52 protein-coding genes and 1 pseudogene (1 of these 53 only partly in view) are annotated in these 54,970 nt (G+C 68.8%); 37 read left to right on the top strand and 16 right to left on the bottom strand.

Annotated features, from left to right (window positions below):
* Positions 1-209: 209 nt before the first annotated feature.
* The 6 genes from CAL24_RS00515 (at position 210) to CAL24_RS00490 (ending at position 4,698) form a co-directional block, all read left to right on the top strand.
* Positions 210-839 carry a LysE family transporter gene (locus CAL24_RS00515; protein ID WP_094805461.1) on the top strand — a complete coding sequence of 210 codons (630 nt, stop codon included), beginning with the start codon at positions 210-212 and terminating at the stop codon, positions 837-839.
* 51 nt (positions 840-890) lie between these two features.
* Positions 891-2,498, top strand: coding sequence for a peptide chain release factor 3 (locus CAL24_RS00510; RefSeq protein WP_028353779.1), 1,608 nt, complete (start codon positions 891-893; stop codon positions 2,496-2,498).
* 21 nt (positions 2,499-2,519) lie between these two features.
* A complete protein-coding gene (locus CAL24_RS00505; protein WP_028353780.1) occupies positions 2,520-3,197 on the top strand; it encodes a hypothetical protein in 678 nt (225 codons plus the stop codon).
* Positions 3,198-3,300: 103 nt separating this feature from the next.
* The gene (locus tag CAL24_RS00500) at positions 3,301-3,477 is read left to right on the top strand and encodes a ribbon-helix-helix protein, CopG family (RefSeq protein WP_038853290.1); all 177 of its coding nucleotides are present in this window, start codon (positions 3,301-3,303) and stop codon (positions 3,475-3,477) included.
* Position 3,478: 1 nt separating this feature from the next.
* A complete protein-coding gene (locus CAL24_RS00495; protein WP_094805460.1) occupies positions 3,479-3,826 on the top strand; it encodes a VOC family protein in 348 nt (115 codons plus the stop codon).
* A gap of 5 nt (positions 3,827-3,831) precedes the next feature.
* Positions 3,832-4,698 carry a class I SAM-dependent methyltransferase gene (locus CAL24_RS00490; protein ID WP_094805459.1) on the top strand — a complete coding sequence of 289 codons (867 nt, stop codon included), beginning with the start codon at positions 3,832-3,834 and terminating at the stop codon, positions 4,696-4,698.
* 66 nt (positions 4,699-4,764) lie between these two features.
* On the opposite strand, the gene CAL24_RS00485 is transcribed toward CAL24_RS00490, so the two are convergent.
* The 3 genes from CAL24_RS00485 to CAL24_RS00475 all read right to left on the bottom strand — a co-directional run bounded on the left by CAL24_RS00485 (position 4,765) and on the right by CAL24_RS00475 (position 8,783).
* Positions 4,765-6,852: a PhoX family protein gene (locus CAL24_RS00485; RefSeq protein ID WP_094805458.1), complete on the bottom strand. Its 2,088-nt coding sequence runs from the start codon at positions 6,850-6,852 to the stop codon at positions 4,765-4,767.
* 184 nt (positions 6,853-7,036) lie between these two features.
* The gene (bfr, locus tag CAL24_RS00480; RefSeq protein WP_028353784.1) at positions 7,037-7,513 is read right to left on the bottom strand and encodes a bacterioferritin; all 477 of its coding nucleotides are present in this window, start codon (positions 7,511-7,513) and stop codon (positions 7,037-7,039) included.
* A 343-nt stretch (positions 7,514-7,856) separates the two neighbouring features.
* The gene (locus tag CAL24_RS00475) at positions 7,857-8,783 is read right to left on the bottom strand and encodes a DMT family transporter (protein ID WP_028353785.1); all 927 of its coding nucleotides are present in this window, start codon (positions 8,781-8,783) and stop codon (positions 7,857-7,859) included.
* Positions 8,784-8,917: 134 nt separating this feature from the next.
* Here CAL24_RS00475 and CAL24_RS00470 point away from each other — a divergent pair, with 134 nt between their 5' ends.
* The gene (locus CAL24_RS00470) at positions 8,918-9,769 is read left to right on the top strand and encodes a LysR substrate-binding domain-containing protein (RefSeq protein ID WP_028353786.1); all 852 of its coding nucleotides are present in this window, start codon (positions 8,918-8,920) and stop codon (positions 9,767-9,769) included.
* A gap of 24 nt (positions 9,770-9,793) precedes the next feature.
* Here CAL24_RS00470 and CAL24_RS00465 read toward each other — a convergent pair whose 3' ends face one another.
* Together CAL24_RS00465 and rpoN are read right to left on the bottom strand one after the other, a co-directional pair.
* Entirely contained in the window at positions 9,794-10,072 is a 279-nt protein-coding gene (locus tag CAL24_RS00465; protein WP_028353787.1) for a (2Fe-2S)-binding protein, read from the bottom strand.
* 101 nt (positions 10,073-10,173) lie between these two features.
* Entirely contained in the window at positions 10,174-11,607 is a 1,434-nt protein-coding gene (gene rpoN / locus CAL24_RS00460; protein ID WP_094805457.1) for an RNA polymerase factor sigma-54, read from the bottom strand.
* Between rpoN and CAL24_RS00455 the strand changes: the two genes are divergently transcribed.
* Complete coding sequence (locus CAL24_RS00455) at positions 11,606-12,259, top strand: hypothetical protein (RefSeq protein ID WP_028353789.1); 654 nt, start codon at positions 11,606-11,608, stop codon at positions 12,257-12,259. The genes rpoN and CAL24_RS00455 overlap by 2 nt on opposite strands.
* Positions 12,260-12,636: 377 nt before the next feature.
* Entirely contained in the window at positions 12,637-14,349 is a 1,713-nt protein-coding gene (leuA, locus tag CAL24_RS00450; RefSeq protein ID WP_028353790.1) for a 2-isopropylmalate synthase, read from the top strand.
* Between the two features lie 94 nt (positions 14,350-14,443).
* Here the strand turns inward: leuA and CAL24_RS00445 are convergent, their stop codons facing one another.
* The gene (locus CAL24_RS00445) at positions 14,444-15,739 is read right to left on the bottom strand and encodes an amidase (RefSeq protein WP_094805456.1); all 1,296 of its coding nucleotides are present in this window, start codon (positions 15,737-15,739) and stop codon (positions 14,444-14,446) included.
* A 193-nt stretch (positions 15,740-15,932) separates the two neighbouring features.
* Here CAL24_RS00445 and CAL24_RS00440 point away from each other — a divergent pair, with 193 nt between their 5' ends.
* From CAL24_RS00440 to CAL24_RS00395, 10 genes are all read left to right on the top strand, one after another.
* Positions 15,933-16,976: a LacI family DNA-binding transcriptional regulator gene (locus CAL24_RS00440; protein WP_094805455.1), complete on the top strand. Its 1,044-nt coding sequence runs from the start codon at positions 15,933-15,935 to the stop codon at positions 16,974-16,976.
* On the top strand, positions 16,973-17,983 hold the full coding sequence (locus CAL24_RS00435; RefSeq protein ID WP_028353793.1) for an ABC transporter substrate-binding protein: 1,011 nt from the start codon (positions 16,973-16,975) through the stop codon (positions 17,981-17,983). Before CAL24_RS00440 ends, CAL24_RS00435 begins: the two co-directional genes overlap by 4 nt.
* Positions 17,984-18,022: 39 nt before the next feature.
* Positions 18,023-18,838: an ABC transporter permease gene (locus CAL24_RS00430; protein WP_028353794.1), complete on the top strand. Its 816-nt coding sequence runs from the start codon at positions 18,023-18,025 to the stop codon at positions 18,836-18,838.
* A gap of 13 nt (positions 18,839-18,851) precedes the next feature.
* A complete protein-coding gene (locus CAL24_RS00425) occupies positions 18,852-19,652 on the top strand; it encodes an ABC transporter permease (protein ID WP_028353795.1) in 801 nt (266 codons plus the stop codon).
* Between the two features lie 12 nt (positions 19,653-19,664).
* Positions 19,665-20,663, top strand: coding sequence for an ABC transporter ATP-binding protein (locus CAL24_RS00420; RefSeq protein WP_094805454.1), 999 nt, complete (start codon positions 19,665-19,667; stop codon positions 20,661-20,663).
* 39 nt (positions 20,664-20,702) lie between these two features.
* Positions 20,703-21,524: a phosphodiesterase gene (locus CAL24_RS00415; protein ID WP_028353797.1), complete on the top strand. Its 822-nt coding sequence runs from the start codon at positions 20,703-20,705 to the stop codon at positions 21,522-21,524.
* 137 nt (positions 21,525-21,661) lie between these two features.
* Entirely contained in the window at positions 21,662-22,735 is a 1,074-nt protein-coding gene (locus tag CAL24_RS00410) for an ABC transporter ATP-binding protein (protein WP_028353798.1), read from the top strand.
* A 10-nt stretch (positions 22,736-22,745) separates the two neighbouring features.
* On the top strand, positions 22,746-24,041 hold the full coding sequence (locus CAL24_RS00405) for an ABC transporter substrate-binding protein (RefSeq protein WP_094805453.1): 1,296 nt from the start codon (positions 22,746-22,748) through the stop codon (positions 24,039-24,041).
* A 12-nt stretch (positions 24,042-24,053) separates the two neighbouring features.
* Positions 24,054-24,929 (top strand): carbohydrate ABC transporter permease, encoded by an 876-nt coding sequence (locus CAL24_RS00400; protein WP_028353800.1) that lies wholly within the window; start codon positions 24,054-24,056, stop codon positions 24,927-24,929.
* Complete coding sequence (locus tag CAL24_RS00395) at positions 24,926-25,726, top strand: carbohydrate ABC transporter permease (protein ID WP_028353801.1); 801 nt, start codon at positions 24,926-24,928, stop codon at positions 25,724-25,726. Before CAL24_RS00400 ends, CAL24_RS00395 begins: the two co-directional genes overlap by 4 nt.
* 47 nt (positions 25,727-25,773) lie before the next feature.
* On the opposite strand, the gene CAL24_RS00390 is transcribed toward CAL24_RS00395, so the two are convergent.
* The gene (locus tag CAL24_RS00390) at positions 25,774-26,091 is read right to left on the bottom strand and encodes a hypothetical protein (RefSeq protein WP_028353802.1); all 318 of its coding nucleotides are present in this window, start codon (positions 26,089-26,091) and stop codon (positions 25,774-25,776) included.
* A gap of 100 nt (positions 26,092-26,191) precedes the next feature.
* Complete coding sequence (locus CAL24_RS00385; RefSeq protein ID WP_028353803.1) at positions 26,192-26,545, bottom strand: DUF1840 domain-containing protein; 354 nt, start codon at positions 26,543-26,545, stop codon at positions 26,192-26,194.
* A gap of 241 nt (positions 26,546-26,786) precedes the next feature.
* Between CAL24_RS00385 and argS the strand changes: the two genes are divergently transcribed.
* The 3 genes from argS (at position 26,787) to CAL24_RS00370 (ending at position 29,851) form a co-directional block, all read left to right on the top strand.
* Complete coding sequence (gene argS / locus CAL24_RS00380; RefSeq protein WP_094805452.1) at positions 26,787-28,472, top strand: arginine--tRNA ligase; 1,686 nt, start codon at positions 26,787-26,789, stop codon at positions 28,470-28,472.
* Between the two features lie 8 nt (positions 28,473-28,480).
* The gene (locus CAL24_RS00375; RefSeq protein ID WP_028353805.1) at positions 28,481-29,143 is read left to right on the top strand and encodes an SPOR domain-containing protein; all 663 of its coding nucleotides are present in this window, start codon (positions 28,481-28,483) and stop codon (positions 29,141-29,143) included.
* 75 nt (positions 29,144-29,218) lie between these two features.
* Entirely contained in the window at positions 29,219-29,851 is a 633-nt protein-coding gene (locus CAL24_RS00370; RefSeq protein WP_094805451.1) for a thiol:disulfide interchange protein DsbA/DsbL, read from the top strand.
* A 22-nt stretch (positions 29,852-29,873) separates the two neighbouring features.
* On the opposite strand, the gene metC is transcribed toward CAL24_RS00370, so the two are convergent.
* Complete coding sequence (metC, locus tag CAL24_RS00365; RefSeq protein WP_094805450.1) at positions 29,874-31,070, bottom strand: cystathionine beta-lyase; 1,197 nt, start codon at positions 31,068-31,070, stop codon at positions 29,874-29,876.
* 154 nt (positions 31,071-31,224) lie between these two features.
* On the opposite strand from metC, the gene CAL24_RS00360 reads away from it, so the two are divergent.
* Positions 31,225-31,851, top strand: coding sequence for a LysE family translocator (locus tag CAL24_RS00360; RefSeq protein WP_028353808.1), 627 nt, complete (start codon positions 31,225-31,227; stop codon positions 31,849-31,851).
* A gap of 42 nt (positions 31,852-31,893) precedes the next feature.
* Here CAL24_RS00360 and CAL24_RS00355 read toward each other — a convergent pair whose 3' ends face one another.
* A complete protein-coding gene (locus CAL24_RS00355; RefSeq protein ID WP_094805449.1) occupies positions 31,894-32,952 on the bottom strand; it encodes an MBL fold metallo-hydrolase in 1,059 nt (352 codons plus the stop codon).
* A 74-nt stretch (positions 32,953-33,026) separates the two neighbouring features.
* On the opposite strand from CAL24_RS00355, the gene CAL24_RS00350 reads away from it, so the two are divergent.
* The gene (locus tag CAL24_RS00350; RefSeq protein WP_028353810.1) at positions 33,027-33,404 is read left to right on the top strand and encodes a MerR family transcriptional regulator; all 378 of its coding nucleotides are present in this window, start codon (positions 33,027-33,029) and stop codon (positions 33,402-33,404) included.
* Between the two features lie 37 nt (positions 33,405-33,441).
* The gene (locus CAL24_RS00345; protein ID WP_028353811.1) at positions 33,442-33,777 is read left to right on the top strand and encodes a YnfA family protein; all 336 of its coding nucleotides are present in this window, start codon (positions 33,442-33,444) and stop codon (positions 33,775-33,777) included.
* An 11-nt stretch (positions 33,778-33,788) separates the two neighbouring features.
* Here the strand turns inward: CAL24_RS00345 and CAL24_RS00340 are convergent, their stop codons facing one another.
* Positions 33,789-34,772 carry a tripartite tricarboxylate transporter substrate binding protein gene (locus tag CAL24_RS00340; RefSeq protein WP_094805448.1) on the bottom strand — a complete coding sequence of 328 codons (984 nt, stop codon included), beginning with the start codon at positions 34,770-34,772 and terminating at the stop codon, positions 33,789-33,791.
* Positions 34,773-34,840: 68 nt separating this feature from the next.
* Positions 34,841-36,019 (bottom strand): M20 aminoacylase family protein, encoded by a 1,179-nt coding sequence (locus tag CAL24_RS00335; protein WP_094805447.1) that lies wholly within the window; start codon positions 36,017-36,019, stop codon positions 34,841-34,843.
* Between the two features lie 256 nt (positions 36,020-36,275).
* Here CAL24_RS00335 and CAL24_RS00330 point away from each other — a divergent pair, with 256 nt between their 5' ends.
* The 5 genes from CAL24_RS00330 to CAL24_RS00310 all read left to right on the top strand — a co-directional run bounded on the left by CAL24_RS00330 (position 36,276) and on the right by CAL24_RS00310 (position 44,411).
* Complete coding sequence (locus CAL24_RS00330) at positions 36,276-37,454, top strand: isovaleryl-CoA dehydrogenase (RefSeq protein WP_094805446.1); 1,179 nt, start codon at positions 36,276-36,278, stop codon at positions 37,452-37,454.
* A 10-nt stretch (positions 37,455-37,464) separates the two neighbouring features.
* Complete coding sequence (aceK, locus tag CAL24_RS00325) at positions 37,465-39,303, top strand: bifunctional isocitrate dehydrogenase kinase/phosphatase (RefSeq protein ID WP_028353815.1); 1,839 nt, start codon at positions 37,465-37,467, stop codon at positions 39,301-39,303.
* A gap of 30 nt (positions 39,304-39,333) precedes the next feature.
* Positions 39,334-40,515: an acetyl-CoA C-acetyltransferase gene (locus CAL24_RS00320; protein WP_094805445.1), complete on the top strand. Its 1,182-nt coding sequence runs from the start codon at positions 39,334-39,336 to the stop codon at positions 40,513-40,515.
* Positions 40,516-40,663: 148 nt separating this feature from the next.
* On the top strand, positions 40,664-42,271 hold the full coding sequence (locus CAL24_RS00315) for a carboxyl transferase domain-containing protein (protein WP_094805444.1): 1,608 nt from the start codon (positions 40,664-40,666) through the stop codon (positions 42,269-42,271).
* Positions 42,272-42,389: 118 nt separating this feature from the next.
* Entirely contained in the window at positions 42,390-44,411 is a 2,022-nt protein-coding gene (locus CAL24_RS00310; protein ID WP_094805443.1) for an acetyl-CoA carboxylase biotin carboxylase subunit, read from the top strand.
* Positions 44,412-44,424: 13 nt separating this feature from the next.
* Here the strand turns inward: CAL24_RS00310 and CAL24_RS00305 are convergent, their stop codons facing one another.
* Genes CAL24_RS00305 through CAL24_RS00295 form a run of 3 tightly spaced genes read right to left on the bottom strand, consistent with a single transcriptional unit; the run spans position 44,425 to position 46,654 of the window.
* The gene (locus tag CAL24_RS00305; RefSeq protein WP_094805442.1) at positions 44,425-45,315 is read right to left on the bottom strand and encodes an alpha/beta hydrolase; all 891 of its coding nucleotides are present in this window, start codon (positions 45,313-45,315) and stop codon (positions 44,425-44,427) included.
* On the bottom strand, positions 45,305-45,733 hold the full coding sequence (locus CAL24_RS00300) for a RidA family protein (RefSeq protein ID WP_094805441.1): 429 nt from the start codon (positions 45,731-45,733) through the stop codon (positions 45,305-45,307). Before CAL24_RS00300 ends, CAL24_RS00305 begins: the two co-directional genes overlap by 11 nt.
* A 12-nt stretch (positions 45,734-45,745) precedes the next feature.
* The gene (locus tag CAL24_RS00295; RefSeq protein WP_094805440.1) at positions 45,746-46,654 is read right to left on the bottom strand and encodes a hypothetical protein; all 909 of its coding nucleotides are present in this window, start codon (positions 46,652-46,654) and stop codon (positions 45,746-45,748) included.
* 191 nt (positions 46,655-46,845) lie between these two features.
* Here CAL24_RS00295 and CAL24_RS00290 point away from each other — a divergent pair, with 191 nt between their 5' ends.
* The 7 genes and pseudogenes from CAL24_RS00290 to CAL24_RS00265 all read left to right on the top strand — a co-directional run bounded on the left by CAL24_RS00290 (position 46,846) and on the right by CAL24_RS00265 (position 53,850).
* Positions 46,846-47,751 carry a LysR family transcriptional regulator gene (locus CAL24_RS00290; RefSeq protein ID WP_028353821.1) on the top strand — a complete coding sequence of 302 codons (906 nt, stop codon included), beginning with the start codon at positions 46,846-46,848 and terminating at the stop codon, positions 47,749-47,751.
* Positions 47,752-47,932: 181 nt separating this feature from the next.
* A complete protein-coding gene (locus CAL24_RS00285; RefSeq protein WP_051439367.1) occupies positions 47,933-48,934 on the top strand; it encodes a Bug family tripartite tricarboxylate transporter substrate binding protein in 1,002 nt (333 codons plus the stop codon).
* 39 nt (positions 48,935-48,973) lie between these two features.
* A pseudogene (locus CAL24_RS24495) lies at positions 48,974-49,084 on the top strand (AtuA-related protein); the annotation flags it as partial.
* A gap of 22 nt (positions 49,085-49,106) precedes the next feature.
* Positions 49,107-49,868, top strand: coding sequence for an SDR family NAD(P)-dependent oxidoreductase (locus CAL24_RS00280; protein WP_028353823.1), 762 nt, complete (start codon positions 49,107-49,109; stop codon positions 49,866-49,868).
* A gap of 54 nt (positions 49,869-49,922) precedes the next feature.
* Positions 49,923-51,149, top strand: coding sequence for an acyl-CoA dehydrogenase family protein (locus tag CAL24_RS00275; protein ID WP_094805439.1), 1,227 nt, complete (start codon positions 49,923-49,925; stop codon positions 51,147-51,149).
* On the top strand, positions 51,146-52,201 hold the full coding sequence (locus tag CAL24_RS00270; protein WP_028353825.1) for a phosphotransferase: 1,056 nt from the start codon (positions 51,146-51,148) through the stop codon (positions 52,199-52,201). The genes CAL24_RS00275 and CAL24_RS00270 overlap by 4 nt, the downstream gene beginning before the upstream one ends.
* A complete protein-coding gene (locus CAL24_RS00265; RefSeq protein WP_094805462.1) occupies positions 52,201-53,850 on the top strand; it encodes an acyl-CoA synthetase in 1,650 nt (549 codons plus the stop codon). Before CAL24_RS00270 ends, CAL24_RS00265 begins: the two co-directional genes overlap by 1 nt.
* A 163-nt stretch (positions 53,851-54,013) precedes the next feature.
* On the opposite strand, the gene CAL24_RS00260 is transcribed toward CAL24_RS00265, so the two are convergent.
* Positions 54,014-54,970, bottom strand: partial view of an acetylornithine transaminase gene (locus CAL24_RS00260; RefSeq protein WP_028353827.1) — the 3' portion only. The gene runs 237 nt beyond the window's last position; only the last 957 of its 1,194 coding nucleotides appear in the window; its start codon lies beyond the right edge, outside the window — the gene reads right to left on this strand; the stop codon is at positions 54,014-54,016.

Raw genomic sequence — 54,970 nt, 5'->3', positions numbered from 1 at the left:
CCGGCCAGCGCCAGGCCCAGCCGGCGCGCGGCGACCGCCCGGCCGGCGGCCATCGCGCCGACAACCGCGCGCAACCGCAGGCGCCGCGTGGCGCCGACGGCGCCAACCGCGGCTCGGGCCGTCCCGCCGGCGCCCCCCGCGCAGCGCTGCTGGGCAAGTAATATTCGTATCCTGTTCCACGCACCGGCGGCGCGCCGCCCCTGACCGACATGACCCTCTCGACCTGGCTGACCTTCTTCGTGGCCTCCTGGGCCATTTCCTTCTCGCCGGGGGCGGGCGCCATCTCGGCCATGACCTCGGGCCTGAAGTACGGCTTCGCGCGCGGCTACTGGAACACGGCCGGGCTGATCCTGGGCATCCTGGCCCAGTTCGTGATCGTGGCGGTCGGCCTGGGCGCGGTGCTGGCCACCTCCGAGATCGCCTTCGCGGTGATGAAGTACCTGGGCGTCGCCTACCTGGTGTACCTGGGGGTGCGCCAGATCCGCACCGATGCCGCCCCGGTCGCGGTGGATGCGGGCAACCCCGCGCACTTCTCGGTGCGCGAACTGGTCGTGCGCGGCATCCTGGTGAACCTCATGAACCCCAAGGGCACGGTGTTCCTGCTGGCGGTGGTGCCGCAGTTCGTGAACCCCGCGCACGCGCTCACGCCGCAGTACGCCGCGCTGGCGGGCACTCTGGTCTTCACGGACCTGGTGGCGATGGGCGTGTATACGCTGCTGGCCGCCAAAGTGCTGCGACTGCTGCGCGACGCGCGCCACATCCGCTGGATGAACCGCATGTTCGGCTCGCTGTTCATCCTGGCGGGCGTTTTCCTGGCCACCTTCCGCCGGCAGGCGTAAGGGCACCCGGCGCCGGCGCGCCGCGAGGGCGCCGGTAAAATCGCATCAACCATGAATATTTCACAAGAAGTCGCCCGGCGACGCACGTTCGCCATCATTTCCCACCCCGACGCCGGCAAGACCACGCTTACCGAGAAGCTGCTGCTGTTCGCGGGCGCCATCCAGATCGCCGGCAGCGTCAAGGCGCGCAAGGCGTCGCGCCACGCCTCGTCCGACTGGATGGAAATCGAGAAGCAACGCGGCATCTCGGTCGCCTCGTCGGTGATGCAGATGGAGTACCGCGACTGCGTCATCAACCTGCTCGACACGCCGGGCCACCAGGACTTCTCCGAAGACACCTACCGCGTGCTGACGGCCGTGGACGCGGCGCTGATGGTCATCGACGCGGCCAACGGCGTCGAGCCGCAGACTATCCGCCTGCTGCAGGTGTGCCGCGCGCGCAACACCCCCATCATCACGTTCATCAACAAGATGGACCGCGAGGTGCGCGAGCCGCTCGACCTGCTGTCCGAGATCGAAGGCCACCTGGGCATGGACGCGGTGCCGTTCTCGTGGCCGGTGGGCATGGGCAAGGCCTTCGGCGGCGTATTCGACATCCGGCGCAACCGCATGCGGGTGTTCCGCCCCGGACAGGAGCGCCGCTCGGACGACGACGACATCATCGACGGCCTGGACAACCCCGAAATCGCCCGGCGCTTCGGTTCGGCTTTCGAACAGGCCAACAGCGAGATCGAGCTCATCCAGGAAGCCGCGCCGGCGTTCGACCGCGATGCCTTCCTGGCCGGCAAGCAGACGCCGGTGTTCTTCGGTTCGGCCATCAACAACTTCGGCGTGCAGGAAGTGCTGGACGCCCTGGTCGAACAGGCGCCGCCTCCGGGCCCGCGCCAGGCGCTGGAGCGCCTGGTCGAGCCGCAGGAGCCCAAGTTCACCGGCGTGGTGTTCAAGGTGCAGGCCAACATGGATCCGGCCCACCGCGACCGCGTGGCGTTCGTGCGCGTGAGCTCGGGCCGTTTCGAGCGCGGCATGCGCCTGAAGGTGGCGCGCACCAACAAGGAAATGCGACCCAACAACGTCGTGTCGTTCCTGTCGCAGCGCCGCGAGCTGCTCGACGAGGCCTACGCCGGCGACGTCATCGGCATCCCCAACCACGGCGTGCTGCAGCTGGGCGATGTGCTCACCGAGGGCGAAAGCCTGCGCTTCACCGGCCTGCCGTTCTTCGCGCCCGAACTCTTCCAGGCGGTGGAAGTCAAAGATCCTTTGCGCACCAAGCAGTTGCGCGTCGGCCTGACGCAGCTGGGGGAAGAGGGCGCCATCCAGGTGTTCCGCCCCGAGGCGGCCGGCGGCACGCTGCTGCTGGGCGCGGTGGGCCAGCTCCAGTTCGAGGTCGTGGCGCACCGCCTGAAGACCGAATACGGAGTCGAGGCCCGCATGTTGCCGTCGCGCTACACCATGGCGCGCTGGATCACCTCCGAGAACCCGCGCGCGCTGCGCAAGTTCATGGATGCCAATGCTGCGCACATCGCCTATGATGTGGTTGATGCGGCGGCTTTTTTGATTGGTTCGCCCGCGCAGTTGCGCGTGGCCGAAGACCTGTATCCGGATGTGAAATTCCACGCCATGCGCGAGCACGGCGGCCAGGTCTTCGGAAGCCACGCGTAGGCTGGGCGGGGCCGCCCAAAGATGAGGGTAGCAATGTCTTGGCGTGTATTGTTCGCAACGCTTCTGTTGGCGCTCGGCGCGGCAGCGTGGGGCGGAATTCAACTGGGCGACTGGCTGGTGGCGCACGCGCCGAAAGCCTCGGCCGCGCCGGGCCAGGAAAGCCTGGTGTCCCAGGAGCCCGTGCTGGACGCCAATGGCAAGCCCTACGTGGCGCAGCCGCCGCAGCCGCGCGTCGACGGCACGCTGGGCGTGCCCGACAAGCCCGGCGGCCAGGCCTGGACGGTGCCCACGGTGTCGCTGTTCGAGACCACCACCGACCCGTCCGTGCGCATCTCGCGCGACAACATCACCATGGACGAAGCGCGCGACCTGGCGGCGGCCTCGCAAGTGCCGTTGCCGTCGGGGCCGTCCGACGTCACCACGCTCGACCTGCAGGCCCTGCCGCCCACCACAACCGCCGTGCCGCCGCCCGGCCAGCAGGCCTACACGGTCAACCCGCCCGTCGCCGTGGCCCAGGCGCCCGCGCCCCCGGCCAACAACAATAGCGGCTGGCGCGACGCCCTGCGCCGCGAACTGGCGCGCTGCGCCGACACGGGTTTCTTCCAGCGCCCCACGTGCTCCTGGAACGCCCGCAACAAGTATTGCGAGCCCAATCGCGCCTGGGGCACCATCGCGGAATGCCCGCGCCGCCCCGACTGACCGCAGCCGTTCCGTCCCATTAGTTCTGCCCGGCCCGGCGACCCGGTTGACGGCGCCGCCGGCAGGTTGCTAGCATGCTAGTAAATTAGCTTCCAAGATCGCCATGGCCAATGATGAAGTCAAGCAATTCAACGTGTACTTGCCGGTCGGGCTGATCCGGCAGGTGAAGCACCACGCGATCGAAGCGGAGCTATCGCTGTCCGCGCTCGTCGCCGACGCGCTGCGCGCCTATCTCGCTGCGCAGCAGGGCGAGCGGCCATCACCTGCAGAGGAGAAATGACATGCAAACCGAAGGCATCGAAGCCGTTTTCCTGACGACCCACAACTGGGGCAAGTCCGCCAAGTTCTTCCAGGCCCTGGGCTTCAGCCTGGAGTTCGAGACCGACCACCATTCCGGGCAACTGCGCAGCGGCAATGGCCCCTATCTGTTCATTGCCGAAGTGCCGGCCGATCAGCCGCCCGAGGCGCATCTCGTGCTGAAAGCGCCGGATGACCAGGCCCGCCCGGACCCCATCGTCGAGGTCGTCACGCCCTTCGAAGATACCCATTGGGGCACCCGCGAGATGACCGTGCGCGACCCGGACGGCCGCATCTGGCGCGTGCAGGCGCCGCGATCCGGCACGGAGTGACGGCCATGGGCAGCGATCCCCAAGAAGACGGCGCGCCCGACAGCACGGCGGCGCGCGTGGCGCTGTGGCGCGCCCTGCACCGCGAGATCGACCCGCCGCCGCACATCCTGGAAGACCGCGTCGGGCTGGCGCTGCTGGCGCCGGGCGACGACTGGCGCAACCGCGGCGACATGGACCCGCGGTTCACCCGTCCGTTCCGCGCCTCCATCGTGGCGCGCGCCCGTTTCATCGAAGACCTGGTGGCGGAGCAGGCCGCCCGCGGGCTCGACCAGTACGTCATTCTCGGCGCCGGCCTGGACAGCTTCGCGCAGCGCAGGCCGGAAATCGCCTCCCGGCTCAAGATATTCGAGATCGACCGCCCGGGCCCGCAGGCATGGAAACGCCGGCGCCTGCAAGAGCTGGGGTACGGCCTGCCCGGCTGGCTGCGCTTCGTGCCGGTCGACTTCGAAGCGGGCCAGACCTGGTGGGACGCCCTGGCGGGCGCCGGCTTCGATCGCGGCAAGCCGGCAGTCGTCGCGTCCACCGGCGTCAGCATGTATCTCACCCAGGAAGCCAACGCGGCCACCCTGCGCCACGTCGCGGCCTTTGCGCCGGGTTCGATGTTCGCCATGACGTTCCTGCTGCCGCTGGAACTGGCGGGTCCGGAAGTGCGGCCGGGCCTCGAAATGGCCTGCCAGGGTGCGCGCGCCAGCGGCACGCCGTTCCTCAGTTTCTTCGCGCCGCCCGCCATCCTCGCGCTGGCGCGCGCAGCCGGCTTCGGCAGCGCGCGGCATGTGCCCGCGGCCGAACTGGCCGCGCGCTATTTCCAGGGCCGCGCGGACGGCCTGCGCCCGCCCGACAACGCGGAAGAGCTGCTGGTGGCACAGGTATGACCCGCCACGCGGGGGGCCGGCCGGAACCGGCCACCCCCGCCCATGGCGGCCGCGCGGCGACGCGCGTCACGTACCGATGATGCCGCCGTCTTCTTTCCAGATCACCACGGTCGCCGGACGCGGCCGGCTGGCCTGCGCGCCGTCGGGCCAGGTGGAGGCCTGCAGCGGGTCGGCCTGGGCCGACGCCACGCCGGGACCTTCACCGGGGTGCTGGATGTTGATGAACAGGAACTTCTGGTCCGGCGTCCAGGTGATGCCGGTCACTTCGCAGCCCACCGGGCCGGTCATGAAGCGGCGGATCTCGCGCGTCGCCGGGTTGGCCACCAGCATCTGGTTGTGGCCCTGGCCCGCGTACTCGTCGGCATTGGAGTAGTTGCCGTCGGTCTCGATCCACAGCAGGCCGCGCGGATCGAACGCCAGGCCGTCGGGGCTGTTGAAGGTGTTGTCCACCGTGACATTGTCCGAGCCGCTGCGCGGATCGGTCTTGTCGTACAGCGTCGGGTTACCGGCCAGCACGAAGATGTCCCATTCGAAGCTGAGGGCCGTGGGATTGCCATCCTGCTCGCGCCAGCGCACGATCTGGCCGTAGATATTGTCCACGCGCGGGTTGGCCTCGTCGGCGTCCGGGTGGTTGGGGCCGCCGGGATAGCGCGCCTTGCCGCTGCCGCGGCTGCTGTTGTTGGTCATGGTCACGTACACCTCGCGCGTGGCGGGATGCACGGCCACCCATTCGGGGCGGTCCATGGGCGTGGCGCCGACCGCATCGGCGGCCTGGCGGGTCTTGACCAGCAATTCGCCCATATCCTGGTTGAACAGGTCGCCCAGCGTGCCGCCGGCCAGCGCCGGCGTGTCCAGCTTGAGAGGCACCCATTCGCCGGTGCCCATGGCGTCGCCCTCGGTGTCGCCGGCCAGGAAGCGCGCCACGTACAACGTGCCGCGGTCCAGCAGCAGGCGGTTCAGCGCCGGCGTGGCCGGATCGTACTTGCCGTCGGACACGAACTTGTACACGTACTCGCTGACCTGGTCGTCGCCCATGTACACCACCACGCGGCCGTCGTCGGCCAGCGACATGGCGGCATTCTCATGCTTGAAGCGGCCCAGGGCGGTCAGTTTCTTGGGAGTGGAGTTGGGGTCGAACGGGTCGATCTCCACCACCCAGCCGAAACGGTTGTATTCGTTCGGCTCTTCGGACCAGTCGAACCGCGTGTCGTGCGTGTCCCAGCGATACGAGCTGCTCGACGTCTTGCCGCTGCCCTTGTAGCGCTCCATGTGAGCCTGGAATTCCGCATCCGGGTAGTCGACGGTGGCCGCGTCCTTCGTGCCGACGCCGAAGTAATCGGTGAAGTTCTCTTCACAAGTCAGGTAGGTGTTCCACAACGTGTAGCCGTTGCCGCAGTTGCCGAAGGTGCCGAACACGCGCGTGCCGGTGGCGTCGGCGTTGGTGCGCGTCAGGCGGCTGCCGGCGGCCGGCCCGACCAGCTGCATGGCGGTGGTGCCGTTGATGCTGCGGTTGAACGGCGAATCCAGCACGGGCTCCCACTGGTTGCCATTGCGGCGCATGTGGATCACCGACACGCCCTGCGCATATTGCGACTTGCGCACCCAGTCGAGCGTCCATTCGGCATTGCCGGGCTCCACGCCCAGCGGGAAGAAGTAGTGCGGCGTGATGTATTCGTGATTGGTCACCATCAGGCCTTCGTCGCTGCTGCCCGACGTGCTGTTGGTGCCGTCGATCGGGAAAAAGTGCATCCCGTCGTGGTTGTAGCCGATCTGCAGGGCCTGCTCGTCGCCGGTGTTGCCGGCGTCGGCGCGGAACGCGGGAGAATTGGCGTGCAGCTTGTCGCCCCAGCGGTTGATGACTGCCCAGGCATAGCCTTCCGGCACGGTCACGGTGTCGGCGACGCTGATGGGCACCGCCTTGAACCCCATGTTCACCGGTTGCGGCGGCGGGTTGCCGCCATTCCCGGGGCCGGCGTCGTCGTCATCATCATCGCTGCCGCTGCCACAGGCCGTCAGGCTGGTGCCCATGAAGCCCACCGCGCCCGCGCCCAGGCCGGCTTTCAGAAAACCGCGGCGCGACAAGGCGCGCCGCACGATGTCGTTGAAATGGGCTGTCGCCGTCGGGTTCGACGGGATATCGTCGTGGTCAGTCATGGTTTTTTCCTGTTCGCGAATAGTGGACGACCCCTCTGGCAAGCGGGGGCTGGCCGAAATGTTGGCGAAGCCAGGTTGCGTGGCAATGACAACCACGTGTCACGCACCATGAAAAAAGGCCCGCGCAAGCGGGCCCAGGACAGGTCGAACCGGAATCGCGCCGCCGCGTGCGGCGGCGGCGGGTTCAGCTTTCGACTTCCATCTGGCTTTGCAGGTAATTCTGCAGGCCGACCTTGTCGATCAGCTCGATCTGGGTCTCGAGGTAGTCGATGTGTTCTTCGGTGTCGTCCAGGATGTCCTGGAACAGGTCGCGCGAGACGTAGTCGCGCACCGACTCGCAGTGCGCGATGGCCTCTTTCACGGTGGCCTGCGCGCCCTGTTCGAGTTTCAGGTCACAGGCGAGGATCTCCGGCACGTCTTCGCCGATGAGCAGCTTGTGCAGGTCCTGCAGGTTGGGCAGGCCGTCGAGCATCAGGATGCGTTCGATCAGGCGATCGGCATGCTTCATCTCGCCGATCGATTCCTCGTACTCGTGCTTGCCCAGTTTCTTCAGGCCCCAATGCCCCAGGATGCGGGCATGCAGGAAATACTGGTTGATGGCCGTCAGTTCGTTGGTCAGTTGTTTGTTCAGGAACTGGATGACGGTTTTGTCGCCTTTCATGATGAACTCCTTGCGATCCGGTGCGCGGCGCGCGCGAATATGCGCACGCGATATGGCGCATGCAACGATCGCAGGCTAACACCGGCCCGGGGGCCGCGGCTAGAGCGGCGGCACATTTGATGAATGGCTTTGCGAGCATGATCGCAAAGCGACAATCAAATGAGAATGAGTTTGCGTGTTGGATTGGCCGCATGCGGCGGTACGCGCCGCAAGGCCCGCCGGCCGATGCGCGGCCCAAAAACCGCCGCGCCATGGCACGTGACGACCGCCATGGCGGCCGCGCCTGGCGCAATTCCGCGTCGGCCCGCAACCATCGCCACCGTTGGCGAACTGCAACGCAGCATTACGATCCGCGCGTCGCCAGCCAGATCCCCAGCGCGATCGGCACAATGCCCAGCAGGTCCTGCCAGGACACGGCCTCGCCCAGCAGCGCCCAGCCGAACAGCAGCCCGAGCGGCGGCATCAGGAAGTGCAGGGCGCTGGCCGAGGTAGCGCTGGCCCGCCCCAGGATGAGGAACCACAGGTAATAGCCGCCGATGGACACGGCGACCACCATGTAGGCCATGCTGCCCAGCAGGCTGGCCGTCAGCCGCGCGTCGGCCAGGCTTTCCTGCCACAGCGCGAACGGCAGCAGCACTACCGCGCCGGCAACGGCCTGCACGCCGGTGGACATCCACAGCCCGCTGGCCGGACGCAGGCGCTTGTACAGCAGGGTGCCGGCCACCAGCGCCAGCAGGGCCCCCGCCACCAGCCAGGTGCCATGCGCGTCCTCGGGCATGCCGCCCGACAGGCGCGAACGCAGCACGATGGCGACGCCGGCCAGCCCCAGGCACAGGCCGGCCAGGCGCCGGCCGGTCAGCCGTTCGCCCAGCACCGGGCCGGCCAGCACGCCGATCAATAGCGGGTTGGTGCTGATCAGCACGGCGGTGAAGGCCGACGACACCGTGGTCATGCCCGACCAGCTCAACCCCAGGTAAAGCGCGTTGTTGAGCGCGCCCAGCACGACCAGGCCCGCCAGCTCGCGCCAACCCGGCATGCGCCACTGGCCGGCGGCGCGCGCCACGGCCAGCATGATGATGCCGGCCACCAGGAAACGCACGGCCAGCAGGGTGAGCGGGGGACAGTCCTGCACGGCGATCTTGGCCGCCGCAAATGCCGAGCTCCATAGCAGGCAGAACACCGCGATGGGCCCCCAGGTTGCCAGGACGGAAACAGGCGCCGGCCCGCTCCATGCCGCCGGATCGCCCGCACTGGCCGTACACGTTTTCATCGATGCATTCCCATTTCGCGTGCAAATGGCCGGTCCGTCCGGCCTTCCAGGACATTCTGCGCGGCGGCCTATCCATTGACAAATTCTTTATTCGGATCAAAAGTATTTGAAAATCAAATGGAAAGGACGGATGTATGGATCTGGACCTGTTGCACAGCTTTGTCTCGGTCGTGGACGCCGGAGGCTTCACCCGCGCCGGCGAGCGCGTGCACCGCACGCAGTCCACCGTCAGCCAGCAGATCCGCAAGCTTGAGGACGCCCTCGGCTGCGCCCTGTTCGTGCGCGAGGGCCGCCGGGTGCAGCTCACCGAAGACGGCGAGCGCCTGCTGGGCTATGCGCGCCGCATGCTGGCGCTGTCCTCGGAAATTCGCGAAACCGTCAGCGGCCGGCAGCGCATCGAGGTGGTGCGGCTGGGCATCCCGGACGAGTTCGCGGTCGACCGGCTGACCGAGGTGGTCGCCAGCTTCGCCCGTAGCCACCCGGAGGTGCGCCTGTCGGTGCGCTGCGACCTCAGCGCCGCCCTGGCGCGAGCCCTGGCGCGGGGCGAGCTGGACGTGGCCTTGCTCAAGCGCGAGCCCGGCGCCGGCCCCAGCATGGCGGCCTGGCCCGAACACCTGCACTGGATCGGGCCGCACGATGCCGAGCCCGAAGCGGCGGACCCGATTCCCCTGGTGCTGTTCCCGCAGGGCTGCCTGTACCGCAATCGCGCCATCCACGCCCTTGAAAGCGCCGGGCGGCGCTGGCGCGTGGCGTACGAAAGCCCCAACCTGGCCGGCCTGCAGGCCGCGCTGGCGGGCGGCATCGGCATCGCTCTGCTGGAACGCCGCTGCATCACGGCGGCCCACCGCGTGCTGGACAGCCTGTTGCCGCGCGCCGCCCCGACCGAGCTGGCGCTCTACGCGGGCAGCACGGCCTCGGCCGCGGCGCGCGAATTGGCCCGCACGGTGGAAGAATTCTGTGGCAGGGAAGTAGGACCGGCGCGCTGAGCGCGCGCCGCATGACCCGCGGGCTCAGGCCGCGGCGACCAGGGGAATGGGAAAGCTGTTGGCGGCGGGCGCGTCGGCCTCGACCACGGTTGCGCCCGGGTTGACCGCCATGGCCACCGATTGAACGTTGCAAACGCTGGAACAGCGCCCGCCCGGCAGGTATTCCTCGGCCGTGGCAGCGCAGCAGCCGCAGCACGTGGCCACGCCCAGCTCGAACTGCAGGTCGGAAAGCGTCGTAGCGCCGGCGTCCACGGAGGCGCGGACCTGGCGTTCGGTGACGGCATTACATACGCAAATGTACATGAGAATAATTATCGTGAGTTATTCTCATAAATGCAAGCGGGCGCACCAGCCCTTCCAGCAACCTAACTGCTTGAAAATCAGGGACAAATTACCGCGCCGGCTCAGCGCGCCGCGTGCGCCTTGCGCAGGCTGGCGGGCGCGATCCGCAGAGCTTCGCGGTACTTCGCCACCGTACGGCGCGCGATCACGATGCCCCGGTCGGCCAGCCGCTGCGTGATCTGGTTGTCCGACAGCGGCTTGCGGCGATCCTCGTCGGCCACAAGCTGGCGGATGAAAGCCTGCACCGCCGTGGCTGACGCCACCTCGCCGGCGTCGGTGGCCACGCCGGTGCCGAAGAAGCGCTTGAGTTCCAGGGTGCCGAACGGCGTCAGCATGTACTTCTGGGTGGTCGCGCGCGAGATGGTCGATTCGTGCAGGCCCAGCTCGCCGGCCACGTCTTTCAGGATAAGCGGCCGCATGGCCCCCGGCCCTTCGCTGAAAAAGGCCGACTGGCGCGCCACGATGACCTGCGCCACGCGCAGGATGGTGTCGAACCGCTGCTCGACGTTGCGGATCATCCAGCGCGCCTGCTGCAGCTGCGCGTGCAGCCCGGCGTGGCTGGACTCGCGCTGGTTGCCCAGCAGTTGCGCGTACAGCCCGTTGACCTGCAGGCGCGGCACGGCCGCGCCGTTCAGTACCGCCTGCCAGCCCTGCCGCGTCTTGCGCACAATGACGTCCGGCACGGCGTAGTCGGCGGCCGGCACCGTCCAGGCCCGGCCCGGGCGGGGGTCCAGGCGGCGGATCAGGGCGTGGGCGGCCCGCGCGGTTGCCTCGTCGCAGCGCAGGGCCTCGCGCAGCCGCGCCAGGTTGCCGGCCGCCAGCAGCGGCAGGTGGTCGGCGCACAGCCGCCGCGCACAGGCCAGCACGGCCGGATCGGCCGCTTCGCGCAGGCGCGACAAGTCGGGGTTGCGCAATTGCAACACCAGGCACTCCGCCATGTCGCGCGCGCCGATGCCCGGCGGATCGAACGATTGCAGCAGGGTCAGGGCGGCGCGCAGCTCGTCCAGGTCGGCCTCGGCCTCGGGCGGCAGCCACTGCAGGATCTCCTCCAGCGGCGAACCCAGGTAGCCGTTTTCGTCGAGCTCGTCGATCAGCAACCCGACCAGCGCGGCGTCGCGCCGCCCGGCCCGGGTCAGCCCCAGCTGGGCCAGCAGGTGCTCGCGCAGCGTCTCGCTGCGCGCCGTATCCGGGCCATCGGCGCGGTCGTCGGGATAGACGCCGCCGGCGCCAGGCATTTCGTCGGCGCGCGTCTCGGCCTCGCGCGCGGGCTCGTCGTCCAGCGTGGTTTCGCGTTCGGGGTGGGCGTCCGTGTCGGCGCGCTCCTCGCTGCGCTCGAGCATGGGATTGTCGGCCAGGGCCTGGTCGATTTCCGCCTGCAGGTCCAGCGTGGAAAGCTGCAGCAACCGGATCGATTGCTGCAGTTGGGGGGTCAACGCGAGATGTTGACCGGTTCGAAGTTCTAACGCGGGCCTGGTCATAGGTACAATATTTTGCATGATGAATCCCGCCTCGCCCGAACGTGTCCGCCAAGATTGCCGTCTGATCGGCCAGACGCTGCTGAAACTGGCGCTGCCTCGCCTGCTGATCCGGGCGGTGGTTCTGATCGTCGCCGCCATCATCTGGCTGCTGGTCGCATCCTGGCTGCTCGACTTCGGGCGCGGCCTGTCATTCGACAGCCTGCAGGCCCTGGGCCAGCAGACCAGCGACTTCCTGGCGCGCATCAACCCCTATGTCTGGTGGGGCGTGGTGGTCATCTGGACCCTCATCGTATTCTTCATCGTGCGCGCCTGGGTGACTTCCGACGTGGCGTCCACCCGCGCCCGGCCGGTGCCGCCGTCCGAACTGGCGCAACTGCGCTCGCAATTGTCGGACGACGTCACGGCAGTGCTGCGCTGGGTCTGGGGCAGCCGCGACGAACCCTTCACCCTGGGCGACCTGCGCCTGGCGCTGGCCGAATTGCGCCACAGCCGCATCGGCAAGATGGAGCTGGTGCGGCAGCAGGGCGACATCCTGGACGGCCACCCGCCCGCCCAGCGCGCCCCGGAAGCCGCCCCCACCCGGCCCGCCATGCCGCCCGCCGGCGCGGCCCAGCCCGACATCCGCCCCGATGTCCGTCCGGCCGGGACGCGCATCGAGCCCAATTTGTAAGGCGCCGGGCGCCTCTTTGGCCCTGGCCGTTGCGCTTGGGGCCAAAATGTGTTTGACTTACGTCTTATGGCCGATATCCGATTCCCCCTCGCGATTGCCTCCGGACGCCTCAGCGCGCCGGGCGCCGGCCTGCGCGCGTCCCTCTCCCTCATCGCGCTATCGCTATACCTACCGATCGGTTGCCGGGCCTAGCGCCCTGTGGTAGCTCGGCAGCCACGCTCGCCACAAGCCTGTTCCCTGTTCATCGCTTGACCCCAGCCGGCCCATCCATGGCCCGCTGACGGCCCCGGACCATTATCCCGGCCTGCGAACAGGGCTCACCGGAACCAAAACCGGAATTCCTCCCGCCACCCGCCGGGAATATTGATCGAGGTGTACTGATGCTTGCCAACCCCGCCACCAAATACGTACCGTTCGCGCCGTTCGCCCGCGACTTTTCCGAACGCACCTGGCCGAGCCGCCGCATTACGCAGCCGCCCATCTGGATGAGCACCGACCTGCGCGACGGCAACCAGTCGCTGATCGAGCCGATGAGCGTCGAGCGCAAGCTGCGTTTCTTCGAGCAGTTGGTCAAGATCGGTTTCAAGGAAATCGAGGTCGGCTTCCCCTCCGCGTCGCAGACGGATTTCGACTTCGTGCGCAAGCTGGTGGACGAGAAGCGCATTCCCGACGACGTCACCATCATCGTGCTGACCCAATCGCGCGAGGACCTGATCAGCCGCACCGTCGAAGCCGCGGCCGGCGCCCGGCAGGCCATGGTGCACCTGTACAACGCGTGTGCGCCGGCGTTCCGCAAGGTCGTCTTCAACATGAGCAAGGACGAGATCAAGCAGATCGCGGTCACGGGCACGCAGTGGGTCAAGCAATACATGGCCCGGCATCCCGAGACCGACTGGCGCTATGAATACTCGCCCGAAGTCTTCAGCACCACCGAGCCCGAGTTCGCCCTGGAAGTCTCCAACGCCGTGGCCGACGTGTGGCAGCCCACGCCGCAGAAGAAGATGGTGCTGAACCTGCCGGCCACCATCGAGGCCACCACCCCCAACCTGTACGCCGACCAGATCGAATGGATGCACAAGAACCTGGCGCGCCGCGACAGCATCGTGCTGAGCGTGCACCCGCACAATGACCGCGGCACCGCCGTGGCGGCCGCCGAATTCGCCGTCATGGCGGGCGCCGACCGCATCGAAGGCTGCCTGTTCGGCAGCGGCGAGCGCACCGGCAACGTCGACCTGGTGACGCTGGCGCTGAACTTGTACACGCAAGGCGTGCACCCGGGCCTGGATTTCTCCGACATCGACGAAGTGCGCCGCTGCGCCGAGTACTGCAACCAGTTGCCGGTGCATCCGCGCCACCCGTATGCCGGCGACCTGGTGTTCACCGCGTTCTCGGGCTCGCACCAGGACGCCATCAAGAAGGGCTTTGCGCAGCAGAAGCCCGACGCCGTATGGGAAGTGCCGTACCTGCCGATCGACCCGGCCGACCTGGGCCGCAGCTACGATGCGGTCATCCGCGTCAACAGCCAATCGGGCAAGGGCGGGGTGTCGTACCTGCTCGAACAGGAACACGGCCTGGTGCTGCCGCGCCGCCTGCAGATCGAATTCAGCCGCGCCATCCAGCGCGTCACCGACGAAACCGGGCGCGAAGTCACGGCGGACGACGTGCACACCATTTTCAATCGTGAATACCTGGAGCAGCACACGCCCTGGAAACTGGTGCGCCACCGCATCGACGGCGACCCGAGCGCCGGGCAGGGCAAACAGTTCAGCATCCAGGTCGAGCTCGACTACAACGGCGAGCGCCGCGTGGTGACGGGCACCGGCGACGGCGCCATCTCGGCCTTCGTGGCGGCGCTGGACGTGCCCGTGCGCATCATGGACTACCACGAACACGCCATCGGCACCGGCACCGACACGCGCGCCGCCAGCTATGTCGAATTGCGCGTCGGCGATTCCGCCACGGGCTTCGGCGTGGGTATCGACAGCGACATCGTCACCGCCTCGTTCCGGGCCGTGCTCAGCGCCGTGAACCGGCACCTGGCCAACGGCGCCAATGTCCAGTCCGAAAGCGAAACCGCCCAGGCCGCGTGATCCGCGTCCCCGGCTCGCAGGCCCGCCTACCGGCGGGCCTTTTTATTTGGGCCGGCCGCCGGGCGGCGCGCGCGGCCCGGGCCTGCGCGAGGACTCAGCCGGGCCCGTCCGGACGCAGCACGTTCAACACCCAGCGCGCAATGGCCAGCGTGCGGTGGTCGTCACCGGCGCGGCCCACGGCTTGCAGGCCCACCGGCAGGCCTTGCGGGCCGGTATGGAAGGGCAGGTGCACGCAGGGCAGGCCGAACAAGGTCCAGACCCGGCAGAATAGCGGGTCGCCCGTGCCCTGGTCGAAGAAGGGCGCTTCGCCGCTGGCGCTGGGCGCCAGCAGGATGTCGTACTGTTCGAACCATTGCGCCACGCGCGCGCGGCCTTGCGCGGCACGCTCCAGGTTGGCGGCATGCTGCTCGGCGCCGATGGACGCGCCGGCCTCCAGCAGCGCCCGCAGCGAGCCGCTCAGCTGGGCCGCATGGCGGCTGTGCTCGAAAACCAGGGCCTGGGCCGCCTCGAAGCTCATGATGTCGGCATGCACCTGCACCAGGGCGCAGAGATCGGCCGGCAGTTCCAGTTCGCGCACCTGGGCGCCGGCGCGCGACAGCGCGCTGGCGGCTTCGCTGAAGGCGGCGCGCGTCTCGGCCTCGGTGTGGCGCCACTGGAGCGTGCGGTACATGCCGATGCGCGGCTTGTGGTCGTAGTCCAGCTCGCGCAAGCGCGGCTCGCGCATCAGCACCGAAGCGAACAACGCCACGTCGTCGACCGTGCGCGCCAGGCCGCCCACGGTGTCGAGCGAGTCGGCCAGGCTTTTCATGCCAGCGCGGGCGATGCGTCCGAAACTGGGTTTGTAGCCCACCACGCCGCAATAGGCGGCGGGCCGGATGATGGACCCGGCGGTCTGGGTGCCCAGCGCGAACGGCACCATGTCGTCGGCCACGGCGGCGGCCGAGCCGCTGGAAGAACCGCCCGGCGTGTAGGCCGGGTTGCGCGGATTGCGGGTGGGCCCCGGCTGGTACGACGCGAACTCGGTGGTCACGGTCTTGCCGGCGACGATGGCGCCGGCGGCGCGACAGACGGCTACGGCGGCCGCGTCCAGGGGCGGCCGGTGGTGCTCGTAGATGGCCGAACCGTAGCGGGTCGGCAGGTCGCAGGTGGCGAAGATGTCCTTCACGCCGAACGGCAGCCCGTGCAGCACGCCGCGCACCGCGGCGCGGTCCTGCTCGCGCGCCTGGGCCAGGGCCTGCGCCTTGTCGAGCGCGACCCAGGCCCGCACGGCGTCGTCGCGCTGCTCGATGCGCGCAAAGCACGCGCGCATCAGTTGTTCGGCGCTGAGCTCGCGACGCGCCAGCATTTGCGCGGCGCGGGTAGCGCTCAAGCGGTTCAGTTCAACAGCCATTGTTTCTTTTCCCCTGTAGCAGCATCGTCTTTATATAGTGCACCGCAATGACGACGATGGCATTGCCGCCTGCTTGCGGCACCGCAACACCTGTTCTGGTTGGCGCGGCGATGAAATGACGATACCGTATCTTCTGAAATCTGGGTGTCATGCTTTACCCCTAGAATGAAAACGTTTTCAAGGGTGACCCGTCATGACCACGAAGCCGCCGCACCGTCCGTCGATACTCGAGATCGCCCGCAAGGCCGGCGTGTCGCCGGCCACCGTGTCGCGCGCCTTCAACCAGCCCGGGCTGCTGCGCGCCGAGACGCTGGCGCGCATCGAGTCGGTCGCCCAGCGCAGCGGTTTCCGGCCCAATCGCGTGGGCCGCAGCCTGCGCGCCGGCCGCACGCGCACCATCGGCCTGCTGCTTCCGACCCTGTCCAACCCGGTCTTCGCCGACTGCTTCGAAGGCGCCGAGGAATATGCGCGCGCCGCCGGCTACAGCGTGATGATGGGCATCACCGGCTATGACCCATCAGTCGAATCCGCCTCGGTACAGGCGCTGATCGACCACCAGATCGACGGCCTCATCCTCACGGTGGGCAACCCGGCGCGCAACGCCACCTTGCGCGCCCTGGACGCGGCCGGCATGCCGCACATCCTGGCGTACAACGAGTCCGGCGCGCATCCGTTCGTCTCGGTCGACAACAAGGCGGCCGCCCACGAAATGGTGGCGCGCCTGGCGGCCCTGGGCCACCGGCGCATCGCCTTCGTCAGCGGCCCGCTGCCGGCCTCCGACCGCGCGCGGCGGCGCCTGCAGGGCGCGCGCGCCTGCGCCCAGGCGCTGGGCCTGCAGCCCGTGGAGCACGTGCCCATGCCGGCCCATACCGAGTCCAGCGCGCCATTGCTGCGCGCCATGCTGGCGCGCGCCGACGCTCCTACCGCATTGTTCTGTTCCAACGACCTGCTGGCCGTCTCGGTCATCGCCCAGATGGCCGGGCTGGGCGTCCGCGTGCCGGACGACCTGGCCGTCTGCGGGTTCGACGGCATCGGCATCGGCGCCCTCATGGTGCCGCCGCTGAGCACCGTGGAACAGCCCAGCCGCCAGATCGGCGCGACCGCCTGCGAGCTGCTGCTGGCCCGCCTGCGCGGCGATGCGCCGGCGTCGGTGCGGCTGCCGCATCGCATCATCGACGGCGGCACCGCGGCCGCCCTCATTTCCCCCGTGCCCTCTACAAGGAAACGCTCATCATGAAACCGCTCATCTCGCTGGCGCTGCGCGCCGCGGCGCTGGGCCTGGCCCTGGCCGCAACGGCCGCCCAGGCGCAGAACGCCATCTGCTACAACTGTCCGCCCGAATGGGCCGACTGGGGCACGCAACTCAAGGCCATCAAGCAGGCCACCGGCATCACGGTGCCGGCCGACAACAAGAACTCGGGCCAGTCGCTGGCCTCGATCGCCGCCGAGAAGAACAACCCGGTCGCCGACGTGGTGTACTACGGCGTCACCTTCGGCATCCAGGCCGCGCAGGATGGCCTGGTGCAGGCCTACAAGCCGCAGCACTGGGACAAGATTCCGGCCGGCATGAAAGACCCGGACGGCAAGTGGTTCGCCATCCACTCGGGCGCGCTGGGCCTGATGGTCAACGTCGACGCGCTGGGCGGCAAGCCGGTGCCGCGCTCGTGGGCCGACCTGCTCAAACCGGAATACCGCGGCATGGTGGGCTACCTGGACCCCGCCTCCGCCTTCGTGGGATACGTGGGCGCGGTGGCGATCAACCGCGCCATGGGCGGCACGCTGGAGGACTTCGGACCGGCGCTGGACTGGTTCAAGAAAATGTCCGCCAACCGTCCCATCGTGCCGAAGCAGACGGCCTACGCGCGGGTCCTGTCGGGTGAAATCCCCATCCTGATCGACTACGACTTCAACGCCTACCGCGCCAAGTACAAGGATGGCGGCAATATCGAATTCGTGATCCCCGCCGAAGGCACCATTGCCGTTCCCTACGTGATGAGCCTGGTGGCCAATGCCCCGCACGCCGACAACGGCAAGCAGGTGCTGGACTTCACCCTGTCGGACCAGGGCCAGGCCATCTGGGCCAACGCCTTCCTGCGCCCGGTGCGGCCCGAGGCCATGTCGGCCGACGCGCAGCAGAAGTTCCTGCCCGAGTCCGAGTATGCCCGCGTCGGCACGGTGGACTACGTGAAAATGGCGGCCGGCCAGCGCGCGTTCGCGCAGCGCTATGCGCAAGAGGTGAACTGATGCGCCGCCGCCCCGCCTTCGCCCGCGGGGCGCGCTGACATGGCGCGCCGCGGATGGATCTGGTTCGCCGCGCCCGCGGCGACGCTGTTCCTGGCCTTCTGGCTGCTGCCGATGGCGGGGCTGGCGCTGGTCGGCGCGCAAGGCAGGGATGGACAGTCGGCCTACCTGACGGTGCTGAGCCGCTCGCAGTACTGGGTCAGCCTCTTCAATACGATGGCGTTGTCGCTGGCCGCGACGCTGGCGACCCTGCTGGCGGCGCTGCCGGTAGGCCGTTTCCTGGCCTGGCATCGCCATTTCCGCGGACGCCGCCTGCTGATGTCGCTGTTGATGTTCCCGCTGGCGTTCCCCGGCGTGGTGGTGGGCTTCCTCATCATCCTGCTGGCGGGGCGCCAGGGCCTCATCGGCACGCTCACCGAATGGCTGGCCGGCGACCGGCTGGTGTTCGCCTACGGCATGGGCGGGCTGTTCCTGGGCTATTTGTACTTCTCGTTGCCGCGCTGCATCGGCGTGATCGCGGCGGCGGCCGAGCAGATCGACGCCAGCCTGCTGGAAGCGGCGCGCACGCTGGGCGCCAGCCCCTGGCGGCGCTTCGTGGATATCGAGCTGCCCGCGCTCGCGCCGGCGCTGATCGGCGCCGGCGCCATGAGCTTCGCCACCAGCATGGGCGCATTCGGCACCGCCTTCACCCTGGCTACCCAGATCGACGTGCTGCCCATCACCATCTACAACGAATTCACCAACTACGCCAATATCCCGGTGGCCGCGGCGCTGTCGATCGTCCTCGGCCTGGCGACCTGGGCCGTGCTGTACGTGGCGCACAGCCTGGCCGGCGCGCGCCTCGGCGCGGCGGGATAGAAAGTCACCAGACATGAACGCCTCCAAGACCGATACCCGCCTGGGCCTGGCCGTCACGCTGGCAGTGGCGGCTTTCCTGATCGGCCCGGTCGTGCTGTCCGTGCTGGCCGGCCTGACCAAGAACTACTTCGTGGGCCTGTCCAGCGGCCTGACGCTGCGCTGGGTGGCCGAAGTGTGGTCGCTCTATGCCGAGACGATCTGGCGCTCGTTCGCCGTGGCCCTGCTCACGCTGGCGATCTGCACGCTGGTCGGGGTGCCGGCGGCCTGGGTGCTGACCTTGCACCGCGGCCGGCTGGCGCGCGCACTCGAAGAATTGCTGACCCTGCCGGTGGCCGTGCCGGGCCTGGCCTCGGCGCTGGCGCTGATCGTCTCCTGGGGCACCGTATCCGGGCTGCGCGGCAGCATCTGGTTCATCGTGATCGGCCACGTGCTGTTCACCTTGCCGTTCATGGTGCGCGCCGCGCGCGCCAGCATGCGCGGCGCCGACCTGGCCACGCTGGACGAGGCCGCCGCCACACTGGGCGCCTCGCGCGCGCAGCGCTTCCTGCAGATCGTGGTGCCGAACGCCGCGCCCGGCATCGTGACCGGCGCGCTCACCGTGCTGACCCTGTCCATCGGCGAATTCAACCTGACCTGGCTGCTGCACACTCCCCTGACCAAGACCCTGCCGGTCGGGCTGGCCGACAGCTATGCCTCGATGCGGCTGGAGATCGCCTCGGCCTATACGCTGGTGTTCCTGCTGATGCTGGTGCCGCTGCTGGTCGGCCTGCAGTGGCTGGCCGCCCGCGGCGACCGTCCCGGCCGCGCGCATTAACCGGATTTCCTCATGACCGATCCCGTTGCCATCACCCTGAGCCGCTGCGCCAAGACCTGGCCCGACGGCACCCGCGCCCTGCAACCCATCGACCTGCGCGTGCAGGGCGGCGAGACCCTGGCGCTGCTGGGGCCCTCGGGCTGCGGCAAGACCACGCTGCTGCGGCTGATCTGCGGCCTGGAACTGGCCGACGCCGGCGCGTCGATCCGCTTCGGCGACGATGAAGTCTCGACGCTGCCGCCCGAGGCGCGCGGCGTGGGCGTGGTGTTCCAGAGCTATGCGCTGTTTCCCAACATGTCGGTGGCGCAGAACGTGGCCTACGGTCTGCGCGTACGCGACGTCGGCGCCGCCGAGCGCGACCGCCGCGCCCGCGAGCTGCTGGCGCTGGTGCGGCTGGACGGCTTCGCCGACCGGCGCGTCGACCAGTTGTCCGGCGGCCAGCGCCAGCGCGTCGCCCTGGCGCGCGCATTGGCCATCGAGCCGCGCGTGCTGCTGCTGGATGAGCCGCTGACCGCCCTGGACGCCAAGCTGCGCGAGCACTTGCGCGTCGAGCTGGCGCAGATGCTGCGCCAGTTGCGGGTCACCACGGTCATCGTCACGCACGACCAGGACGAGGCCATGATGCTGGGCGACCGCATCGCCGTCATGTCGGCCGGGCGCCTGGAACAGGTCGGCACGGCGGAAGAACTCTACCGCCGGCCCGCCAGCGATTTCGTGGCGGAGTTCCTGGGCACGCTGTGCCGCGTGCGCGCGGCGTGGTCCGGGGGCATACTGGTGGCGGGCGGCGAAGCCCTGGCCTTCCGGCCGCACGAAGCCCGGCTGGCCGCGCCGCGCCCTGGCGCGCTGCCGGCGCGCGTGCTGGCGCGCTTCTTCCTGGGAAGCTCGGTGCGCTACGAAATCGGCCTGGACGACGGCCAGCGCTTCCCGGTGGTCGCGCCCGCCCACAGCAGCCATGCCGCCGGCGAAACGGTCAGCGTCGCGCTGGCAAGCGCCGGGCCGGGCGCGGCCTGAAGCGCGGCGTTCCCTTCTTGTTCACGGATATTCCTCATCATGCTCTTCGCACAGATCAGTGACCTGCACATCCGCATGCCGGGCCAGAAAGCCTATCGCGTGGTCGAGACCGACCGCTACCTGCCGCCGGCCATCGAGGCGCTCAACCGGCTGGACCCGGCCCCCGCGCTGGTGATCGTCAGCGGCGACCTGACCGACTTCGGCCGGCCGCAAGAGTATGCGCACCTGAAACGCATGCTCGACGGCCTGCGGGCGCCGTACTACATCATGCCGGGCAACCACGATGCGCGCGACGAACTGGCCGCCGCATTCCCGCAGCACCGCTATCTGGGCGACATGGCGGACTTCGTGCAATACGCCATCGAGGACCATCCCGTGCGGCTGCTGATGCTGGACACGGTGGTGCCGATGCAGAGCCACGGCGCGCTGTGCGAACGGCGCCTGGACTGGCTGCGCCGCCGCCTGGCCGAGCAGCCGGGGCGGCCGACCGCAATCGCCATGCACCATCCGCCTTTTGCCACCGGCATCGCGCACATGGACGCCATCGGCCTGCTCGAAGGCGCGGACGCGCTGGAGCAGATCGTCGCGGCGCACCCGAATGTCGAACGGATCCTGTGCGGCCATTTGCACCGCACCATCTTCCGGCGTTTCGGCGGCACCGTGGCCTCGACCTGCCCCAGCCCGGCGCACCAGGTGGCCCTGGACCTGCGGCCCGACGGGCCGTCGGCCTTCGTGATGGAGCCGCCCGGCTTTCACCTGCACGAATGGCGCGACGGCGCGCTGGTGACCCACCACGCTTATATAGGTAGTTACCCGGGGCCTTATCCCTTCCACGAAGGCGGCGCGCTGATCGACGAGTGAAGCCGCCGCTGAAACGGCCGCGTCATGTTTGCACTGCAGAATGAAAAGGATTTCATTTGCCGCCAGAATGAGGGCCATCCATGACCGGCGCAGGCGCCCCGGCGGCGCCTGACCCCCCATAGGTTGCGTACCCGCACATGTCCACGCTCATCCTGGAACACCTGACCAAGCAGTACGGCGACGCGGCGGCCATCGACGATGTCGGCTTCACGGCGCCGGCCGGCAGCTTCACAGTGCTGCTGGGCCCGTCGGGCTGCGGCAAGTCCACCACGCTGCGCATGATCGCCGGGCTGGACACGCCCACCTCGGGCCGCATCCGCATCGGCGAACGCGACGTCACTCACCTGCCGCCGGCGCAGCGCCGCATCTCGATGGTGTTCCAGTCGTACGCGCTGTTCCCGCACCTGTCGGTGCGCGAGAACATCCTGTTCGGGCTGAAGGTGCGCAAGGAGCCCGCCGCCGACCACCCGCGGCGGCTGCAGCGCGTGGCCGACCTGCTGGGCCTGGCGCCGTTGCTGGACCGCAAGCCCTCGCAGTTGTCGGGCGGCCAGCAGCAGCGGGTGGCGCTGGGCCGCGCGGTCATTTCGGAAGCGCCGGTGTGCCTGATGGACGAGCCGCTGTCGAACCTGGACGCCCAGCTGCGCCACGAGATGCGGCGCGAGATCCGCGCGCTGCAACAGGCCCTGGGCATCACCATGGTGTACGTCACGCACGACCAGACCGAAGCCATGAGCATGGCCGACCAGGTCGTGCTGCTGCGCAACGGCCGCATCGAGCAGCTCGACACGCCCGACGGCCTGTACGCCCGGCCGGCCACGGAGTTCGCGGCGCGCTTCATCGGCACGCCGCCCATGAACCTCGTCGACCTGGCGCGGCAAGGCGATGCGACGCTGATCGCCGGCACCGAGGGGCCGCCGGTGGAGCACGCGCCGGCCGGCGCCGCGCGGCTCGGCGTGCGTCCCGAGCACATACGCATCGATGCCGCGGGCCGGCCCGCCGTGGTGGAAAGCGTCGAATACTTCGGCGCCGACTCCATCGTGGTGTGCCGCATCGGCGACAACAGCGGCGTGGCCGTGCGCGTGGCGGGCCACCTGCGCGCCGCGGCCGGCGACGCCGTGGGCCTGTCCTGGCAGCCCGGCCACCAGCACTTCTTCGCCGCCGACACGGCGGTCATCCCCACCCCCGGACGCCCCGGCGCCGGCCCCCTCTAGGAAAACCATCATGCGACGCACCGCCCTCAAAGCCCTGGCGGCCGGCCTGACCGGCGCCTTTCTCGCGCTGCCGCTGTACGCGCAGACCAAGCCCGTGGAAGTCGAGTTCTATTACCCGGTGGCGGTCGGCGGCCCGATCACCAAGATCGTCGACGACATGGTCGCCGCTTTCGAAAAGGAAAATCCCGGCATCGACATCAAGCCTATCTATGCGGGCTCGTACCAGGATTCGATCGCCAAGGCGCTTACCGCGCTCAAGGGCGGCAACCCGCCGCAGCTCGCCGTGCTGCTGTCCACCGACATGTTCACGCTGATCGACGAAGACGCCATCGTGCCGATCGACCAGCTCGCCGCCTCCGATGCCGACAAGCAATGGCTGGGCGGCTTCTACGACGCGTTCATGCAGAACAGCCGCACCGGCGGCCACGTCTGGGGCGCGCCGTTCCAGCGCTCGACCATCGTGATGTACTACAACAAGGACCTGTTCAAGCAGGCCGGCCTGGATCCCGAGCGGGCGCCGGCCACCTGGGACGAACTGGTCGAGTTCGGCAAGAAGCTCACCAAGAAGGACGCGGCCGGCAACGTGACGCAATGGGGCATCGAGATCCCGTCGGGCGGCGCGTTCGCCTATTGGCTGTTCCAGGCATTGACGACGCCCAACGACGCCATCCTCATGAACGAGGAAGGCAACGAGGTCTACCTGGACAAGCCGGCCGTGGTCGAGGCCGCGCAATTCTGGAACGACCTGTCGGCCAAGCACGGCGTGATGCCGCGCGGCACGATCGACTGGGGCACCACGCCGAAGGACTTCCTGGAGAAGAAGGCCGCCATCGTCTGGACCACCACCGGCAACCTGACCAACATCCGCAAGAATGCCGATTTCCCGTTCGGCGTGGCCATGATGCCCAAGGCCAAGCGCGGCGGCAGCCCGACCGGCGGCGGCAACTTCTACATCTTCAAGAGCGGCACGCCCGAACAGCAGGCCGCGGCGCTCAAGTTCGCGCAATGGGCCACCACGCCCGAGCGCGCGGCCGACTGGAGCATCGCCACCGGTTATGTCGCGGTCACGCCGGCCGCCTGGCAGACCGACAAGATGAAGCAGTACGCCGCCGAAGTGCCGGCCGCCACCGTCGCGCGCGACCAGCTGGAAGTCAGCGTGGCCGAGTTCTCCACCCACGACAACCAGCGCGTGACCAAGACGCTGAACGACGCCTTGCAGGCCATGCTGACCGGCGCCAAGACCCCGCAGCAGGCGCTGTCCGACGCGCAGCGCGAAGCCGACCGCGTGCTGCGCGCGTATCGCTAGGGACGGGCGGCGATGAACCGGTCCCTGCAGGCGGTGTATGGCTGGCTGCTGCTGCTGCCGGCCCTGGTGCTGCTGGCCGCGTTCACCCATTACCCGGCGCTGGCCACGTTGTGGCACAGCTTCTTCTCCACCCCGCGCGGCAACCGTCCGGCGCGCTTCGTGGGGCTGGAGAACTACCTGCTGATGCGCGACGACCCGGTGTTCTGGCAATCGCTGTGGAACAACCTGTGGTTCGCCCTGGGCACCATTCCGACGTCGATCGCCATTGCGCTGGCGATGGCGTTGTGGGTCAACCGCAATCTGGCCGGGCGCGGTTTCCTGCGCATGGCGTACTTCACGCCCACCGTGCTGCCGATGGTGGCGGTGGCCAATATCTGGCTGTTCTTCTACACGCCGCAGTACGGCCTGATCGCCCAGGTCATGCAGTGGTTCGGCCTGCCCGGCCCCAACTGGCTGGGCAGCCGCGATACGGCCCTGCCGGCGCTGATGGCGGTCACCATCTGGAAAGAGGCCGGGTTCTTCATGATCTTCTACCTGGCGGCGCTGCAGACCATCTCGCCGTCGCTGCGGGAAGCCGCGCTGCTGGAAGGGGCGTCGCGCTGGCAGTACTTCCGCCGGGTGCTGTGGCCGCTGCTGATGCCGACCACGCTGTTCGTGCTGGTCAATGCGCTCATCAACGCCTTCCGGCTGGTCGACCACGTGGTGGTGATGACGCGCGGCGGGCCCGATAACGCCAGCACGCTGCTGCTGTTCTACATCTACCAGGTCGGCTTCAGCTTCTGGGACACCTCCTACGCCGCCACGCTGACGGTCGTGCTGCTGGCGATACTGGCCATCACGGCGCTGATCAAGTTCCGCTGGCTCGACCGCAGGACGCACTACCAATGACGCGCAAGCTCGATACCCTGGGCGCCTGGCTGCTGGGCCTGCTGTGGATCCTGCCGCTGGCCTATGCGGTGTGGGCGGCTTTCCATCCGCCCGCGTACGCCACCCGCTTCGACCTGCTGGCGCCGCTGACGCTCGAGAACTTCAGCCGCGCCTGGCACGCGGCGCCGTTCCCGCGGTATTTCCTCAACACCTTCCTGCTGGTGACCATGGTACTGGCGGCGCAGCTGGTCCTGTCCACGCTGGCCGGCTATGCCTTCGCGCGCTTCGAGTTCCGCGGCCGAGACCTGGTGTTCATGCTGGTGCTGCTGCAGTTGATGATCATGCCGGATGTGCTGCTGGTCGAGAACTACCGCTCGATGAGCCTGCTGGGCGTGCGCGACACGGTGTTCGCGGTGGGCCTGCCTTACTTCGCGTCGGCCTTCGGCATCTTCCTGCTGAGGCAGACCTTCAAGACCGTGCCGCGCGAACTGGAAGAGGCCGCGCGCGTCGAGGGCGCCGGCCCGCTGCAGGTGCTGATGAAGGTGTACGTCCCCCTGGCCAAGCCCATTTACGTGGCGTATGGCCTGGTTTCGGTCAGCCACCACTGGAACAACTTCCTGTGGCCGCTGATCATCACCAATTCGGTGGAATCGCGCCCGCTGACGGTGGGGCTGCAGGTATTCGCGGCGACCGACCAGGGGATCGACTGGTCGGTCATCACCGCCGCCACGCTGCTGTCGGCGGCGCCGCTGCTGGTCGCGTTCCTGCTGTTCCAGCGCCAGTTCGTGCAGTCTTTCATGCGCGCCGGCATACGGTAGGGCGGCCGCCGGGCCGCCCCTTTATTGGGGACACATATACGCCGCCCTCAATACCCCACCGACAGCCCCGGCAGGTCGACGATGATGCGCGGCTTGTCCAGGGCCAGGGCGGCGTGCTCGGCGAATTCGCGGCTTTCCTTGGCGTCGGTGGACAGGGTGTCGTAGCCGAGCGCGTCGGCCACGCCCATGATCTTGTCCAGCAGCAGCACCTTGCCGCTGGGGCGCAGGGGCTCGCAGCCGAGGGTGTCCCAGGCCGCCTCGAACCAGTCGCGCGCCGTTTTCGCGGCTTGCGGGGAAGGGTCGACATCGACGGACAGATCGACCGTCCGGCGGGCATCGAAGATGACAGTGACGTCGCTGCGCATGGGAAGGCTCCGGAAATGTGCGGAAACGCGGTGCCGGCAGTATGCCGCGAAAGCGGCGCCGCAGACTGTCGGACCTGCGACATTGCCGCCGGCGGCGGTCCTACCAGCCCTTGGAAGCTTCCCAGGTGACGTCGGCGCCTTCGGCCAGCGAGCGGCGCATCATGTCGAGCAGGGGAAAGGCCCGCTGGTGCAGCTCCACGGTCTGGGCCATGGGATGCACGGGCGGCTTGTCCGGGTCGTCGGCCTCGTCGGTCTCGCCCGCATGGGCGCGCTCGTCCGCCGCGATGGCGCCCTCGATGCCGGCGATGGCCGCCTGGAGCTGGTCGCGCGTGAACACGCCGCGTTCCGGGACCTCGTCGCCGAACGACTTGCCCGCCGCGCGCAACAGCGGGGCGGCGTTCTGCGACAGCATCAGCACTTCGGCGGCTACCTTGGAATGAAACTTGATGAGCATATTGCGGACTCCCACAATGGACACTTCCATACACTACCGCAATGCGCCGGTCCGCGCCAATTGCGTGATACCAGCATGGCGCCCGCCCCCGGGCACCTGGCGGCAAGCCGCCCGCGCGCAGGGGAAATCACGCCAAATCACGCTATGATCTAGGATATTCCCGTGAGTACCGTGGTTTTCGACGGCCTGATCCCCGCCAGCCTGCCGCCGCCGGTCCTCAGAACCTTCTGCTGATTCCTCCATGCTCCCCGAGCAACATCAACAACTCGTTTCCCTGATCCAGGCCGCCGTGGCGCGCTGCCTGCCCGACGCCCAGGCCCAGGTGCTGCTCGAGCGCCCCAAGGTCGCCGCCCACGGCGACGTGGCCACCAACGTGGCCATGCAGCTGGCCAAGCCGGCGCGCCGCAACCCGCGCGAACTGGCCCAGGCCGTCGTCGACGCCCTCATGGCCGAAACCACGGCCCGCACGCTGATCGAAAGCGCCGAGATCGCCGGCCCCGGCTTCATCAATTTCCGCATCACCGCGGCGGCCCGCCAGGCCGTCATCCAGGCCGTGGCCGAGCAGGGCGAAGCCTACGGGCGCGCCGCGCCCACCGGCGAGAAGGTGCTGGTCGAATTCGTATCGGCCAATCCCACCGGGCCGCTGCACGTGGGCCATGCCCGCCAGGCGGCCCTGGGCGATGCCATCTGCCGCCTGTACGAGGCCACGGGCCGCGACGTCACCCGCGAGTTCTACTACAACGACGCCGGCAACCAGATCCACAACCTGGCCATCAGCGTGCAGGCGCGCGCCCGCGGGATCGGCCCCGATTCACCCGACTACCCGGCCGACGGCTACAAGGGCGACTACATCCTCGACATCGCCCAGGACTTCATCGCCGGCAAGACCTTGCAGGCGGCCGACGGCGCGGCCGTCACGGCCACCGGCGACATCGACAACCTGGACGACATCCGGGTCTTCGCGGTGGCCTACCTGCGGCGCGAACAGGACCTCGACCTGCAGGCCTTCGGCCTGGCATTCGACAACTACTACCTCGAAAGCTCGCTGTACACCTCCGGCCGGGTCGAGCAGACCGTGCAGGCGCTCATCGCCAAGGGCCACACCTACGAGCAGGACGGCGCCCTGTGGCTGCGCACCACCGAGCTCGGCACCGGCGACGACAAAGACCGCGTGATGCGCAAGCGGGAAGGCGGCTATACCTATTTCGTGCCCGACGTGGCCTACCACAAGGCCAAGTGGGAACGCGGCTTCCGCCAGGCCATCAACATCCAGGGCAGCGACCACCACGGCACGGTGGCGCGCGTGCGCGCCGGCCTGCAGGCGCTGGAAGAAGGCATCCCCAAGGACTACCCCGCCTACGTGCTGCACAAGATGGTCAAGGTGATGCGCGGCGGCGAAGAGGTCAAGATCTCCAAGCGCGCCGGCAGCTACGTCACGCTGCGCGACCTGATCGACTGGGTGGGCCGCGACGCGGTGCGCTATTTCCTGATCCAGCGCCGCGCCGACACGGAATTCGTGTTCGACATCGACCTGGCGCTGTCGAAAAGCGATGAAAACCCGGTGTACTACATCCAGTACGCCCACGCCCGCATCTGCTCCATGATCGCCAACTCGGGCGCCGACGCTGCCCGCATCGCGCAGGCCGACACCGCGCTCCTGACCGCGCCCTCCGAATTCGCGCTGATGCAGCGCCTGGCCGGCTTCCCGCAGGTGGTGGCGCTGGCCGCGCAGGAACTGTCGCCGCACCACGTCGCCTTCTGGCTGCGCGACTGCGCTTCCGACTTCCACGCCTGGTACAACGCCGAACGCGTGCTGGTCGACGACGAACCCCTCAAACTGGCCCGCCTGCGCCTGGCCGCTACGACGCGGCAGGTGCTGGCCAACGGGCTGGCGCTGCTGGGCGTATCGGCCCCGCAACGGATGTAAGCTTCGACATGGCCACCAAACGCAAATCGTCCCGCCAACCGAAACAACGCGGCAGCACCATGTACGGCGCCCTGGCCGGCCTGCTGATCGGCCTGATCATCGCGGCCATCGTGGCGTTCTACGTCACCAAGGCGCCGATGCCGTTCGTCGACCGCGCCACCCGCGAACCCGACAGCGCCCAGCAACCCGACCCGCGCCAGGCGCCCGATCCCAACCTGGGCCTGTACGGGCGCGACGGCGCCGCCGGCACCCCGCCCAGCGGCCCAACCGCCACGGCGCCCGCGCCGCTGCCCGGGGTGCAGCCTTCGGCGCCGCCGCCCCAGCCCAAGAGCCAGCCCGACGAGCTCGGCGCCCTGATCGCCACGCTGCCGCCGGGCGGCGCCCAGCCCGCGGCCCCGGCGGCCCCCGCCGCGCCGCCTGCCCGCGCGCCCGCGCCGGCCACGGGCAAGTACTATCTGCAGGCCGGCGCCTACCGCGTGCTCGAAGACGCCGAGGCGCTCAAGGCGCGCATCCTGCTGCTGGGGCTGCCGGTGGCGGTGCAGCGCGCCGAGGTCAACGGCATGCAGGTGAACCGCGTGCGGGTCGGCCCGTTCGCCCGCCTGGACGACATGAACCGCGCCCGCAGCCGCCTGGGCGAGAACAAGATCGAATCGGCGGTGGTGCGCCAATGACGGCGGCCCGCAACATTGAACTTAAGCGCGCCGCCGCCGGTCTGTAACCCTAACTTCTACTCAGGAACACGCCCGATGCAGTTCACCATGATCACCCGCCTGGCCGCCGCCGCCGCGCTGGCCGCCACCACGCTCTTCGCGCCGGCCGCGCATGCCCAGGGCGCCCAGCGGTACGTCGCCGTCAGCCCGGCGCTGCCCTCGGACACCCCGGGCAAGATCGAGGTGCTGGAATTCTTCGCCTATACCTGCCCGCATTGCGCCACCATGCAGCCCATGGTCGAGCAATGGGCCAAGACGGCGCCGCCGGATGTCGCGCTCAAGCAGGTGCCGATCGCCTTCAATGCCAGCATGAAGCCGCTGCAGCAGCTGTACTACACGCTGCAGGCCCTGAACCGCGCCGACCTGCATCCCAAGGTGTTCGCCGCCATGCACGTCGAGCGCAAGCGCCTGTTCGACAAGAAGACCATGGGCGACTGGGCGGCCGAGCAAGGCGTGGATCGCGCCAAGTTCGACGCCGTGTTCGACTCCTTCAGCGTCCAGACGCAGGTGCAGCGCGCCGACCAGCTGGCCGAGGCCTACCATATCGACGGCACGCCCGCGTTCGGCGTCGGCGGCCGCTACCTGACCTCGCCGGCGCTGGCCGGCAACAGCTACGAAGGCGCCCTGCAGGAAGTCGACCAGCTCATCAAGATGGCGCGCGAGCAATAAGCCGCGCCCCCGCGCCGCCGCCTCACGCGGCGGCCGCCTGCTCCAGGGCCTGCGTCAAGTCGGCGATCAGGTCCCTGGGGTCCTCCAGCCCGATGTGCAGCCGCACCAGGGCATGCTCCCCTCCCTGCCAGTAACGGTGGCGCGCCAGCTCTCCCGGCGTGACCCACTGCACCAGGCTTTCGAAGCCGCCCCACGAGAACCCGATGCCGAACAGCCGCAACGCGTCGACGAAGCGGCGCGAAGCCGGCGCCGCCAGGCGCAGTTCGACGGCCAGCATGCCGTTCGAGCCGGTGCAATCGCGTTGCCACAGCGCGTGGCCGGCATCGCCGGGCCAGGCCGGGTGATAGATGCGCGCCACTTCGGGACGCCCGGCCAGGAATTCGCAGACCTGCATGGCATGGCGCGCATGCTGCGCCATGCGTATGAGCAGGGTGCGCACGCCGCGCAGCGCCAGCCAGGCGTCGTCGGCGCTGACCGAATAGCCCATGGCGTACTGCGTGCGATTGAGGCGCTGGGCGATTTCCGCGTCGTTGGTGACCACCGCTCCCAGCATCAGGTCCGAGTGGCCGCCCACGTACTTGGTGCCCGCCACGACCGACACATGCGCGCCGAGCTCCAGGGGCCGGTAGATATAGCCGGAACCCCAGGTGTTGTCGCAGGCCAGGACCAGCCCGCGCGCGCGGGCGAAGCGCGCCAGCGCCGGCAGATCGAGCATCTGGAACAACAGCGAGCCGGGCGATTCGACATACACCATGCGCGTATTGGGGCGCACCAGCGCCTCCAGGTCGTCGTCGGCGCTGAAATAGGTGATCTCGATGTTCATCCGCTTGAGCAGGGCGGCGTCCAGCTCGTACACCGGACCATAGACGCAGTCGGCCACCAGCACATGGTCGCCCGCCGACAGCAGCGCAACCATCGCCATGGTGATGGCGCCCAGGCCCGACGAGGCCAGGTAGCAGTGCGTGCCGCCCTCGAGCTGCATGAACACCTGTTCGAGCGCCGCGTGGGTATCCATGCCCATGCGGCCATAGGTGGCGGCGCGCTCGCCGGCCTTCTTGCGGCGCTGGGTCGCTTCCAGCGCATCGAGGTTCTGGAAGCGCACCGTGCTGGCCCGCATCGACGGCAGGTTGACCGGCGCCGAGCCGGTCGCGGGATTGAACGAGGCGGTGGCGGTGTGCTGCAGCAGCGTATCGATGTGCGGGGCGTTGTCTTTGGCCATGATGATGCGATGGGAAGCGGCGGGAAACTTCGATATTAGGAGATTCGCCGCTGGCGCGGAAATCGCCGGCGGGCGATTGCCAGCGCCATCCGGCGCGCAGTACCCTTGAGACCCGCCCACTTGCCGGCCGCGCGCAGCCCGCGCGCCTCGAACCATGCTGCCCCTGGACACGCTGCTCGCCTTCTTCGGCATTGCCGTACTGCTGGCCCTCACGCCGGGGCCTGACAACCTGTTCGTCCTGATGCAGTCGGCCATGTGGGGGCGGACCGCCGGCATGCTGGTGGTGCTGGGCCTGTGCACCGGGCTGCTCGGCCACACGGCCGCCGTGGCGGCGGGGCTGGCGGCGGTGTTCGCGGCATCGCCGCACGCGTTCACCGCGCTGAAGCTGGTGGGGGCGGCCTACCTGGCCTATCTGGCCTGGCAGGCGCTGCGCGCGCCCGGCGGGCCCGCCAGCGCCGAGCGGCCTGCGCCGCTGGCGCGCGGCGCCCTGTACCGGCGCGGCATCATCATGAATCTCACCAACCCCAAGGTGCTGCTGTTCTTCTTCGCGTTCCTGCCGCAGTTCACCTCGCCGGCGCACGGCTCGGTAGGCCTGCAGACCATCGTCCTGGGCGCGGTCTTCATGGCGGCCACGCTGCTGGTGTTCGGCGCCATCGCGTTCTTCTCGGGCACCTTCGGCCAGCTGCTGCAACGCTCGCCCACCGCCTCGCGCTGGCTCAACCGCCTGGCCGGGGTGGTGTTCCTGGGCCTGGCGGTACGGCTGGCCACCGCCAGCCGCTAGCAGCGGCGCGCACGCCGCCATGCGGCATGCGGCACGCGCCGGTCAGCGCGCCGTGAAGCGCACGATGCCGTCGTCGCCGGCGCGGCGCGCCACCTTGCCGTCGAAATACAGCGCATGCAGGTGCGCCAGCGCCTCGCCCATGGCGAAAGTGAGCTGGTGCAGGTCGAGCTTGCGCTTGAACAGCGCCGGCACGATGTCGGCGGTGGACTGCGGCTGGGCACAGGCCTGCAGCACGTCCAGCAAGCGGTCGGCGTGATGCTGGTGCTGCTGGGCGATGCGCTGATGCAGGCCCTTGAACGGGCGGCCATGCGAAGGCAGCACCAGGGTATCGGCCGGCAGGTCGGCATAGCGGTCGAGCGAACGCAGGTAGAGCGGCAGGGGGTTGGCGTCCGGCTCGTAGTCGAACACGCTGACGTTGGTGGAAATGCGCGGCAGCACCATATCGCCGGAGATCAGCGTCGCCAGGTCCGGGCTGTACAGCGACACGTGTTCCGGGGCGTGCCCGTAGCCCACGATGACGCGCCACGGCCGGCCGCCGATGAGCACATCGTCGCCATGCAGCAGGCGGGTGTAGCGCGCCGGCATGGCGGGCACCAGGCCAGGGTAGTAGCCGGCGCGCCGGCGGATCTGCTCCTGCGCGTCGGCGTCGGTCAGCCCGTGGCGGGCGAAGTGCTCCACCGCGGCCTGGCCGTTGGGCCCGGAGCCCGACTGGCGCGACGACCACAGCGACGCCACCATGTAGTCCGTCATGCTCATCCACAGCGGCGCGTCCCAGCGCTCGCACAGCCAATGAGCCAGGCCGACGTGGTCGGGGTGCATGTGCGTGACGATGACGCGCAGCACCGGCAGGCCGTCCAGTTCGTTGGCGAACACCTGTTCCCATAGCGTCTTGACTTCGTCGCGCGCAATGCCGCAGTCGACGATGGTCCAGCCCTGGCGACCGTCGATTTCATCGCGCAGCAGCCACAAGTTGATGTGGTCCAGCGCGAAGGGCAGCGGCATGCGGATCCATTTCACGCCATCGGCCACCTCGCGGGCCGCGCCGGCCTCGGGCTGGACATCGCCCCAGGGGTACTGCAATTGATGCTCGTTGGGATTCATGGATGGTCTCGTATTGGCTTGACGATTGTTCCAAGCCATCATAATTTACGTTTACGTAAACTGCCAAACCTCGCATGCCCGCCACCTGGACGATCTCCGAACTCTCGCGCGAGTTCGACATCACGCCCCGCACCATCCGCTTCTACGAAGACCAGGGCATCGTCAGCCCTGCGCGGGATGGCCGCAACCGCGTGTACAGCGCGCGCGACCGCACGCGGCTGAAGCTGGCGCTGCGCGGCAAGCGGCTCGGGCTGCAGTTGTCGGAAATCCGCGCCCTCATCGACATGTACGATGGCCCCGGCGACAGCACGCCGCAATTGCGGCATTATCTCGACGTGCTGGCCACGCACCGCGCGGCCCTCGAACAGCAGCGTCGCGACATCGAAGACACCTTGTCGGAAATCGCCGAACAAGAGCGGCAGTGCCGCCTGCTGCTGGCCCAGAAACCCTGACACGCGCCGCGCGCCCGCCCGCGGCGCCGGAGAACCCATGTACCCGACGCTGCAGACGCTGGGCCTGTTCGCGCTGACCGCGCTGGCCGAGATACTGGGCTGCTATCTGCCGTATCTGTGGCTCAAGCAGGGGTATTCCGCCTGGCTGCTGCTGCCGGCGGCCCTGAGCCTGGCCTTGTTCGCCTGGTTGCTGACGCTGCACCCCACCGCTGCCGGCCGGGTCTACGCGGCCTACGGCGGCGTCTATGTCAGCATGGCCCTGCTGTGGCTATGGGCGGTGGACGGCGTGCGGCCGGCCCCGACCGACTGGGCCGGCGTCGGCCTGTGCCTGGCCGGCATGGCGTTGATCATGGCCGGCCCGCGCCACGGCTGAGCGGCGTCCGGCTACTGCACCCGGATATTGTTCTCGCGGATGACACGGCGATTGTTGTCGTAGTCGGCGCGCACCTGGCGGGCGAACTCGGCGCCCATGCCGGTGCCCGGCTGCATGAAATACTTGTCCAGCATTTGCCGATAGGCCGGGCTGGTCAGCGCCTTGTCCAGCGCGGTCTGCATGGCCTGCGACACATCGGCCGGCACGCCCGCCGGCGCGAACAGGGCGAAGTTGGAAAAGTAGCGGATCTCCGGCAGCTCGAGCTCGGCCATGGTCGGCACATCGGGCCAGGGGGCCAGGCGCTGCGGCGCCATCACCGCCAGCGGCGTCAGCGTGCCGGCCTCGACGTGCGGCAGCACGATGTCGGTGTTGACCACCAGCAGGTCGACCTGGCCGCCCAGGCCGTCCGAGACCGCCTGGCTGCCGCCGCGATAGGGCACCTGCAGCATGTCGATGCCCAGTTGCTTGTTCAGTGCCGCCATGCCGATGTGCGCCACCGTGCCCAGGCCCGGCACCCCGAACGTGACCTTGCCGGGATGCTTGCGGGCATGCTCGACCAGCTCGCCGAAGCTCTTGACCGGCAGCGCCTTGGTGGCCAGGATCGCCACCGGCCCCACCGCCACGCTGGCCACCGGCACCAGGTCTTGCATCGGGTCGTAGGGCGTTTCGACCAGGTTGGAAAAAATGACCACCGGGCTGGTCGAGGCAAGCAGCAAGGTGGCGCCGTCGGGGCGCGCGCGAGCCACGGCGTCGGCGCCCACGCTGCCGCCCGCGCCCGGCTTGTTCTCGATGATGGTCGCCGTGCCGTATTCCTGGCGCAGCACGTCGCCCAGCGCGCGTCCCAGCGTGTCGTTGGTGCCGCCGGCAGTGTAGGGCACCACCAGGGTCAGGGTCTTGCCGGGCCAGGCCGGCTGGGCCTGTGCGGCAGTGGCGGCGGCCATGGCCGCGCAGGCCAGGACGGGGGCGAATCTCGACAGCACGGCGGTTCTGATCATGACGGCTCCGGTAGGAAAACGCAGGAAAGCCGGGCCCGGGAAGGCCCGCGCCCGGACAGCGGCTGGCGTCAGGCCAGGTAACGCTGCACCAGGCGGATCCAGTACGACGCTCCGACGGGAATCAGGCTGTCGTTGAAGTCATAGCTGGTGTTGTGCAGCATGCACGGGCCCAGGCCATGGCCGGCCAGGCGATGCTCGCCGTCGCCGTTGCCCAGGAAGGCATAGCAGCCCGGCTTGGCCTGCAGCATGAAGGCGAAATCTTCCGAGGCCATGGCGGGTTCGATCACGCGGGTCCGGTCGGCCCCCGCCACTTCGCGCATCACCTCCAGGCAGAAGGCGGTTTCGTCCGGGGTGTTCACCAGGGCCGGATAGCGGCGCTCGAAATAGACATCGGCCTGGCAGCCATGGGCCGCGGCGATCGGCTCGGCCAGTTCGCGCATGCGGCGCTCGATCAGGTCGACCACCGCCGTGCTGTAGGCGCGCACCGAACCGCCCAGCCAGGCGCTGCCGGGGATGATGTTGGTGACGTCATTGCCGGCCTGCAGCTGGGTGATGGATATCACGGCGGCGTCCAGCGGCCGTTTGCTGCGGGTCAGGATGGTCTGCAGGGCCTGGCCGATGGCCAGCACGGCCGGCACCGGGTCGTCGCAGTCCTGCGGGGCCGAGGCATGGCCGCCGCGGCCGGTGACAGTGATCTTGAACGCATTGGCCGCCGCCATCATGGGCCCGCTGCATACGCCGAAGCTGCCGGCCGGCATCCCGGGCCAGTTGTGCATGCCGAACACCGCCTCGCATGGGAAACGCTCGAACAGGCCGTCCTCGATCATGGCGCGGGCGCCCGCGCCGCCGTTCTCTTCGGCCGGCTGGAAGGCGAAATACACCGTGCCGTCAAAGCCGCCGGCCTGCTTCAGATGGCGGGCGGCGGCCAGCAGCATGGCGGTGTGGCCATCGTGGCCGCAGCCGTGCATCTTGCCGTCGTGGCGCGAACGGTGCGGGAAGCGGTTTTCCTCCTGGATCGGCAGTGCGTCCATGTCGGCGCGCAGCAAGATCGCCTTGTCGCTCGTGCCGGCCTTCAGGACGCCGACCACGCCGGTGCGGCCGATGCCGATGTGGGTCTCGATGCCCCAGCCGCGCAGGCGTTCGGCCACCAGCCCGGCGGTACGATGTTCGTCGTAGGCCAGCTCGGGATGAGCATGAATGTCACGCCGCAGTGCCACAATCTCGTCCAGGTCGGCGAGTTCGATCACGGCAATTCCCCCTGTAGTGCGACGGGCCCGGGGGGCCCATCCTGTCAGACATGTTTCATGTGAATTCTGTCATGGTCAGACAAGTTGGCGCGCGCATTTTTGTCAGGGTAAACCCGTGTCCAATTTACGTTTACGTAAACGTAATATTGAGCTTCCGCATTGCCTGGCCCATCCCGCCCGGCGCATGATGGACCTGCCCCGCGGGCGCCGCCTGCGCCGCCCGGGTAGGTAAGCGCCCACTATCACGGAGACTGCGATGAACCTTCCCGGCCTGAATTTCAATTTAGGCGAAGACCTGGACATGCTGCGCGACGCCGTGCGCACGTTCGCCCAGGCGGAGATCGCCCCGCGCGCCGCCGAGGTCGACCGCAGCGACCAATTCCCCATGGACCTCTGGCGCAAGTTCGGCGAACTGGGCGTGCTGGGCATGACCGCCAGCGAGGAATACGGCGGCGCCAACCTGGGCTACCTGGCGCACATGGTGGCCATGGAAGAAATCTCGCGCGCCAGCGCCTCCATCGGCCTGTCGTACGGCGCGCATTCCAACCTGTGCGTCAACCAGATCCACCGCAACGGCACGGCCGAGCAGAAAGCCCGCTACCTGCCCAAGCTGATCTCCGGCGAACACGTGGGCGCGCTGGCCATGAGCGAGCCCGGCGCCGGCTCCGACGTGGTCAGCATGAAGCTGCGCGCCGACAAGAAAGGCGACCGCTACGTGCTCAACGGCACCAAGATGTGGATCACCAACGGCCCGGACGCCGACACCCTGGTGGTGTACGCCAAGACCGACCCGGCCGCCCACCAGCGCGGCATCACCGCCTTCCTGGTGGAAAAGTCCTTCAAGGGCTTTTCGGTGGCGCAGAAGCTCGACAAGCTCGGCATGCGCGGCAGCCACACCGGCGAACTGGTGTTCCAGGACTGCGAAATCCCCGAGGAAAACGTGCTGGGCCAGGTCAATGGCGGCGTGCGGGTCCTGATGAGCGGGCTGGACTACGAACGCGCGGTGCTGTCGGGCGGGCCGCTGGGCATCATGCAGGCGGTGATGGACGTGGTGGTGCCCTATATCCACGAACGCAAGCAGTTCGGCCAGGCCATCGGCGAATTCCAGCTGATCCAGGGCAAGGTGGCCGACCTGTACACCACCCTGCAGGCCAGCCGCGCCTTCTGCTACGCGGTCGGCAAGAACCTGGACCAGCTCGGCGCGGAACACGTCCGCCAGGTGCGCAAGGATTGCGCCGCGCTCATCCTGTACACCGCCGAGAAAGCCACCTGGATGGCCGGCGAGGGCGTGCAGATACTCGGCGGCAATGGCTACATCAACGAGTATCCCACCGGGCGCCTGTGGCGCGACGCCAAGCTGTACGAGATCGGCGCGGGCACCAGCGAGATCCGCCGCATGCTGATCGGGCGCGAGCTGTTCGCCGAAACCGCCTGACCGCCCGGCCATGATCTACAGCGGCGACGTCCAGCGCATCGAGCAGGCTCCGGCCCCGCAGCCGCAGCCGCTGGCCGTGGCGCGCCAGATCCTGGCCGGGTTCGACCGCCACTATGCGCTGTTCCGCTACAGCGCGCAGCGTGCCAAGTCGCTGTTCGAATCGGGCGACTGGCACGGCATCCAGCAGCTGTCGCGCGAGCGCATCGAGTACTACGACATGCGCGTGCGCGAATGCGCCACCCAGTTGCGCCAGGCGCTGCGCGACTCGGCCGCGCCCGAGGGCCCGGCCAGCCTCACCGACAGCCAGACCGCCTTCTGGCAAGAGGTCAAGCAGCAGTTCGTGGGGCTGCTGTCCGGCCACCGCCAGCCGGAATGCGCCGAGACCTTCTTCAACTCGGTGTCGTGCCGCATCCTGCACCGCGACTACTTCCACAACGATTTCCTGTTCGTGCGCCCGGCGGTCGCCACCGATTATCTCGACAGCCGCATCCCCTCGTATCGTGTGTACTATCCGCTGACCGAGGGGCTGCGCAAGAGCCTGATCCGCATGGTGGCGGATTTCGGGCTGGCCTCGCCGTATGCCGACCTGCCGCGCGACGCCCGCCTGCTGGCGCGCGCCGCCGTGCGGCAGTTGCGCGCCCAGTGGCCGCGCCACCTGGGCCGCCGGCTCGCGCCGGATTGCCAGGTGCAGGTGCTCGGCTCGCTGTTCTTTCGCAACAAGGGCGCCTATATCGTCGGGCGCCTGATCAACCAGAGCACCGTGCACCCGTTCGCGGTGGCGCTCACGCGCAACGCCGCGGGCCAGGTCGAGCTCGACGCGCTGCTGCTGGGCGCCGACGACCTGAGCACGCTGTTCAGCTTCACGCGCGCGTATTTCCTGGTCGACATGGAAACCCCCGCGGCGGTGGTCAGTTTCCTGTCGAGCCTGTTGCCGCGCAAGCCCAAGGCCGAGCTCTACACCATGATCGGCCTGCAGAAGCAGGGCAAGACCCTGTTCTACCGCGATTTCCTCCACCACCTGGCCCATTCGCGCGACGCCTTCGACATCGCGCCCGGCATCAAGGGCATGGTGATGTGCGTGTTCACGCTGCCCTCGTATCCGTACGTGTTCAAGCTCATCAAGGACCGCATCGACAAGGACGGCATCGACCACGCCACGGTGCGGCGCAAGTACCAGATGGTGAAGCTGCACGACCGGGTGGGCCGCATGGCCGACACCTGGGAATACTCGCAAGTCGCGCTGCCGCGCGCGCGCTTCGCGCCCGGCCTGCTGGACGAACTGCGCGAGCGCGTGCCCAGCCTGCTCGAGGAAGACGGCGACACCGTGGTCATCCGCCACGTGTACATCGAGCGCCGCATGACGCCGCTGAACCTGTACCTGCAGCATGCGCCCGAGCCCCTGCTGGAGCAGGCCGTGCGCGAGTACGGCGACGCCATCCGCCAGCTCGCCACCGCCAACATCTTCCCCGGCGACATGCTGTACAAGAACTTCGGCGTCACCCGCCTGGGCCGCGTGGTGTTCTACGACTACGACGAAATCCAACGCATGACCGAGATGCAGTTCCGCCGCATCCCGCCCGCGCCCAACGAAGAAGCCGAAATGGCCAGCGAACCCTGGTATGCGGTCGGGCCCAACGACGTTTTCCCCGAGGAATTCGACCGCTTCCTGCTGGGCGACCCGCGCGTGCGCCGGGCCTTCCTGCGGCACCATGCCGACCTGCTGCAACCCGAGTGGTGGCAGGCCTGCCGCGCCCATGTGGCGCAGGGCCGGATCGAAGAGTTTTTCCCTTACGATAAAGACAGGCGGCTGCGCCCCGACAGCGCCCCGCAACGCGTCGCCGCGCCGTGACAGTCCCCGTCCGATTTTCAGGAGTCAATCATGTCTGATCCCATCGTCATCGTTTCCGTCGCCCGCACCCCCATGGGGGGCATGCTGGGCAGCCTGTCCGGCCTGGCCGCGCACGAACTGGGCGCGGTCGCCATCAAGGCGGCCGTCGAGCGCGCCGGCCTGCAGCCGGACCAGGTCGACGAAGTCATCATGGGCAACGTGCTGCAGGCCGGCCAGGGCCAGGCGCCGGCCCGCCAGGCCGCGCTCGGCGCGGGCCTGCCGCTGGGCGTGTCGTGCACCACCATCCATAAAGTGTGCGGCTCGGGCCTGAAGGCAGCCATGTTCGGCCACGACCTGCTGGCCGCGGGCTCGGCGCGGGTGGTGGTGGCCGGCGGCCAGGAGAGCATGAGCAACGCCCCCTACCTGCTGCTCAAGGGGCGCCAGGGCTACCGCTACGGCCACAGCACCGTCTACGACCACATGGCCCTGGACGGCCTGGAAGACGCCTACGACCGCGGCAAGGCCATGGGCGTGTTCGCCGAAGACTGCGCCGCCAAGTACAGCTTCACGCGCGAACAGCAAGACGCCTTCTCGCTGGAATCGCTGCGCCGCGCCCGCGCGGCCACTGAAGACGGCAGCTTCAAATGGGAAATCGCGCCGGTCACCGTGGCCGGCCGCAAGGGCGACACCGTGGTGGACACCGACGAGGCGCCGACCAAGGCCATGCCCGAGAAGATTCCCACCCTGAAGCCCGCCTTCAAGAAAGACGGCACCGTCACCGCGGCCAACTCGTCGTCCATTTCCGACGGCGCCGCCGCCATGGTGCTGATGCGCGCCTCGACCGCCGAGGAACTGGGCGTCAAGCCGCTGGCGCGCATCGTCGCCCACAGCCAGCATTCGCAAGAGCCCGGCTGGTTCACCACCGCGCCGGTGGGAGCGCTGAAGAACCTGTTCGCCAAGACCGGCTGGAAGGCCGAGGACGTCGACCTGTACGAGATCAACGAAGCGTTCGCCGTGGTGACCATGGCCGCCATGACCGACTTCAAGCTGCCGCACGAGAAAGTCAACGTGCATGGCGGCGCCACGGCCCTGGGCCACCCCATCGGCGCCTCGGGCGCCCGCCTGATGGCCACGCTGGTCGGCGCGCTGCGCAAGACCGGCGGCAAGCGCGGCGTGGCCACGCTGTGCATCGGCGGCGGCGAAGCCGTGGCCATGGCGGTCGAGATGATGTAACCCCCCTGGCGTGTCTGACTCCCGCAGGGTGTCAGACACCCACCGGATCTGATCCGTACCGCACTGCCCGCCCTCCCGGCAAGAACCCAATGAAGTCAGATGGTGTCTGACACCCTTCGGGAGTCAGACACGCATAGGAAGAGCTTTCATGCCCGTCATCGAATCCCGCATCAATGCGCGCTCGCAAGAGTACGCCGACAATGCCCGCGCCATGCAAGCGCAACTGGACGACCTGGCCCGCCAGTTGGCGCAGGCGGCGCTGGGCGGCAGCGAAGCGGCGCGCGCCAAGCACGTGGCGCGCGGCAAGCTGCTGCCGCGCGACCGCGTCGAGCGGCTGATCGACCCGGGCAGCCCCTTCCTGGAGCTTTCTCCGCTGGCGGCCCATGGCATGTACGACGGCGAGGCGCCGGGGGCGGGCGTCATCACCGGCATCGGGCGCATCGCCGGCACCGAATGCGTCATTGTGTGCAACGACGCGACGGTCAAGGGCGGCACCTATTACCCGATGACCGTCAAGAAGCACTTGCGCGCCCAGGAGATCGCCGCGCAGAACCGCCTGCCGTGCGTGTACCTGGTGGATTCGGGCGGGGCCAACCTGCCGCGCCAGGACGAGGTCTTTCCGGACCGCGACCATTTCGGACGCATCTTCTACAACCAGGCGGTGATGTCGGCGCAGGGCATCGCGCAGATCGCCGTGGTGATGGGGTCGTGCACCGCGGGCGGCGCCTATGTGCCCGCCATGAGCGATGAGTCCATCATCGTGCGCAACCAGGGCACCATCTTCCTGGGCGGCCCGCCGCTGGTCAAGGCCGCCACCGGCGAGGAAGTCAGCGCCGAGGACCTGGGCGGCGGCGACGTGCATACGCGCCTGTCCGGCGTGGCCGACCACCTGGCCGCCAACGACCTGCATGCCCTGCAGCTGGCGCGCAATGCCGTGGCGCGCCTGAACCGCCGCAAGCCCGCGCCGCTGGCGCTGGCGCCGGTGCGCGAACCGCGCTACGACCCGGCCGAGCTCAACGGCATCATTCCGGCCGACACGCGCAAGCCGTACGACGTGCGCGAGATCATCGCGCGCATCGTCGACGGCTCCGAGTTCGACGAATTCAAGGCCCGCTTCGGCACCACGCTGGTCACCGGCTTCGCGCACATCCACGGCATGCCGGTGGGCATCGTGGCCAACAACGGCATCCTGTTCTCCGAGTCCGCCCAGAAGGGCGCGCACTTCATCGAGCTGTGCGCGCAGCGCAAGATCCCGCTGGTGTTCCTGCAGAACATCACCGGCTTCATGGTGGGCCGCAAGTACGAGAACGAAGGCATCGCGCGCCATGGCGCCAAGATGGTCACGGCGGTGGCCACCGCCAACGTGCCGAAGTTCACCGTCCTGATCGGCGGCTCGTTCGGCGCCGGCAACTACGGCATGTGCGGCCGCGCCTATTCGCCGCGCCTGCTGTTCATGTGGCCCAACGCGCGCATCTCCGTGATGGGCGGCGAGCAGGCCGCCAGCGTGCTGGCCACGGTGCGGCGCGACGGCATCCAGGCCAAGGGCGGCCAGTGGTCGGCCGAAGAAGAAGAGGCGTTCAAGGCTCCCATCCGCGCCCAGTACGAGCGCGAAGGGCACCCGTACTACGCGACCGCGCGCCTCTGGGACGACGGCATCATCACGCCGGCCGATACGCGCCGGGTGCTGGGCCTGGCGCTATCGGCCGCGCTCAACGCGCCCATCGAGGAAACCCGCTTCGGCGTGTTCCGCATGTAGGCCCCGGCCAGGGGCCGCGCTGGCGGGCCGGCGAAGCCGGCTCCGCGCGCCCCCGACAAGGCTGCTGCAAAGCCGTAGCATCGCTGAAGTTAACGAAGAATTCGACTGGATGACGCCAATGTTCGACACCCTGCTGATCGCCAACCGCGGCGAAATCGCCTGCCGCGTCGCCGCCACCGCCCGCCGCCTGGGCATCCGCACCGTGGCGGTGTATTCCGATGCCGACGCCGGCGCACGCCACGTCGCCGCCTGCGACGTGGCGGTGCATATCGGCGGCCCCGAGCCGCGCGCCAGCTACCTGCGCGGCGATGCCATCCTGGAGGCGGCGCGCGCTACCGGGGCGCAGGCCATCCATCCCGGCTACGGCTTCCTGTCCGAGAACGAGGCCTTTACCCAGGCCGCCGCCGATGCCGGCATCGCCTTCGTCGGGCCGCCGGCCTCGGCCATTGCCGCCATGGGCAGCAAATCGGCCGCCAAGGCGCTCATGGAGAAAGCCGGCGTGCCGCTGGTGCCCGGCTACCATGGCGACAACCAGGATCCGCAGTTCCTCAAGTCGCAGGCCGACGCCATCGGCTACCCGGTGCTGATCAAGGCCAGCGCCGGCGGCGGCGGCAAGGGCATGCGGGTGGTCGAATCGGCCGGCGCCTTCCTCGACGCGCTGGCTTCCTGCCAGCGCGAGGCCGCCTCCAGCTTCGGCGACGACCGCGTGCTGATCGAGCGCTATCTGCAAAAGCCGCGCCACATCGAGATCCAGGTATTCGCCGACACGCACGGCAATTGCGTCTATCTGTTCGAGCGCGACTGCTCGGTGCAGCGGCGCCACCAGAAGGTCATCGAGGAAGCGCCCGCGCCCGGCATGACGCCCGAGCGCCGCCGCGCCATGGGCGAGGCGGCGGTGGCGGCGGCGCGCGCGGTCGGCTACGTGGGCGCCGGCACGGTGGAATTCATCGCCGAGCCCGACGGCCGCTTCTATTTCATGGAAATGAATACGCGCCTGCAAGTGGAGCATCCGGTCACCGAGATGATCACTGGCCACGACCTGGTGGAATGGCAGTTGCGCGTAGCCGCCGGCCAGCCCTTGCCCGCCGCGCAGGAAGACCTGCGCATCGACGGCCATGCCATCGAGGCGCGCATCTACGCCGAGAACCCCGACAAGGGTTTCCTGCCTTCCATCGGCACCCTGGCCTACCTGGAACTGCCGCCGCATACGGCGTTCGCCAACGGCGACGTGCGGGTGGACGGCGGCGTGCGCATGGGCGACGCCATCACGCCCTATTACGATCCCATGATCGCCAAGCTGATCGTGCGCGGCGCCGACCGCGACCAGGCGCGCGCGCGGATGATCCAGGCGCTGGCCCATACCCACGCGGTGGGCGTGCAGACCAACGTGGCCTTCCTGACGCGGCTGATGCAGGACGCGGCCTTCGCCGCCGCCGACCTGGACACCGGCCTGATCGAGCGGCAGCGCCAGACCCTGCTGCCGCCGCCGGCGGCGGCCGACGCGGCGACGCTGGCGCTGGCCACCGCGGCCGTGCTGGTGGGACAAGGCCTGCCGCAATCGTCCGGCCAGGCGGGCCGGCCCGCCGCCGACCCCTGGGATGCGCGCGACGGCTGGCGCCTGGGCGGCCGCTACTCGCAAACCGTGCAATGGCTCGACCAGGACACGCTGCGCGAAGTCGTGGTGGCGCGCGATGACCGGACCTGGACCCTGGCCTGCGACGGCCAGCCGCAACCGTTCTCGTGGCGCGCCCAACCGGGCGCCAACCCCAACCTGGCCTACGGCCTGCGCATCGCGCTGGGCGGCCATGAAAGCACCGGCACGGTGGTGGTGCACGGCGACAAAGCCTATGTATTCCGCGCCGGCCGCACGCAGGTGCTGGGCCTGCACGACGCGCTCGCCCACGCGCAGGACGCGCAGGGCGACCATGCCGGCGGGCTGACCGCCCCCATGCCGGGCAAGATCATCTCGATCGCCGTGCAGGCCGGCGACAGCGTATCCAAGGGCCAGCCCTTGCTGGTCATGGAAGCCATGAAAATGGAGCACACCATCTCGGCGCCGGCCGATGGCAAGGTGCAGGAGGTGTTCTACGCCGTGGGCGACCAGGTGGCGGAAGGGGCGGAACTGGTGGCGATCGGCTAGCCGGCGCCGGCCGTCAACGGCACGACCGTTCGAAGAAGGCCAGCACCTGCTCGCCCAGCCACTGCTCCGGAGTATTGAAATGCGCCATGATGGACACGTGGTTGTGATCCGGCAGGGCGACGTGCGGCGGCGCCATGCCGCGGGCCTTGCCTAGCGCCAGGGCGAATTCGAGGCCGTACAGGTCCAGCAACGGGTTCTCGTATTCGGCATTGGCCACCATCACGGGCATGCAGGCGCGGGCGGCATGCGTCAGCGGCGAACACGCCGCGTAGCGGGCCGGGTCCGGGCCGAAATACGCCGCGACTCCCGCGGCGTTGGGGTTGGCCGCCAACGTATCCGCCTGCAGCCGGGCGGATACCAGGACGGCGCAACGCGCGTCGATGGGCAGGGGGTCGTCCAGCGCATTGCACACCAGTGTGGCCACATGGGTGCCGCCGGCCGAATGGCCGATGATGCAGAGCCGGTCCGGATCGCCGCCCAGGGACCGCACATGGCGGGAGATCCATCGACATGCCGCCGAGACGTCGGCCGCGCCGCCCGGGTACGGCGCCTCGGGCGCCAGCCGGTATTCGATATTGACGCCGACGCATCCCTGCCGCGCGAACCAGGTCAGTACGTTGCCGTACATCTCCGCATTGATGTTCTTCGCGCCCCTGACGAAAGCCCCGCCATGGACGAACGCCACCACAGGCGCGCGGCGCGCCCCGGGGGGACGATAGATGTCCAGCACCTGGCGCGGATGGTCGCCATAGGCCTGGTCGCGCACGACCTCGATGCCGGCTCGCGGGGCATCCACCAGCAGGGGCAAGTAAAGTGCCTTGGTCTCGTCCCCCGCCGCGCGTATGTCTTCTTGCCATCGCGCGCCGATCTCGCGCAGGCGGCGGGTCACGAACTCAGGACGCATCGCGCTTGGCGCCGCCGGCCCAGGTGGCTGCCGGAAGAAAGGCGACGCCTTCGATTTCGACCAGCCACTCCGGCCGGGCCAGCGCCTGCACGACGACAAGCGTGGAGGCGGGGCGGGCCTCGCCGATGAAAGCCGCGCGCACGGGGCCGAACAGCGGCACGTCGGCCTGCCGGGTGAGGAATGCGCTGACCTTCACCAGATGAGCGACCTGCATTCCGGCGGATGCCAGGACTGCCGCCAGGTTCGCCCAGGCTTGCCGCGCCTGGGCTTCGAAGCCATCCGACAGCCGGCCGTCCGGCTCGATTCCCACCTGGCCGGCGATGTGCAGCCAAGTCCCCGGGCCCTCGGAAGCGATAGCCATGCTATAGGGGCCCAGGGGCGGGGCGGCGTCGGCGGCGACAATGATGCGGTTCGGCATAACGCGCCTCGCTCACTGGATGCTGTCGTCGATCTCGGGCACGCGGGGAACCTCGACCCCATATGCGCCCACGTCTTCACGGATCTGGTTCAGGCCTTTGCGGATGATGGCCATCTCTTCGTCCGGATGCGTCGCGCCGAGGCCGTGCTCCGCCGCGAGCGCGCGGTTGCGGGCGGATCTCGCCCGCTCGTCGGCGGGGAGATTGACGACGGCATAGACGCCATTGAGCAGGCTGCCCCTGAGTTTTTTCGCCACTTTCTCGCCGATTGTGCGCTTCTCCTGGGCCGGCAGTTCGACGAAGAAGCGGCGCATGATGATGCGTCCGAACTGGATGTGGCGGGCCTCATCGCGGAGAATGAGCCGGCACGCCTCGCGGATCGAGGCGAAGCGCGCGTTTTCATAGCGCGCCTGGAGCAGCTCGCCGGAAAGCTGTTCGAACAGTGTGTTGACCGACAGCCCCGCATAGAAACTCATGGCCTTCTCGTCGGACTCGTCGTGAAAGCGCGGAATGATGTCCTTGAAATAGTCGGCCCGCGGCGTGGCCTCATAGCCGCTCAGATACTCGGCTATCCGGAAGCTGGCTTCATGATGGCGGAACTCTTCCGCGATGAAATTGGTGATGTGCTGCTTGACCTCGAAAGGCTGGTGAGAAAAGATCGCGTCGCGCAGCCGCTCGGCCCCGTATGGCGTGGCGCCGTGTTCCATCCAGGCGCGCAGGCTCCACCACTCGGCGCCGGCCGACCGCACCTCGGCGGGCAGCTCGGCCTCCTTGATGTCTGAGTAATCGATATCCGTCACCGGGTCCCAGGCAAGCTCGCGCGCCTGCATGCACAGGCGCCAGACCTCGGGGTATTCGACTTCAGCCACGACCGGATACGGATTGGGAACCTGCGGGATTTCCTCAAGCAAGGACGGTTGCATCGGGTTGATCCTTAAGTGGGAACAGAGAGCGGATGCGTCGAGCAGGGCTCGCCTCTTTCTGTCCGTGGGTGAAGAAGCCATCGGAGCTGTTCATCCTAGGCCCGGGCTGCTGATACATCCAATACTATTTACATGGCTACGTGATTCGTGCTAGATATTGCCAACCCAGGCTACGCCAGTGTGGTGCCGCTATGTTCGAACTTCGGTTGGTGCGCCAGTTCGTTGTCGTCGCCGAGGAATTGAATTTCCGCCGCGCGGCCGAGCGCCTGCACATGTCGCAGCCGCCGCTGTCCACTGCGATGCAGAATCTGGAAGCGGAGATCGGCACCCCTCTGCTCGACCGCAGCAAACACCACGTCCGGCTGACGCCGGCGGGCCAGGTGTTCTACAACGACGCGATCCGGCTGCTGCAGTTTGTCGAGCAGGCGCGGGAACGCGCGCGCCGGACCGGCAACGGCCTCGAAGGAGGCTTGCGCCTGTCCTTCGTTCCCAGCGCGGCCCTCGATGTCCTGCCCGGCATCTTCAAGCGCTTCCAGGCCCATTACCCGACCGTACAACTGACGTTGACGGCGGAGACGACGCGGCGCCAACTGGAGGACCTTCGCAATGGGCACACCGACCTGGCGCTGCTGGTCGGGCCGGTCTATGACTCGCGAGGACTGGAACTGGTGGCGCTGCATCCGCAGCATTTCGTGATCGCGGTTCCGCTCGGCCATCCATTGGCCGCCCGCCGCAAAGTGCGCATGAAAGAACTGGCCGCGGAATCGTTCGTTTCGTTCCCGGCCGTCGAAGGAACCGGTTTTGCCAGCGCGCTGCTGGGAGCCTGCCAGGCAGCCGGCTTCATTCCGAGAGTCGTCCAAGAAGCCTCGCAGATGCAAGCCATCTTGACCCTGGTTGCGGGCGGCCTGGGCGTCGCGCTGGTGCCGTCCGCCATGCGGCGCCTGCAAATGCGGGATGTGTGCTTCGTGGAAATTGCAGCGGCGAAGCATCCTCCCACCTACCAGCTGGTATTCGCATATGCCAGCAGGAATGACAATCCGGTCATCCACGCCTTCCTGGCCAGCGCGTTGGACGCATCCCATATGCCGGCCGGCTAGCCAGCACAACGAGGCCGGCTGCAAGATCCGCGCGACCGGCAAGACCGCGGGGCGTGATTCGTCCGGCGTATCAGCAGCCAGCCCGAACGGTATTAGACAAGCCGCTAGTAACTTGGGAGCATTTGACGCAAATCAGGATCGTCGCCCAGCGGCGGAATGCCACCCTTGAGGGATGTATCGCATGAACCAACTGCGCCGACTGATTGCGCCCGCCACTGCCTGTCTATTGCCGATGGCGGCGGCCTGTATCCTGTTCGCGGCCGGCCTGGACCAGGCCGCTGCCCAGGCCTTTCCCGCCCGCCCGGTAGCGCTGGTGGTGCCCTATCCGGCGGGCGGTTCGGCCGACATTCTCGCGCGCGCCGTCGGCCAGAAACTGGGGGAAAGGCTAGGCCAGCCGGTCGTCGTCGAAAACAAGGGCGGCGCCGGCACGGCGATCGGAGCCCGGTTCGTGGCAGAGGCGCCAGCCGACGGCTACACCCTGCTGCTGGGCACGGTCAGCTCGCACGCCATCAACCCGGCCATCAACAAGGTCGGCTACGACCCGCTCCGCGGCTTCACGCTGGTGGCTCCCGTAGCGGCGACGCCTTTCGTGCTGGTGACGCCGCCCGGCTCGCCATTCAAGACGCTCGCCGATGTGATCGATGCGGCAAAGCGCCAGCCGGAAACGTTGGACTACGCGTCGGCCGGCCCGGGCACATCCAATCACCTGGCGGGCGAAATGCTGGCCAGCGCCACCGGGATCCGGCTGGTGCATGTTCCCTACCGGGGCAGCGCACCGGCGCTGGTGGATGTCATGGCGGGCCATATCCCGCTGATGTTCGACCTGCAGACCACGTCGGTTCCCAATGTCCGCCAAGGCAAGCTGCGTGCGCTCGCGGTTACCAGCCTGCAGCGCAGCGCGTTGCTGCCCGATGTGCCGACCGTGGCCGAAAGCGGCATACCGGGCTTCGAGGTCAGCGCCTGGTTCGCCGTATTCGCGCCGGCCAATGTCCCGCCCCAGGCGCTGGCGCGCCTGCGCGCCGAGATGTCCGCCATCATGCGTTCAGAAGACCTGAGGCAGCAGTTGCGCCAGATCGGCGCCGAACCGGACCAGCGGTCTGCCGATGCATTCGCGGCGTACCTCGAAGAAGAAGTCGAGAAATATGCCGCCGTCGTGAAAGCCGCCGGCCTGGCGCCACGCTGAACGCCCGGGCGACACCCGGCCGGTCTCCGCGTCCGGAGTGGCGTCTGCCGCGGCCTGGCCATCGGCAATTGCGGCAAGGCCCTGGCCGGCGCTGTGTTACGTTTAGAACTCGAGGTGCCGGACGCATTGGCACCCCTGTTGCGCGGACCGAAGGCCGACCTGGGGGGAGTGGATGTTCGAGGACTTGAAGTCGAAGACGGCATTGATCACCGGCGCGTACAGCGGCCTGGGACGGCATTTCGCCGGCGTGCTGTCGCAAGCCGGCATGCGCGTGGCCCTGTGCGGCCGCCGCGTCGAGCTGGGCGAGCAAGTGGCCGCCGGCATCCGGCAGGCGGGCGGCGCGGCCTGCGCCGTGCCGATGGACGTCACCGATCCGGACAGCGTGCGGGCGGCCGTCGAGGCGGCCGCCGGGGAACTGGGCCCCATCGATGTGGTGGTCAACAACGCCGGCATCGCCCTCAGCGCACCCGCGCTGGAAATTTCCGAGCCGGCCTGGACCGGCCTGATCGACGTCAACCTCAACGGCGCCTGGCGGGTAGCGCAGGCGAGCGCCGCGCATTTCCGCGCCCACGCCAGGCCGGGCGTCATCATCAACATAGCGTCCATCCTGGGCCAGCGCGTGGCCTCGCACGTGGCGCCCTATGCGGCCGCCAAGGCCGGCCTGCTGCACCTGACGCGCGCCCTGGCGCTGGAATGGGCGCGCCACGACGTCCGCGTCAATGCACTGGCGCCGGGCTACATCGCCACCGACCTGAACCGCGAATTCTTCGCCTCGCCGGCTGGCGAGGCCCTGATCAAGCGCGTGCCGCAGCGCCGCCTGGGCCAGCCGCGCGACCTGGACGGCCCGCTGCTGCTGCTGGCGTCGGACGCCTCGGCGTTCATGACCGGCTCGGTGATCGACGTCGATGGCGGCCACCTCGTCAGTTCGTTGTGAAGCAATCGCATATTGCCGCCCCCGCCGGGGCGGCGCTGAGCATGGAGACAGTGGATGGATTTTTCGTTGCCCCCCGAACTCGAGGACTACCGCGCGCGCGTGCGCCGCTTCGTCGATGCGGAGCTGATCCCGCTGGAGGCCGACCGGGCCAACTACGATGCCCATGAGAACATCGACGAGGCGGCCCTGCAGGCGGTGCGCGCAAAAGTGCGCGAAGCCGGGCTGTGGGCCCTGCAGATGCCGCGCGAACGCGGCGGCCAGGGGCTGCCGATGGTCGGCCTGGCCGCCTGCTACGAAGAAATGAACCGCTCCATCTTCGGGCCGGTGGCGTTCAACGCCGCGGCCCCCGACGACGGCAACATGCGCGTGCTGGCGCAGGTGGCGCGCCCCGACCAGAAGGACCGCTGGCTGCAGCCGATCATCGACGGCCGGGTGCGCTCGTCGTTCGTCATGACCGAGCCGCATCCCGGCAGCGGCTCGGATCCGTCCATGATGCGCACCACGGCCACCCGGCAGGGCGACAAGTGGATCATCAACGGCCGCAAGTGGTTCATCACCGGCGCCGGCGTGGCGCAGCACTTCATCCTGATCGCGCGCACCTCGGACGATGCGCGCAAGGGCCTGAGCGCGTTCCTGTTCGACGCCGGCCAGCCGGGCTGGCGCATCGAACGGCGCATCCCGATCATGGGTCCGGAAGAGCACGGCGGACATTGCGAGCTGGTGTTCGACGGCCTGGAGATTCCGGACGAGAACCGCCTGATGGAAGTCGGCGACGGCCTGAAGCTCACGCAGATCCGCCTGGGGCCGGCGCGGCTGACGCACTGCATGCGCTGGCTGGGCCTGGCGCGCCGCGCCATGGCGATCGCGGTCGACTATGTCGGGCAGCGCAGCAGCTTCGGCCAGAAGCTGGCCGAGCGCGAGGGCGTGCAGTGGCTGCTGGGCGACGCGGCCATGCAGATCGAGATCGGCCGCCTGCTGACCATGCGCGCGGCCGCCCGGCTGGACCAGGGCGATTACGCGCGCAAGGAAATCTCCATGGCCAAGGTCGTGGTCTCGGAAACCTTGCACAAGGCCGTCGACACGGCGCTGCAGCTCAACGGCGCGCGCGGCTATTCGAAGGACACGCCGCTGGAGTGGATCTACCGCTATGCGCGCCAGGCGCGGCTGGTGGACGGCGCCTCGGAAGTGCACAAGATGGTGCTGGCGCGCTACCTGGTGGACGAAGGCGACGCCTACTGGCGCTGGGACGAGGCCGGCGCCCCGCGCAAGGCGCTGGTATGAACGCGGCCGCGCAGCCGGACTGGCTGGCCGCGCTGGCGGCGTACCTGGCGGAGCGGGGCCTGGCCGACGCCGCCAGCCTGCGCGCCCGGCCGCTGGCCGGCGGGCAGTCCAACCCCACCTTCCTGCTCGAAGACGCGACCGGGCGCCGCGTGCTGCGCAAGCAGCCGCCCGGCGCGCTGCTGCCCTCGGCCCATGCCGTGGACCGCGAATACCGCGTGATGGCCGCGCTGGCCGACACGGCGGTGCCGGTGCCGCGCATGCTGCACTATTGCGATGACCGGACCATCATCGGCACGCCGTTCTACCTGATGAGCTATGCGCAGGGGCGCGTCTTCATGGACCCGGCGCTGCCAGGCCTGGCGGCGCCCGAACGCGGCGCGGTCTATGCCGAGGCCGGCCGCGTGCTGGCCGCGCTGCATGCGGTCGTGCCGGACCGCGTCGGCCTGGCCGACTACGGCCGCGCCGGCGATTACTTCGCCCGCCAGGTGGCGCGCTGGACCAGGCAGTACCGCGACACCGCGACGGGCCGCATCGACGCCATGGACGCCCTGATCGACTGGCTGCCCCGCCACCTGCCGGCGGACGACGGCCGCGTCTGCCTGGTGCATGGCGATTACCGCATCGACAACCTGGTGTTCGATCCGGCCGCGCCGCGCGCCATCGCGCTGCTCGACTGGGAGCTGTCCACCCTGGGCCACCCGCTGGCCGACCTGGCCTACCACTGCATGTGCTGGCGCATTCCGCCCAGCCTGTGGCGCGGCATCGCCGGGCTGGACCTGCCAGCACTGGGCATTCCCGGCGAGGACGAGTTCGTGGCCGCCTACTGCCGCGCGCGCGGCATGGAGCCGCCGGCCGACTGGGACTTCTACCTGGCCTATAGCTTCTTCCGCATCGCCGCCATTCTGCAGGGTGTTTACGCGCGCGCCCAGGCCGGCAATGCCGCCGCGCACGACGCGCGCGAAATGGGCGCGCGCGTCGCGCCGCTCGCCGAACTGGGCTGGCAGGCCGCCAGCCGCGAGACGACGCGGCGCAATGCACCCGGGAGGCCATGATGACAAGCACCGCAACCGACGACGCGCTGCCGCGCAATAGCGCCAACCATCTTGCACTGACGCCGCTGGGCTTTCTGCAATGGGCCGCCGACGTCTACCCGCGGCGCCCCGCCCTGGTGCACGGCGCCCGCAGCCAGGACTGGCGCACGACCCGCGAACGCTGCGCGCGGATGGCGGCGGCGCTGCGGGCGTGGGGCGTGGGACGCGGCGACGTGGTGGCGGTGCTGGCGCCCAACGTGCCCGCGCTGTACGAGGCGCATTTCGGCGTGCCGATGGCCGGCGCGGTGCTCAACGCCCTGAATACGCGCCTGGATGCCGCCACGCTGGCGTTCATCCTGGAGCACGGCCGCGCCGCCGTGCTGTTGTACGACAGCGAGTACGCCGCGCTGGTGCGCGAGGTGCTGGCCCGGCTGGCGTCGCCGCCGCGCACGGTGCGCATCGAGGACAGCGAGTACGGCGGCCCGCATGGCGACCTGGGCGACGCCGAGTACGAGGCATGGCTGGCGGCGCAGCCGCCCGATGCGCCATGGCAATGGCCCGAGGACGAGTGGCAGGGCATTTGCCTGAACTACACCTCGGGCACTACCGGCAACCCCAAGGGCGTGGTGTATCACCATCGCGGCGCGTATCTCAACGCCACCGGCAACGTGCTGACCTGCGGCATGCCGCCGCACGCCGTGTACTTGTGGACGCTGCCGATGTTCCACTGCAACGGCTGGTGCTTCCCATGGACCCTGGCGGCGCTGGCGGGCACCAGCGTGTGCCTGCGGCGGGTCGAGCCGGCGGCGATCTTCGACGCCATCCGCCGCCGCCAGGTGCAGTTCTTCTGCGCCGCGCCGGTGGTCTTGAACATGTTGATCAATGCCCCGGCCGAACAGCAGTATCGCGCCACGCACCGCGTACAGGCGCTGACCGGCGGCGCCGCGCCGCCCGCGGCCGTGATCGAGGCAATGGAGCAGTTGGGCGTCGGCGTGACCCATCTGTACGGCCTCACCGAGACCTATGGCCCCTCGATCAGCTGCGCGTGGCATGATGAATGGGACGCGCTGCCGCTGGCCGAGCGCGCCGCGCTCAAGGCGCGCATCGGCGTGCGCAAGCTCAATGTCGAGCAGGTCGAAGTCATGGACGAACAGATGCGGCCGGTGCCGCGCGACGGCGCCACCATGGGCGAAATCATGCTGCGCGGCAATACGCTCATGAAGGGCTACCTGCGCAATCCGGCCGCCACGGCGGAAGCTTTCGCGGGCGGCTGGTTCCATTCCGGCGACCTGGGCGTGGTGCACGCCGACGGCTACATCGAGATCAAGGACCGCGCCAAGGACATCATCATTTCCGGCGGCGAGAACATTTCCACGGTAGAGGTCGAGAGCGTGCTGTACCGCCATCCGGACGTGCTGGAAGCCGCCGTGGTGGCCCGGCCGGACGCGGTCTGGGGCGAGACGCCGTGCGCCTTCGTCACCCTGAAGCCCGGGACCCGCTGCACGGCCGCCGAGCTGATGGAGCATTGCCGTGCGCACCTGGCCCGTTTCAAGGTGCCGCGCACGATTGTCTTCGGCGCGCTGCCGAAGACCGCCACGGGCAAGGTGCAGAAGTTCCTGTTGCGCAGCCAGGCAGCCGCCCTGGATGACGCCGGCGCGGCCGGCGGCTAGATTCGCTTGCGCGGCGGCGCCGCGGCCAATGAGGTGTTTGACGCCCCCAGATGTAGAAAGGTGTCAGACACCCTGTGGGTGTCTGACACCTGTTCAATGCCTGTAATGATAGTGTCGTGAGGCGTCTGACACCCAGAGGGTGTCTGACACGTTTCCCCTGTGCTCAGCTCTTGCGCAGGGCGCCGATCACGCCATCGAGCTGGGCCAGCATCTGCTCGATTTCCTCGGCGGTGACGTTCAGCGCCGGCATGAAGCGCAGCAGGTTGCCGCGCGGCGCGTTCAGCAGCAGGCCTTGCGGCGACAGCTTGCGCGCGGCCTCGACGATGGCGGGGCCGTCCTCGCGGTCGAGCACCAGGGCGCGCAGCAGGCCCATGCCGCGCTCGCCGCCCATGTTCCATTTGGCCGACAGCGCCAGCAGGCCTTCGGACAGCTGCTTGGCGCGCTCGCGCACCGTCTCCATGAAGCCTGGCGCGGTCAGCGTGTCGAACACCGCCACGCCCACCGCCGCCATCAGCGGGTTGCCGTTGTAGGTGCCGCCCTGGTCGCCGTGCGCGAACACGCAGACGTCCTGGCGCGCCAGCAGCGCGGCCAGCGGCACGCCGCCGCCGATACCCTTGGCCAGGGTCATGATGTCGGGCACCACGTCGAACTGCTGGTAGGCGAACAGCGAGCCGGTGCGGCCCATGCCGGTCTGGACTTCGTCGACGATCAGCAGCAGGCCGTGCTCGTCGGCCAGCTTGCGCAGGCCCTGCATGAACTCGCGCGTGGCGGGCATGACGCCGGCCTCGCCCTGCACGGGCTCGAGCATGATGGCCACGGTCTGGGCGTCGATCAGGGCCCGCACCGAATCCAGGTCATTGAGCTCGGCCTTGGGGAAGCCCTCGACCTGCGGCGCGAACATCGTGTCCCAGCCCGGCTTGCCCGAGGCCGACATGGTGGCCAGGGTGCGGCCGTGGAAGCCGTGGTTCATGGTGATGATCTTGTACGCGCCGTTGCGCTTGACGCGGCCCCACTTGCGCGCCAGCTTGATGGCGCCTTCGTTGGCCTCGGCGCCGCTGTTGGCGAAGAACACGCGGTCGAAGCACGAGGCGCCGGTCAGGCGCAGCGACAGGTCGATGGA

This window comes from Bordetella genomosp. 2 (assembly GCF_002261345.1).
Classification (GTDB): domain Bacteria; phylum Pseudomonadota; class Gammaproteobacteria; order Burkholderiales; family Burkholderiaceae_B; genus Bordetella_A.
This window is presented reverse-complemented; position numbering and strand designations above follow the sequence as displayed.

Bases quoted from the DNA above. Each gene is read 5' to 3' on its own strand.
- CAL24_RS00515 (WP_094805461.1), top strand. From the start codon at position 210: ATGACCCTCTCGACCTGGCTGACCTTCTTCGTGGCCTCCTGGGCCATT.
- CAL24_RS00510 (WP_028353779.1), top strand. From the start codon at position 891: ATGAATATTTCACAAGAAGTCGCCCGGCGACGCACGTTCGCCATCATT.
- CAL24_RS00505 (WP_028353780.1), top strand. From the start codon at position 2,520: ATGAGGGTAGCAATGTCTTGGCGTGTATTGTTCGCAACGCTTCTGTTG.
- CAL24_RS00500 (WP_038853290.1), top strand. From the start codon at position 3,301: ATGGCCAATGATGAAGTCAAGCAATTCAACGTGTACTTGCCGGTCGGG.
- CAL24_RS00495 (WP_094805460.1), top strand. From the start codon at position 3,479: ATGCAAACCGAAGGCATCGAAGCCGTTTTCCTGACGACCCACAACTGG.
- CAL24_RS00490 (WP_094805459.1), top strand. From the start codon at position 3,832: ATGGGCAGCGATCCCCAAGAAGACGGCGCGCCCGACAGCACGGCGGCG.
- CAL24_RS00485 (WP_094805458.1), bottom strand. From the start codon at position 6,852: ATGACTGACCACGACGATATCCCGTCGAACCCGACGGCGACAGCCCAT.
- bfr (WP_028353784.1), bottom strand. From the start codon at position 7,513: ATGAAAGGCGACAAAACCGTCATCCAGTTCCTGAACAAACAACTGACC.
- CAL24_RS00475 (WP_028353785.1), bottom strand. From the start codon at position 8,783: ATGAAAACGTGTACGGCCAGTGCGGGCGATCCGGCGGCATGGAGCGGG.
- CAL24_RS00470 (WP_028353786.1), top strand. From the start codon at position 8,918: ATGGATCTGGACCTGTTGCACAGCTTTGTCTCGGTCGTGGACGCCGGA.
- CAL24_RS00465 (WP_028353787.1), bottom strand. From the start codon at position 10,072: ATGTACATTTGCGTATGTAATGCCGTCACCGAACGCCAGGTCCGCGCC.
- CAL24_RS00455 (WP_028353789.1), top strand. From the start codon at position 11,606: ATGATGAATCCCGCCTCGCCCGAACGTGTCCGCCAAGATTGCCGTCTG.
- rpoN (WP_094805457.1), bottom strand. From the start codon at position 11,607: ATGCAAAATATTGTACCTATGACCAGGCCCGCGTTAGAACTTCGAACC.
- CAL24_RS00445 (WP_094805456.1), bottom strand. From the start codon at position 15,739: ATGGCTGTTGAACTGAACCGCTTGAGCGCTACCCGCGCCGCGCAAATG.
- CAL24_RS00440 (WP_094805455.1), top strand. From the start codon at position 15,933: ATGACCACGAAGCCGCCGCACCGTCCGTCGATACTCGAGATCGCCCGC.
- CAL24_RS00435 (WP_028353793.1), top strand. From the start codon at position 16,973: ATGAAACCGCTCATCTCGCTGGCGCTGCGCGCCGCGGCGCTGGGCCTG.
- CAL24_RS00430 (WP_028353794.1), top strand. From the start codon at position 18,023: ATGGCGCGCCGCGGATGGATCTGGTTCGCCGCGCCCGCGGCGACGCTG.
- CAL24_RS00425 (WP_028353795.1), top strand. From the start codon at position 18,852: ATGAACGCCTCCAAGACCGATACCCGCCTGGGCCTGGCCGTCACGCTG.
- CAL24_RS00420 (WP_094805454.1), top strand. From the start codon at position 19,665: ATGACCGATCCCGTTGCCATCACCCTGAGCCGCTGCGCCAAGACCTGG.
- CAL24_RS00415 (WP_028353797.1), top strand. From the start codon at position 20,703: ATGCTCTTCGCACAGATCAGTGACCTGCACATCCGCATGCCGGGCCAG.
- CAL24_RS00410 (WP_028353798.1), top strand. From the start codon at position 21,662: ATGTCCACGCTCATCCTGGAACACCTGACCAAGCAGTACGGCGACGCG.
- CAL24_RS00405 (WP_094805453.1), top strand. From the start codon at position 22,746: ATGCGACGCACCGCCCTCAAAGCCCTGGCGGCCGGCCTGACCGGCGCC.
- CAL24_RS00400 (WP_028353800.1), top strand. From the start codon at position 24,054: ATGAACCGGTCCCTGCAGGCGGTGTATGGCTGGCTGCTGCTGCTGCCG.
- CAL24_RS00395 (WP_028353801.1), top strand. From the start codon at position 24,926: ATGACGCGCAAGCTCGATACCCTGGGCGCCTGGCTGCTGGGCCTGCTG.
- CAL24_RS00390 (WP_028353802.1), bottom strand. From the start codon at position 26,091: ATGCGCAGCGACGTCACTGTCATCTTCGATGCCCGCCGGACGGTCGAT.
- CAL24_RS00385 (WP_028353803.1), bottom strand. From the start codon at position 26,545: ATGCTCATCAAGTTTCATTCCAAGGTAGCCGCCGAAGTGCTGATGCTG.
- argS (WP_094805452.1), top strand. From the start codon at position 26,787: ATGCTCCCCGAGCAACATCAACAACTCGTTTCCCTGATCCAGGCCGCC.
- CAL24_RS00375 (WP_028353805.1), top strand. From the start codon at position 28,481: ATGGCCACCAAACGCAAATCGTCCCGCCAACCGAAACAACGCGGCAGC.
- CAL24_RS00370 (WP_094805451.1), top strand. From the start codon at position 29,219: ATGCAGTTCACCATGATCACCCGCCTGGCCGCCGCCGCCGCGCTGGCC.
- metC (WP_094805450.1), bottom strand. From the start codon at position 31,070: ATGGCCAAAGACAACGCCCCGCACATCGATACGCTGCTGCAGCACACC.
- CAL24_RS00360 (WP_028353808.1), top strand. From the start codon at position 31,225: ATGCTGCCCCTGGACACGCTGCTCGCCTTCTTCGGCATTGCCGTACTG.
- CAL24_RS00355 (WP_094805449.1), bottom strand. From the start codon at position 32,952: ATGAATCCCAACGAGCATCAATTGCAGTACCCCTGGGGCGATGTCCAG.
- CAL24_RS00350 (WP_028353810.1), top strand. From the start codon at position 33,027: ATGCCCGCCACCTGGACGATCTCCGAACTCTCGCGCGAGTTCGACATC.
- CAL24_RS00345 (WP_028353811.1), top strand. From the start codon at position 33,442: ATGTACCCGACGCTGCAGACGCTGGGCCTGTTCGCGCTGACCGCGCTG.
- CAL24_RS00340 (WP_094805448.1), bottom strand. From the start codon at position 34,772: ATGATCAGAACCGCCGTGCTGTCGAGATTCGCCCCCGTCCTGGCCTGC.
- CAL24_RS00330 (WP_094805446.1), top strand. From the start codon at position 36,276: ATGAACCTTCCCGGCCTGAATTTCAATTTAGGCGAAGACCTGGACATG.
- aceK (WP_028353815.1), top strand. From the start codon at position 37,465: ATGATCTACAGCGGCGACGTCCAGCGCATCGAGCAGGCTCCGGCCCCG.
- CAL24_RS00320 (WP_094805445.1), top strand. From the start codon at position 39,334: ATGTCTGATCCCATCGTCATCGTTTCCGTCGCCCGCACCCCCATGGGG.
- CAL24_RS00315 (WP_094805444.1), top strand. From the start codon at position 40,664: ATGCCCGTCATCGAATCCCGCATCAATGCGCGCTCGCAAGAGTACGCC.
- CAL24_RS00310 (WP_094805443.1), top strand. From the start codon at position 42,390: ATGTTCGACACCCTGCTGATCGCCAACCGCGGCGAAATCGCCTGCCGC.
- CAL24_RS00305 (WP_094805442.1), bottom strand. From the start codon at position 45,315: ATGCGTCCTGAGTTCGTGACCCGCCGCCTGCGCGAGATCGGCGCGCGA.
- CAL24_RS00300 (WP_094805441.1), bottom strand. From the start codon at position 45,733: ATGCCGAACCGCATCATTGTCGCCGCCGACGCCGCCCCGCCCCTGGGC.
- CAL24_RS00295 (WP_094805440.1), bottom strand. From the start codon at position 46,654: ATGCAACCGTCCTTGCTTGAGGAAATCCCGCAGGTTCCCAATCCGTAT.
- CAL24_RS00290 (WP_028353821.1), top strand. From the start codon at position 46,846: ATGTTCGAACTTCGGTTGGTGCGCCAGTTCGTTGTCGTCGCCGAGGAA.
- CAL24_RS00285 (WP_051439367.1), top strand. From the start codon at position 47,933: ATGAACCAACTGCGCCGACTGATTGCGCCCGCCACTGCCTGTCTATTG.
- CAL24_RS00280 (WP_028353823.1), top strand. From the start codon at position 49,107: ATGTTCGAGGACTTGAAGTCGAAGACGGCATTGATCACCGGCGCGTAC.
- CAL24_RS00275 (WP_094805439.1), top strand. From the start codon at position 49,923: ATGGATTTTTCGTTGCCCCCCGAACTCGAGGACTACCGCGCGCGCGTG.
- CAL24_RS00270 (WP_028353825.1), top strand. From the start codon at position 51,146: ATGAACGCGGCCGCGCAGCCGGACTGGCTGGCCGCGCTGGCGGCGTAC.
- CAL24_RS00265 (WP_094805462.1), top strand. From the start codon at position 52,201: ATGACAAGCACCGCAACCGACGACGCGCTGCCGCGCAATAGCGCCAAC.